This is a genomic window from Acetobacterium malicum subsp. dehalogenans DSM 11527 (assembly GCF_000472665.1).
GTDB lineage: Bacteria > Bacillota > Clostridia > Eubacteriales > Eubacteriaceae > Acetobacterium > Acetobacterium malicum.
The window spans coordinates 1-57,671 of the sequence record NZ_AXAC01000031.1; the positions used below are offsets into that span (position 1 = coordinate 1).

General features: G+C 44.0%; 55 protein-coding genes, 1 other RNA gene and 1 riboswitch (1 of these 57 running past the window's edge). Of the genes, 46 read left to right on the top strand and 10 right to left on the bottom strand.

The genetic code is table 11. The annotated features are described in order from the left end of the window. Positions 1–300: 300 nt before the first annotated feature. A riboswitch (molybdenum cofactor riboswitch) is annotated at positions 301–410 on the top strand. An 89-nt stretch (positions 411–499) separates the two neighbouring features. From A3KS_RS22680 to A3KS_RS0112455, 5 genes are all read left to right on the top strand, one after another. Next, the gene (locus A3KS_RS22680; protein ID WP_051355852.1) at positions 500–949 is read left to right on the top strand and encodes a 4Fe-4S dicluster domain-containing protein; all 450 of its coding nucleotides are present in this window, start codon (positions 500–502) and stop codon (positions 947–949) included. A gap of 18 nt (positions 950–967) precedes the next feature. Beyond that, entirely contained in the window at positions 968–2,962 is a 1,995-nt protein-coding gene (locus tag A3KS_RS0112440; protein WP_026395195.1) for an aldehyde ferredoxin oxidoreductase N-terminal domain-containing protein, read from the top strand. A 37-nt stretch (positions 2,963–2,999) separates the two neighbouring features. Next, positions 3,000–4,442, top strand: a complete 1,443-nt coding sequence (locus tag A3KS_RS0112445) for a phytoene desaturase family protein (protein ID WP_084504997.1) — start codon at positions 3,000–3,002, stop codon at positions 4,440–4,442. 76 nt (positions 4,443–4,518) lie between these two features. After that, positions 4,519–5,352: a formate dehydrogenase accessory sulfurtransferase FdhD gene (gene fdhD / locus A3KS_RS21185; protein ID WP_051355853.1), complete on the top strand. Its 834-nt coding sequence runs from the start codon at positions 4,519–4,521 to the stop codon at positions 5,350–5,352. A 183-nt stretch (positions 5,353–5,535) separates the two neighbouring features. Next, a complete protein-coding gene (locus A3KS_RS0112455; RefSeq protein ID WP_026395197.1) occupies positions 5,536–6,708 on the top strand; it encodes an MFS transporter in 1,173 nt (390 codons plus the stop codon). 24 nt (positions 6,709–6,732) lie between these two features. On the opposite strand, the gene A3KS_RS22685 is transcribed toward A3KS_RS0112455, so the two are convergent. From A3KS_RS22685 to A3KS_RS0112470, 3 genes are read right to left on the bottom strand one after another with little or no spacing between them, the layout of a single operon-like run. Continuing rightward, positions 6,733–7,407: a GntR family transcriptional regulator gene (locus tag A3KS_RS22685; protein WP_026395198.1), complete on the bottom strand. Its 675-nt coding sequence runs from the start codon at positions 7,405–7,407 to the stop codon at positions 6,733–6,735. 2 nt (positions 7,408–7,409) lie between these two features. Continuing rightward, complete coding sequence (locus A3KS_RS22690; protein ID WP_051355854.1) at positions 7,410–8,096, bottom strand: GntR family transcriptional regulator; 687 nt, start codon at positions 8,094–8,096, stop codon at positions 7,410–7,412. After that, a complete protein-coding gene (locus A3KS_RS0112470; RefSeq protein WP_051355855.1) occupies positions 8,086–8,739 on the bottom strand; it encodes a cobalamin B12-binding domain-containing protein in 654 nt (217 codons plus the stop codon). Before A3KS_RS0112470 ends, A3KS_RS22690 begins: the two co-directional genes overlap by 11 nt. A 195-nt stretch (positions 8,740–8,934) precedes the next feature. On the opposite strand from A3KS_RS0112470, the gene A3KS_RS0112475 reads away from it, so the two are divergent. From A3KS_RS0112475 to A3KS_RS0112495, 5 genes are all read left to right on the top strand, one after another. Continuing rightward, positions 8,935–10,071, top strand: coding sequence for a uroporphyrinogen decarboxylase family protein (locus tag A3KS_RS0112475; protein ID WP_026395200.1), 1,137 nt, complete (start codon positions 8,935–8,937; stop codon positions 10,069–10,071). Between the two features lie 13 nt (positions 10,072–10,084). Continuing rightward, a complete protein-coding gene (locus A3KS_RS23505) occupies positions 10,085–10,237 on the top strand; it encodes a hypothetical protein (protein WP_169727704.1) in 153 nt (50 codons plus the stop codon). Between the two features lie 90 nt (positions 10,238–10,327). After that, complete coding sequence (locus A3KS_RS0112485; RefSeq protein WP_156913261.1) at positions 10,328–11,566, top strand: MFS transporter; 1,239 nt, start codon at positions 10,328–10,330, stop codon at positions 11,564–11,566. A gap of 148 nt (positions 11,567–11,714) precedes the next feature. Beyond that, entirely contained in the window at positions 11,715–12,344 is a 630-nt protein-coding gene (locus A3KS_RS0112490; RefSeq protein WP_026395202.1) for a cobalamin B12-binding domain-containing protein, read from the top strand. 33 nt (positions 12,345–12,377) lie between these two features. After that, positions 12,378–13,184, top strand: a complete 807-nt coding sequence (locus A3KS_RS0112495) for a methyltetrahydrofolate cobalamin methyltransferase (protein ID WP_026395203.1) — start codon at positions 12,378–12,380, stop codon at positions 13,182–13,184. 181 nt (positions 13,185–13,365) lie between these two features. On the opposite strand, the gene A3KS_RS0112505 is transcribed toward A3KS_RS0112495, so the two are convergent. After that, on the bottom strand, positions 13,366–14,100 hold the full coding sequence (locus tag A3KS_RS0112505; protein ID WP_026395204.1) for a FadR/GntR family transcriptional regulator: 735 nt from the start codon (positions 14,098–14,100) through the stop codon (positions 13,366–13,368). 102 nt (positions 14,101–14,202) lie between these two features. Beyond that, positions 14,203–15,465, bottom strand: coding sequence for a glycosyltransferase (locus A3KS_RS0112510; protein ID WP_026395205.1), 1,263 nt, complete (start codon positions 15,463–15,465; stop codon positions 14,203–14,205). Between the two features lie 216 nt (positions 15,466–15,681). Between A3KS_RS0112510 and A3KS_RS0112515 the strand changes: the two genes are divergently transcribed. The 34 genes from A3KS_RS0112515 (at position 15,682) to lgt (ending at position 49,000) form a co-directional block, all read left to right on the top strand. Further along, complete coding sequence (locus A3KS_RS0112515; RefSeq protein ID WP_026395206.1) at positions 15,682–18,177, top strand: U32 family peptidase; 2,496 nt, start codon at positions 15,682–15,684, stop codon at positions 18,175–18,177. 17 nt (positions 18,178–18,194) lie between these two features. Then, positions 18,195–20,564: an endonuclease MutS2 gene (locus A3KS_RS0112520; RefSeq protein ID WP_026395207.1), complete on the top strand. Its 2,370-nt coding sequence runs from the start codon at positions 18,195–18,197 to the stop codon at positions 20,562–20,564. A 163-nt stretch (positions 20,565–20,727) separates the two neighbouring features. Further along, positions 20,728–21,261 (top strand): dCTP deaminase, encoded by a 534-nt coding sequence (gene dcd, locus A3KS_RS0112525; RefSeq protein ID WP_026395208.1) that lies wholly within the window; start codon positions 20,728–20,730, stop codon positions 21,259–21,261. A 42-nt stretch (positions 21,262–21,303) separates the two neighbouring features. Further along, the gene (locus A3KS_RS0112530; protein WP_026395209.1) at positions 21,304–22,470 is read left to right on the top strand and encodes a cysteine desulfurase family protein; all 1,167 of its coding nucleotides are present in this window, start codon (positions 21,304–21,306) and stop codon (positions 22,468–22,470) included. Positions 22,471–22,487: 17 nt separating this feature from the next. After that, positions 22,488–23,648 carry a tRNA uracil 4-sulfurtransferase ThiI gene (gene thiI, locus A3KS_RS0112535; RefSeq protein ID WP_026395210.1) on the top strand — a complete coding sequence of 387 codons (1,161 nt, stop codon included), beginning with the start codon at positions 22,488–22,490 and terminating at the stop codon, positions 23,646–23,648. Between the two features lie 369 nt (positions 23,649–24,017). Then, positions 24,018–25,832 (top strand): GTPase HflX, encoded by a 1,815-nt coding sequence (gene hflX, locus A3KS_RS0112540; RefSeq protein ID WP_026395211.1) that lies wholly within the window; start codon positions 24,018–24,020, stop codon positions 25,830–25,832. A 2-nt stretch (positions 25,833–25,834) separates the two neighbouring features. Next, positions 25,835–26,467: a YigZ family protein gene (locus tag A3KS_RS0112545; protein ID WP_026395212.1), complete on the top strand. Its 633-nt coding sequence runs from the start codon at positions 25,835–25,837 to the stop codon at positions 26,465–26,467. A gap of 335 nt (positions 26,468–26,802) precedes the next feature. Beyond that, a complete protein-coding gene (locus A3KS_RS0112550) occupies positions 26,803–27,291 on the top strand; it encodes a VanZ family protein (RefSeq protein WP_026395213.1) in 489 nt (162 codons plus the stop codon). A 17-nt stretch (positions 27,292–27,308) separates the two neighbouring features. Beyond that, positions 27,309–28,670 carry a DNA repair protein RadA gene (radA, locus tag A3KS_RS0112555; protein ID WP_026395214.1) on the top strand — a complete coding sequence of 454 codons (1,362 nt, stop codon included), beginning with the start codon at positions 27,309–27,311 and terminating at the stop codon, positions 28,668–28,670. A 91-nt stretch (positions 28,671–28,761) separates the two neighbouring features. After that, positions 28,762–28,942: non-coding RNA, 6S RNA (gene ssrS / locus A3KS_RS23235), on the top strand. A gap of 82 nt (positions 28,943–29,024) precedes the next feature. After that, positions 29,025–29,627 carry a Holliday junction branch migration protein RuvA gene (ruvA, locus tag A3KS_RS0112560; protein WP_026395215.1) on the top strand — a complete coding sequence of 201 codons (603 nt, stop codon included), beginning with the start codon at positions 29,025–29,027 and terminating at the stop codon, positions 29,625–29,627. 2 nt (positions 29,628–29,629) lie between these two features. Continuing rightward, on the top strand, positions 29,630–30,694 hold the full coding sequence (gene ruvB, locus A3KS_RS21200; protein ID WP_035356217.1) for a Holliday junction branch migration DNA helicase RuvB: 1,065 nt from the start codon (positions 29,630–29,632) through the stop codon (positions 30,692–30,694). Then, positions 30,687–31,712 carry a tRNA preQ1(34) S-adenosylmethionine ribosyltransferase-isomerase QueA gene (gene queA, locus A3KS_RS0112570; protein ID WP_026395216.1) on the top strand — a complete coding sequence of 342 codons (1,026 nt, stop codon included), beginning with the start codon at positions 30,687–30,689 and terminating at the stop codon, positions 31,710–31,712. The genes ruvB and queA overlap by 8 nt, the downstream gene beginning before the upstream one ends. Before the next feature lie 85 nt (positions 31,713–31,797). After that, a complete protein-coding gene (gene tgt, locus A3KS_RS0112575; protein ID WP_026395217.1) occupies positions 31,798–32,919 on the top strand; it encodes a tRNA guanosine(34) transglycosylase Tgt in 1,122 nt (373 codons plus the stop codon). Between the two features lie 18 nt (positions 32,920–32,937). Next, positions 32,938–33,318 carry a preprotein translocase subunit YajC gene (gene yajC / locus A3KS_RS21205; RefSeq protein ID WP_035356220.1) on the top strand — a complete coding sequence of 127 codons (381 nt, stop codon included), beginning with the start codon at positions 32,938–32,940 and terminating at the stop codon, positions 33,316–33,318. A 94-nt stretch (positions 33,319–33,412) separates the two neighbouring features. Further along, positions 33,413–33,559: a six-cysteine ranthipeptide SCIFF gene (gene scfA, locus A3KS_RS23240; RefSeq protein ID WP_083837856.1), complete on the top strand. Its 147-nt coding sequence runs from the start codon at positions 33,413–33,415 to the stop codon at positions 33,557–33,559. Positions 33,560–33,632: 73 nt separating this feature from the next. After that, positions 33,633–34,982 carry a thioether cross-link-forming SCIFF peptide maturase gene (gene scfB, locus A3KS_RS0112585; RefSeq protein ID WP_026395218.1) on the top strand — a complete coding sequence of 450 codons (1,350 nt, stop codon included), beginning with the start codon at positions 33,633–33,635 and terminating at the stop codon, positions 34,980–34,982. A gap of 327 nt (positions 34,983–35,309) precedes the next feature. Then, a complete protein-coding gene (gene rho / locus A3KS_RS0112590; RefSeq protein ID WP_026395219.1) occupies positions 35,310–37,076 on the top strand; it encodes a transcription termination factor Rho in 1,767 nt (588 codons plus the stop codon). An 83-nt stretch (positions 37,077–37,159) separates the two neighbouring features. Then, entirely contained in the window at positions 37,160–37,375 is a 216-nt protein-coding gene (gene rpmE / locus A3KS_RS0112595) for a 50S ribosomal protein L31 (RefSeq protein WP_026395220.1), read from the top strand. 81 nt (positions 37,376–37,456) lie between these two features. Continuing rightward, complete coding sequence (prmC, locus tag A3KS_RS0112600) at positions 37,457–38,341, top strand: peptide chain release factor N(5)-glutamine methyltransferase (protein WP_026395221.1); 885 nt, start codon at positions 37,457–37,459, stop codon at positions 38,339–38,341. A 77-nt stretch (positions 38,342–38,418) separates the two neighbouring features. Next, on the top strand, positions 38,419–38,976 hold the full coding sequence (gene efp, locus A3KS_RS0112605; RefSeq protein ID WP_026395222.1) for an elongation factor P: 558 nt from the start codon (positions 38,419–38,421) through the stop codon (positions 38,974–38,976). A 1-nt stretch (position 38,977) separates the two neighbouring features. Next, a complete protein-coding gene (locus A3KS_RS0112610; protein ID WP_026395223.1) occupies positions 38,978–39,412 on the top strand; it encodes a CD1247 N-terminal domain-containing protein in 435 nt (144 codons plus the stop codon). Positions 39,413–39,431: 19 nt separating this feature from the next. Next, positions 39,432–39,776: an Asp23/Gls24 family envelope stress response protein gene (locus A3KS_RS0112615; RefSeq protein WP_051355856.1), complete on the top strand. Its 345-nt coding sequence runs from the start codon at positions 39,432–39,434 to the stop codon at positions 39,774–39,776. A gap of 48 nt (positions 39,777–39,824) precedes the next feature. Further along, on the top strand, positions 39,825–40,241 hold the full coding sequence (gene nusB, locus A3KS_RS0112620; protein WP_026395225.1) for a transcription antitermination factor NusB: 417 nt from the start codon (positions 39,825–39,827) through the stop codon (positions 40,239–40,241). Further along, positions 40,228–41,196: a Kae1-like domain-containing protein gene (locus A3KS_RS0112625; protein WP_026395226.1), complete on the top strand. Its 969-nt coding sequence runs from the start codon at positions 40,228–40,230 to the stop codon at positions 41,194–41,196. The genes nusB and A3KS_RS0112625 overlap by 14 nt, the downstream gene beginning before the upstream one ends. Continuing rightward, complete coding sequence (xseA, locus tag A3KS_RS0112630) at positions 41,196–42,407, top strand: exodeoxyribonuclease VII large subunit (RefSeq protein ID WP_026395227.1); 1,212 nt, start codon at positions 41,196–41,198, stop codon at positions 42,405–42,407. The genes A3KS_RS0112625 and xseA overlap by 1 nt, the downstream gene beginning before the upstream one ends. Further along, positions 42,407–42,625 carry an exodeoxyribonuclease VII small subunit gene (xseB, locus tag A3KS_RS0112635; protein ID WP_026395228.1) on the top strand — a complete coding sequence of 73 codons (219 nt, stop codon included), beginning with the start codon at positions 42,407–42,409 and terminating at the stop codon, positions 42,623–42,625. The genes xseA and xseB overlap by 1 nt, the downstream gene beginning before the upstream one ends. Beyond that, positions 42,622–43,518: a polyprenyl synthetase family protein gene (locus tag A3KS_RS0112640; RefSeq protein ID WP_026395229.1), complete on the top strand. Its 897-nt coding sequence runs from the start codon at positions 42,622–42,624 to the stop codon at positions 43,516–43,518. The genes xseB and A3KS_RS0112640 overlap by 4 nt, the downstream gene beginning before the upstream one ends. Positions 43,519–43,580: 62 nt before the next feature. Then, a complete protein-coding gene (locus A3KS_RS21210; RefSeq protein WP_035356223.1) occupies positions 43,581–44,408 on the top strand; it encodes a TlyA family RNA methyltransferase in 828 nt (275 codons plus the stop codon). Between the two features lie 13 nt (positions 44,409–44,421). Then, positions 44,422–45,294 (top strand): NAD(+)/NADH kinase, encoded by an 873-nt coding sequence (locus A3KS_RS0112650; RefSeq protein WP_026395230.1) that lies wholly within the window; start codon positions 44,422–44,424, stop codon positions 45,292–45,294. Between the two features lie 84 nt (positions 45,295–45,378). Next, complete coding sequence (locus A3KS_RS0112655; protein ID WP_026395231.1) at positions 45,379–45,828, top strand: arginine repressor; 450 nt, start codon at positions 45,379–45,381, stop codon at positions 45,826–45,828. 10 nt (positions 45,829–45,838) lie between these two features. Next, complete coding sequence (recN, locus tag A3KS_RS0112660; protein ID WP_026395232.1) at positions 45,839–47,578, top strand: DNA repair protein RecN; 1,740 nt, start codon at positions 45,839–45,841, stop codon at positions 47,576–47,578. A 64-nt stretch (positions 47,579–47,642) separates the two neighbouring features. Beyond that, complete coding sequence (pduL, locus tag A3KS_RS0112665) at positions 47,643–48,212, top strand: phosphate propanoyltransferase (RefSeq protein ID WP_026395233.1); 570 nt, start codon at positions 47,643–47,645, stop codon at positions 48,210–48,212. Positions 48,213–48,214: 2 nt separating this feature from the next. Next, positions 48,215–49,000, top strand: coding sequence for a prolipoprotein diacylglyceryl transferase (gene lgt, locus A3KS_RS0112670; RefSeq protein WP_026395234.1), 786 nt, complete (start codon positions 48,215–48,217; stop codon positions 48,998–49,000). Between the two features lie 102 nt (positions 49,001–49,102). On the opposite strand, the gene A3KS_RS0112675 is transcribed toward lgt, so the two are convergent. Further along, positions 49,103–50,635: a YifB family Mg chelatase-like AAA ATPase gene (locus A3KS_RS0112675; RefSeq protein WP_026395235.1), complete on the bottom strand. Its 1,533-nt coding sequence runs from the start codon at positions 50,633–50,635 to the stop codon at positions 49,103–49,105. A gap of 123 nt (positions 50,636–50,758) precedes the next feature. Here A3KS_RS0112675 and A3KS_RS0112680 point away from each other — a divergent pair, with 123 nt between their 5' ends. Next, positions 50,759–51,607, top strand: coding sequence for a DMT family transporter (locus tag A3KS_RS0112680; RefSeq protein WP_026395236.1), 849 nt, complete (start codon positions 50,759–50,761; stop codon positions 51,605–51,607). An 89-nt stretch (positions 51,608–51,696) separates the two neighbouring features. Here the strand turns inward: A3KS_RS0112680 and A3KS_RS0112685 are convergent, their stop codons facing one another. The 4 genes from A3KS_RS0112685 to A3KS_RS0112700 all read right to left on the bottom strand — a co-directional run bounded on the left by A3KS_RS0112685 (position 51,697) and on the right by A3KS_RS0112700 (position 56,986). Beyond that, the gene (locus tag A3KS_RS0112685; protein ID WP_026395237.1) at positions 51,697–52,875 is read right to left on the bottom strand and encodes an MFS transporter; all 1,179 of its coding nucleotides are present in this window, start codon (positions 52,873–52,875) and stop codon (positions 51,697–51,699) included. A 680-nt stretch (positions 52,876–53,555) separates the two neighbouring features. Next, positions 53,556–54,218 (bottom strand): TetR/AcrR family transcriptional regulator, encoded by a 663-nt coding sequence (locus A3KS_RS22695; protein WP_026395238.1) that lies wholly within the window; start codon positions 54,216–54,218, stop codon positions 53,556–53,558. 164 nt (positions 54,219–54,382) lie between these two features. Further along, positions 54,383–55,762 (bottom strand): argininosuccinate lyase, encoded by a 1,380-nt coding sequence (gene argH / locus A3KS_RS0112695; protein WP_026395239.1) that lies wholly within the window; start codon positions 55,760–55,762, stop codon positions 54,383–54,385. 6 nt (positions 55,763–55,768) lie between these two features. Further along, complete coding sequence (locus tag A3KS_RS0112700) at positions 55,769–56,986, bottom strand: argininosuccinate synthase (RefSeq protein WP_026395240.1); 1,218 nt, start codon at positions 56,984–56,986, stop codon at positions 55,769–55,771. Between the two features lie 399 nt (positions 56,987–57,385). Between A3KS_RS0112700 and argC the strand changes: the two genes are divergently transcribed. Beyond that, a protein-coding gene (gene argC / locus A3KS_RS0112705) for an N-acetyl-gamma-glutamyl-phosphate reductase (RefSeq protein WP_026395241.1) crosses the window boundary here: on the top strand, positions 57,386–57,671 show its start. Its footprint extends 755 nt past the window's final position; the window shows 286 of its 1,041 coding nt (coding positions 1–286); it begins with the start codon at positions 57,386–57,388; its stop codon lies beyond the right edge, outside the window.

A 57,671-nucleotide genomic window follows, 5' to 3' on the forward strand; every position in this document is an offset into this window, starting at 1 on the left:
GAAGCTCTATAAAATTAATACCAAAAGTATGCCCATGGTTGAAGTCAAAACGATTGTTTACCGCTATATCCATTATTACAATCGACGACGAATTTACAGTACAAATAATGGCTATCCACCGCTGGTTTATCGGGGGCTTTTTATCGACAATCACCAGCTCGCTGCATAGCATTTGAAGTTTTGATGATTGTTACCGACGATGAGGGCTGGCTATTCTATAGGGGCTTGGAAAATTCCTTGCGCGTTTTGACTGAACTATTATTGACAATTCCAATTATACTACACCTAAAGGTCAGTTTCAATAATAATATATTCCGATTTGCATATGACCCATGTGGCCAATGTGAACAATGGGTAAAAGAAGTAATTTTTTTGCCTTCCATTTGAAAAGGAATTCAGAACGTTTCAATCGTTTTGTTTTCTTTTTTTGCATTTGAAATAAATGGTGTTCCAAATCATATGAGACACTATTTATAAATAAATTTAGGAGGTTTGATAAATGGGTTTTCAAAAAGCGAAGGGTTATATCGGTATGACTGACCCATCAGTTGCAGCATGCCAGGATTGTAAGGTATGTGAATTATTTTGTGCAGCAACACATGATGGTGCCTGTGGTTCAGAATTAAACAGGCTTTGGGAATCAAGCGATATTTTTGCTGGGGAGTACATCACGTATTCATGTAAACAGTGTCTGGCGCCATCATGTATGGATGCCTGCAAGGTTGAAGCAATTTACATCGATGAGGCGACAGGTGCACGATGCATTGACGCTGAAAAGTGTATCGGCTGTAAAGCCTGTATTAAGGCATGTCCACTGGATCCCCCAAGAATTAATTTTGACAGCATCAATAAAAAAGCTAAGAAGTGTGATTTGTGTAAAGACCGGGAAGATGGACCAGTTTGTATTCAAATGTGTCCTACAATGTGTTTACAACTCAAAAAATATTAGTGATAGGGAGATGAAGCTATGAATGAACAATGCGGATGGGCAGGAAAAATATTAAGAGTAAATCTAACGGACGGTACATTTTCAGATGTCGATACCATGCAGTATGTTCCGAAATTTGTCGGTGGTTTGGGGGTTGCACATAAGATTTGGTGGGATGAAATGCCGCCAGGGATTAAAGCATTCGACCCAGAAAACAAACTGATTTTTATGACGGGGCCGGTTACCGGAACAGCGTCACCTTCAAGCGGAAGAGCTGAATTTGTTTCCATATCCCCACACAGTTATCCAGAACAATACGCAAATACCGGTATCGGCGGTTCTTTACCCACCTATCTAAAGTGGTGCGGTTATGATGGGATTATCATCGAAGGTAAATCACCGGTACCGGCCTATCTTTATATCTCAGCAGATGGGCCAGAATTAAGGTCAGCACAGGATATCTGGGGATTAGGGCTAGTTGATGCCCAGGAAATATTACATGACCGTCATGGGGAAAACTCGTCGTCTTATGGGATTGGACCAGCAGGTGAAAACCTGATTCGTTTTGCTATCATCGGTTGCGGCATTCACAGTGCAACCGGCCAGGGTGGTCATGGTGCCGTCATGGGTTCAAAGAATCTCAAGGCCATCACGGTAACCAAGGGCAAACATCAGGTGAAGGTCGCTGATCCGGAAGGTCTATTAAAAACAACCTTGAAATTTGGACCGATCAGAAAACCCATGCCTGTTTACGATATGGATTTGGCCGATGATAAAACAAATCCTTTCTGGGATCGCTGGACGGGCCCGGATCGCAAACCTAATTTCTCAATCAACTGGATGGGGAATGTTCACAATAAACCCTTTAAATTTTTAAGTCATTCCTGTGGATTGGGATGCTATGCCTCCTGTGGTTTCTTTGAATTCAAAAATGTGCCTGCTGTAACCGAACCGAAACTGATACACGCTATGACAGGATGCAACCACACCCGTTATGAGCAGTTTTTCGATCGAGAAAATGAAACAGTACCGGGCGAAAATTTCAGAAAAGGTCTGGAAATTCATGAACTGGCGCAACAATTGGGGTTTGGCCATTTTGATATCATTTATGGTTTTGTTCCCTGGTTGTATTATACAAAAGCTATGGGTCTTGACACCGAATCTAAGGTTGGAATGCCAACTGATGTTCGGTCAAATGTTTGGTGGATTAAACTTCTGAAAATGATTGCCTACCGGGAAGGTTTTGGCGATCTCATGGCTGAGGGAATCCGACGAACGGTGGTGGAATTGGGTGAGGATGAATACGCTCATCCCATTTATGAAGGGCCTGAAGCAGCCAGAGAAGATGCCTGGTTTAAGGTCAGATTGCCACTGGCGCCATTGGGTGCCTGGGGATACACATCAAGAAGTTTGGTTATGGAAATGCCATTCCCAATGGGCATGCCAGGTCTTTTAAACTGGCTAATTGAAACCAGAGATCCTCATCACAGCAAGTGGCCGGATTGGGCGCATAAGCGCTTCGGTGAATGGATGGCAACAGAAAAAGATTATTATAATAGCACCTTCCCACTGGAATGGGCAAAACAAAGTACTATTCGGGGAACACTGTTAGATTCTTTGACTGCCTGCTTCCAATTCCCATTGCGTAAATATATGGGTATGGAATTTGACTATGATGAAGTTGGGGATGGTTCTGATACAACTTCCATGGAATCAATCCTGTTTTCTCAGGTAACTGGATTTAAAGTTACTGAAGAAGAGTTTTTTGAGTCTGGTGAAAGAATTAATACCTTGTTCAGAGCCATTCAGATCCGAAACCATGAACGAACCGCTGATATGGAATTTAATGAGTTAATGCCCCGGCTTTATGATGCCTATGATAAGGATAAATTTAAAATTACTACTCAAAATTGGTATGAATATTTAGGTTGGGACAGAGAAACCGGTTGGCCGACCCGGGAAACGTACGAAAAATATGGATTGAAAGATGTGGCTGATGAACTGGCGAAAATAGATAAATTGCCCCAAAAATAAAAATAGACGTTAATCAGATATTTTTAAATCGATATAGATGAAAGAAGGAGAAAACATGGCAGAAAAATTCGAAAATATCGTTGTTGGTGCTGGCTTTGCAGGTCTGACCTGTGCCGGATATTTGGCTAAAAGCGGCCAAAGGACTCTGCTTTTAGAAAAAGGTTCGGTAATTGGTGGGAGGGCTGCGGCCCACCCTGCCAATGGATATAATGTTGTGATGCATCTGCCACTAATTATGACATCCCTCAATGGTGGTGGTGGGTACGGATGGGCGAATGCAGCAAAAGATTTTGGTGCCGACATTAAACTGCACTTTAGCCGAGAACCGCGGCTTTATCTTAATGGTGTAGAGGATCCATATATGACAATTCCAAAATGCATCACAACCGAAGCTGCTGTTGACTGGATGGAGAGTTTTTTAAAAAAAGCCCGTCCGGATCTCTGGTCTAACAGCTGTAAGTCTGAACTATATCCGATGGTTGATGAGATACTTCACAAGCCATTTAAAGAAATGTGTGAAGAATGGGATGAAGTATCAGTAAAAGACTGGGTTCAATCCCGGAGTATGGATAAGGGGATTGAATATGTGTTTACATCATTGATGGCCTGTTTCTGCTGGACTGCTGATGCGGAATTCACCTGGAACTATGGTTCAGCAGCCAAAGGATTTGTGATGCTGCGCATATGGATTGGCAATCAGGGGGCTATGTCAGTCGCAATCCCTGATCTTCAGCATGGTATATGTGAGCCCATAGCGGAAGCCATTACCACGAATTTTGGTTGTGATATTAGAACAAACTCAGAAGTCATTAAAGTTATCATTGAAGATAATAGGGCGGTTGGAGTTGAAATAAAGGATGGAAATGGAACTATTAAACGAATCGAAGCTAACCGGGTGATTCTTGCCACAACCTGGCTGGATTACCTGAAATTGCTTGAAACAGTGCCGCCAACCTTGCTGGAAACTATGAAAGCTCCTCTTCAACAGAAAATGGGCGGAATCTTTTTAACGTATCAGTTGAATAATTCCATCAGTCTGGATGGAGCATTTACGCTGTTTATTAATCCAAAAACGGGTTCATCAATTCAGGGTGGCTGTGCTCAGAATATTGAGCAGCCATGGAACGTTCCGGAAGGAAAGCAACTTATCTGGGCATATTCGGTAAGAAGTGATGCCGATTTTAATCGATTGGGACTGGAAGGAATTGCGGCGGAAGTTACCCAAAATATGGAATTGCTTTATCCGGGATTTAATCGCGCATTGGAATCTACCAGCCCGGTGAAAGGCGCCAGTTATCCGTCTCATTATCGATTTAGTTCACTTCCTAAGATTCGCCAAAAATCGCCGGATGTGGACGGTCTATTCTTTGCCGGTGAATGCACCTGGCCGATGTATGGCCAGATTACTGATGGAACTGCCAGCACTGGAGCAAACGTCGCTAAATTAATTCTGGAGACGGATGAATTAGCAGGGGTATGAAATAAAACACGGCATGATTGATTTCGAGTGATGAAAAATAAATTCAAAATTAATGTATTTTAATGAAGGGGATCAAATGAATGAAAATATAGTCAGAATGCCCCCAGGAAATGCACCAGATATCCAATGCCATCATTATTTTGATGGCAAATGGGAAGACCAGATGATTTATGTACCCCAGGAACTGCCATTGGCCATTTATATCAATGGCAGAGAACTGGTTACAATTCTATGCTCCCCTTCAAAGCTGAACTTTTTAGTCGTTGGATATTTATTTGCTGAGGGCGTCATCGAAAATATTGAGGATATTAATATTTTAAGAGTCTGTGAGGAGAGTTCAATTGCCGATATCAGATTGAAAAACAATGATTATAAATTGCCTGACAAACGAATTCTCACATCAGGGTGTGGCGGAGGGATGAGTTTGAATAACGGTCATTATCAAGAAAGGCTGGTTTCAACACTGAGTGTGGCACCTGAAAAACTTTTTATACTTGTCAAGCAAATGATAAAAAGCGGAAAAGCTTATTGTTTAAGTGGTGGCAGCCACACATCTGCACTTTGTGATACCAACCACATCATTGCCTTGGGAGAAGATATCGGGCGTCACAATACCTTGGATAAAATCATCGGTGAATGTCTGATGAGGAATATTTCAACTAAGGACAAAATCCTTATAACCAGTGGGAGAATCGCCTCTGAAATGTTAAGAAAAGCGGTCAAGATGGAAATACCTATGGTAGTGTCATTAACTTCCCCAACACAACAGGCGATAATATTGGCTAAGGAATTGGGGGTTACTCTAGTTGGTTATGTCCGGGGCAGCCATATGACTGTTTACGCCAATGAAAAACGACTGGGAATTATAGCAAAAAATGACGAGCATCTCGTATCTGAACAAATAGGCTAAAGAATGACTTCCGGAATGCTTAAAATCCGGAAGTCTATTTACATTTAAAAACAGGAAAAATTATCAGAATAATAGTATAGTAGGTAGTGTAAAATAAGTGGATCAACGGGACATGAAGTGGTGTTTGGATTAAAAGTCTTTGAAATTATTTAAAATACTTGATAAAATTTAGGAGTGAAATCAATGTTAAATATTATATTGCTGGGGATGGTAAGCTTTTTTTCAGATATCAGCTCAGAAATGGTTTATCCTTTAATTCCCTTGTATCTGACATCGGCGTTTGGGGCGACGCCAGTACTTGTCGGGATCATTGAAGGGATTGCAGAAAGTATTGCCAGCTTATTAAAGGTCTACAGCGGTTATATTTCAGATAAGTACAAGCGGAAAAAAATTCTGGCTTTTGGTGGGTATTCCACCGGAATCATTTATAAAATAGCGCTGTTGATTGCCACCTCCTGGACAGGGATCTTGTTTGCCAGAGTGATTGATCGGATTGGAAAAGGGATCAGGACAGCGCCCCGGGATGTTTTAGTCTGTGAAAGTGCGGATACAAACAAGATGGGGAAGGCTTTTGGTATACACAAAGCTCTGGACATGGCCGGATCGGCACTAGGAATCTTAATCGCTTTTTTCCTCCTGTCACAGGCGGAAGGAAACCTTGACTATAAAACGCTGTTCACAATTTCTATCATTCCCGCAGCAATCGGGTTGGTGATCCTACTGTTTGTCAAAGAAAAAAAAGAACTACGAGAAGTCAAAGAGCGAGAACCCTTCTGGAGAAATGTAAAAAATCTGGATGTAAACTTAAAACTTTACCTGGCTGTGACGTTTATTTTCACACTAGGCAATTCGTCCAATGCATTTTTAATTCTCAGAGGAAAGAGTCTAGGCCTAACTGACGCAAATGTGATTTTGCTCTACTTCATTTATAATGTATCAGCAGCTTTATTTTCCGTGCCTTTTGGTCATCTGTCGGACAAGTACGGCCGGAAAAAGATTCTTGTTTCTGGGTATATCACCTTTGCCTTGGTTTACGTCGGGTTTGCTTTTGTCTCAAATGCAGAGGTGCTGGTGATTTTGTTTATCATTTATGGTCTTTACACCGCCATGACAGCTGGCGTTGAACGGGCTTTAATCTCTGAAATTTCACCAGTCAATCTAAAAGGGACGATGCTGGGACTTCAGGCCACTATTGTGGGGATTGCTCTGTTGCCAGCCAGTGTTATCGCCGGCCTGTTATGGAACATCTTTGGACCTCAGGCACCGTTTGTTTTTGGTGCCGGATTGTCTCTGTTTGCCGCCAGTATGCTGATTTTTCTGATGAACCGAAATTCAAAACAAGACGAGCAAATATAAGCTAAACCGGCAAGAATGGGAAAACTATGTAGAGAAATTAAGGTGGAGATAATGAGGGTTGAAATAGGTCTTAAATCGAGCTGCTTCGGTTAGCGTTTTGCGATGCGTAAATAGGATTTCAATAAAAAAAACAGCACTATGCGGTGCAATATCAATTTTTTCAGCAACTTTTTCTGGACAGAAGTCGGCAACCAGAGTGATCTGTTTTTGAAGTTCCAACGGTTTATTGAAAAGTAATAAAATATCTAAATCTGATTTTGTCAGTAATTGATTTTTATTTAATCGAAAGTCATTGGTATTTTCAAAAAAATACTGTTTGATGGCATAACATATATTTTTTTTATCAACATCAAAAGTTTTTTTGATGACTAAAGATTGCAGTTCGGATCCAACAGGTGCGATCGAAAAGTCAAAATCATTGAGACCGGCAAACATATTGGAAAGAAGCTCATCCTCCCGGTAATGTAAGCTGAAATGATCAAGTGCCGGTCTGGTGATGTAATTTCCTTTGCGTGGGATTGTCATGATATAGCCCTCATGAGCAAGAATCATCATGCTTTTCTCAATGGTTGATTTACTGGCGTTGTAAATATCCATTAGTTCGTTTTCAGAGGGTAATCGGCTGCCAGGTCTCAGTTCGCCCGAGATTATTTTATCTGAAATGTCTTTGATGATTTGTTTGTATAGTTTAGTATCCATGCTTATTGACCTCGAATTTTGAAGGCATTCCCTTTAAAATAGCTCTTTCCATAGCGTATGATTTGACTGACCTCATTTCGGGCTGTCGCTTCGATTTGAATAATCGGAAAGCCAATTTCAACTTCTAAGATTGAAGAAATGTGTTCATCAGAAGACAGGACAGCCAAGGTTACATGCTTTTTAATTTTTTCACCATTATCAGCATTTTCGTCAATATTGATGTAATGAAACTCTTTTTCCAGTACCGGTTCTTTAGGATTATAATGAAGATAAGTTATATCATATCCGACGACCTCACCATTATTGAAGATACGCTGTTTAACTTCAATGATCTTTTTTTGAGTGAAATTCTGCATGCGAATACGAAGATCATCGCTCATATCAACAATATCGACAGACAGCAATTTATGTTCAAAATCCTGATCGTCATTTGCTTTGAAATTGATATCAAAATGAGTGAAGTCTGGTTTGCTGACAAAGTGACCTTTTCCCTGAACGCTGTAAATATAGGATTCATTGATCAGTACCGCCAGAGCCTTTCTCACCGTCATCCGACTGATTCCATAGCTTTGACTCATGTAATTCTCGGAAGGAAGGGGATCACCGGGACTTAAACTGCCATCCGCGATGTCTTTTTTGATCGCATTAACAATAATCTGATATTTTGAGAGGGGTGTTTTATTGGCCATTTTTTTCGCGCATCCATTCGTTACATTTGGTGATCCCGGTTTCCGCAGATTTTGTTGCAAAATCAGCTCCGATATAGTTTAAAAGATCCTCAGAGAGGGAAAGTCCGCCGATGATGATTTTAAAATCATTTCTGATATAATTTTTCTTGAACAGATTAACTGTTTCCGTCATGGATTTAATGGCATTTGAAATGATACCACTCATGGCTAAAATATCCGGCTTTGTTGCCAGCGCCTCTTCAAAGAATCTATGCGGTTTGACGTCAACCCCCAGATCAATTACCTCATAACCTTCAGTTAACGCCAGGTTGGTAAAAATGGACTTTCCAATATCGTGTATATCGTTTTCGACAGTACCAATTAGAATTCTGCCAGTTCGCTCAGTTGCTGTTAATGACGAACCCGTTTGTTCCAAATCATCAAAGAAATTTAAGACGCTTTTAAAAACACAGCCTGCCATAATCAGGTCCGCAATATAATAGTCAAGGCTTTCATAGAGAATCCCGATTTCATTCATCCCCAGGATAACATAACGGATAATTTCTTTACGTGTTAAACCATCTGCTACAGCCTGGGACACTAAATTTAAGACCAAATCCTCATCCAAATTACGGACTGCTTCAACAATTTCATCTTTTATCACAGAAGTTCCCCTTTATAATGATTTGCTTTGAACTATACTATATCAAGCATTCAATAAAAAATCAAATCCTGTGATGGATTTGTTAAAAAATAATATTTTACAAAAATAGTTGACAAATGTGCTAAATAGAATTAACATATACATGTACAGGGTAGTCGCGATACCAGATTTTATTTTATTAATTGGAGGTACAAAATGAGTGATCAAAATATTTATGAAGATCGCATTAAATTATTCAAAGATACCATTGAATTAAAGAAAACCGAAAGGGTTCCAAATCTGTCAAATTTCTTTACCTGGAAAATACTGGATTCACCTTACAAACTGAGTGAAGCGATGAATGATTACGATAAAATGGAAAGAATTGTATGTGATTTTCATGAACGGTATCACTTTGATGCTTATATGGATTTGGGCACACGAAATCCCATTCGTGTCACTGATGCACTAGGTGGAGGTGATCACGAGGTCAACGACAAAACAGAATCAATTAATTATTATGATCATGTATTGATGAAATCAGATGAATATCAGGAATTATTAGATAATGAGGTGAAATTTTTATGGACAAAAGTATTTGCCAGAAAGTTTCCAGATACAACACCTGAAAAACTCATAAATGCTGTTCAGGAATTGATGGCTTATGGTCAATTCAATGATAAGATGACGAATAAATTTGTTCAGGAATATCATTGTCCATCTGTTTTTAACATGAATGCTGTGTTAATGCATCCATTTGAGTATTTACATAATAATTATCGAGGCATAAAAGAAGTATCAATTGATTTAAGAAAACGACGAACGGAATTGAAAGACGTCATTGAAAAAAAATTCGAAACCCAAATGCTGCCGGCTCTGGATGCAGCTTTAGATCTGGATACAAGTGCCTATGTGTGTGATACTTACTTTCCAATGCTGGCTCATGCCATCCTTAGTCCTAAACAGTTTGAGGATATTTATTGGCCCCAATTAAAACAAATTATTGACAAGGTCGTGGAAAAAGATAAGACCATTTACATTTTTTGTGAAAGTACCATGCTCCGCTTTAAAGATTTTTTTCAGGATATTCCCAAAGGACATGTTATTCTTCATTTAGAACAAGATGACATCTTTGAAATTCATAAAGAACTGCCTAACATCTGTCTTGCTGGGGGAATGACAACCGATTTGCTCGGTAATGGAACGCCCCGTCAATGTATTGATTATTCAAAAAAATTGATTGATGAGTTGGGTAACGGATTTATTTTTAGTCAGAACAAAATGGTTTCATTCAGAAATGATTGTACCCGGGAAAATCTACTGGCGGTAAATGAATTTATTAGAAATTATTAAGAAGGAGGTCAAAATGATGTTAGAAGAAAAAGATTCAGCAATAGATAACCCGTTTTTAACTTATCCGGAGGGATGGAATCAGGCGGTTGAAAGTTTGGTGTTTCTGCCGGAAGAAATGCGGGAAGGCTTCTTGATTCAATTTATAACAACTGTTACCAGTATGTAAACGATATTTAGATACGGAATGAGTAATTTAACAATTAAGCTGTAGAACTCTCTGCAGCTTATCATATTCTGATTGAAGAAGGTGTTATTGTTGAAAAAAAGTACTAATTCATCAATGAAACGATGGATGATCTGTGGTGGGTGTTTTTTAATTTGTTTTATGGGATATGGATTAGCCTATTCATCAATCAGTCTATATTCGGTGAGCATCTGCGAGGCGTTTGGTTTCAGTCGCGGGCAGTTTTCTGTTGTCATGAGTCTGCTAAGCTTATCCATGAGTATTGGGGCCTTTTCTTACGGTAAATTATCCCAAAAATTGAGTCTGAAGTTCTTAATGATATCCGGCGTAATTATGATTGCTGCAGGGGTACTGTTGATGAGCTTTTCAACGACTCTTCCGATGTTTTATTTTGCTGGTATTCTGATTGGTCTGGGGCTCTCTGTCGCTACGGTTATTCCGGCAAGTATCCTTATGCTGAACTGGTTTGGCGATAAAAGGGGTGGTGCGCTTGGAATTATTCTTGCATCAACCGGAATCGGAGCGATGGTTTTTAGCCCATTAGTCATTTATTTTATTGACTTAAAATCATTCGAATACACGCTGGCATTTTCAGGAATAATTCTGGCCGTTTTACTGGTGCCCGTTGTTGTTTTTGTAATTAAGGAAAAACCAGCTACTCAAAATAAAGAAGAAAGCCAAGCTGAAACAACTTATGAAGAACAGAGACAAGGTCAAAAAAGTGGTCTATCACTTAAAGAAGCCAGAAAAACATTCGCATTTTATTTTTGTACGATAACTGTTGCGATGTATTCGATTGTGTTTGTCGGGGTAACCTATTTTATTCCTTCTTATCTATTGGATATTGGTTTAATGCCAATGGTGGTGGGTGTTATGATCTCACTATTGAGCGGAGCTAATGCCATCGGAAAAATAATAATGGGGAAAATAAATGATGTTTTTAACGTCAGTATTTGCGTAACTTATGGGACCGTTTTATTTATCATTGCCATGGTGATTGCATTATTGATTCAATCACCAGTCATGGCAGGGGTTTTTGCCATTATTTATGGATTGTCCGTGTCAACAGCCTCATTTCCGCTAACCATCATCGTTTCAGACTTTTTCGGGGAAAGGGCTTATGGGGAAATTCTGTCATTTATTCAAGGTATCGCTGGTCTTGTTGCAGCACTTGCCATTCCTATTGCAGGATTAATATATGATACAACGGGTAGTTATAATCTGATTTTTATGATATATATTGGACTCAGTATCATACCATTTGCCACTTATTTTATGGCATTAAAGAAAAAGCCGGTAATTGAATTTTAAATGAAAAATGGACGCGAGAATGCGCCTGATCTTTTTGAATAGAAGATGCGGTATAAAGAAAATTTAATTTTTGATGATGAGGATGCCGATTTAAAATACGGAAATTCTCATAAAAAAAGATGAACGACAAATTAAAGAGGAGAAAAATATGTTAGACTTAAAAATTTTAACACAAGCTTTGGGAGATCTTGAAGAAGATCAGGTTATGGAAATGTTGAAGGAATTTGCGGATACAAGTCCTTCAGAAGCAGAAGCACTGGAAGCAGTAGCGGCTTGTCAGGCCGGGATGGCAATTGTCGGAGAGCTTTTTGAAAGTGGAGAATATTTTGTCGGTGATCTGATTTTTGCCGGAGAGCTATTAACTGAAGCCATCAATGTTTTGAAACCGGCTTTAGGTGGAGGTGCTTCAGTGGTAATTGGAACGATTCTCCTAGGCACGGTCCATGGCGACTTGCATGATATCGGCAAAAATATTTTCAAAAGCATGTCGGAGGCAGCGGGATTCGAAGTTGTTGATTTGGGGATTGACGTCGAAGTGGACACCTTTGTTAAAAAAGCTCAGGAGATCAAACCTCAGATTATCGGCATGAGCGGGGTTTTAACGCTAGCCATTGATTCCATGAAAGATACCGTGGAAGCACTGAAGGAAGCCGGTGTGGATGCTAAAATTATCATCGGCGGGAATCCGGTGACCAAAGAAGCCTGTGCGTTTGTCGGTGCGGATGCCTTCACCACCAATGCTGCCGAAGGGGTTAAAATCTGTCAGGGACTTGTCTAAATTCAAGGAATTAAAACACTATAAGGAGCAATTATGATAATTATTGGAGAGAAAATTAACGGCACCATCCCATTAGTTAAGGAAGCAATTGAAAAACGAGACGCCGACTTTATTGCTGATCAGGCGGTCAAACAGACAGAAGCTGGCGCAAACTTTATTGATGTATGCGCCAGCACCGCCCCGGAATATGAAATTGAAACCTTGAAATGGCTGATGGAAGTTGTTCAGGACGCCACCGATACCCCAGTGTGTATCGACAGTCCCAACCCCCGGGTGATTGAGGCAGTTTTTAAATATGCCAACAAACCCGGGATGCTTAATTCCATTTCCGAAGAAGGCGACAAATGTGAAGTTTTGCTACCACTGTTGGAAGGGAACACCTGGGAAGTCGTGGGTTTGACCTGCGATGATCGGGGCATACCTAACGACGTTAAGACTAAGGTGGATATCACCAAAATTTTAGTGGAAAAAGCAGCCCAATATAGCATCACCCCGGATCGGATTCACATCGATCCCTGTGTCATGGCTTTATCCACGGAAAACAATTCAATGCTGAACTTTGCAGCCGAAATCAAAGCCATCAAAGAACTTTATCCCACCATCCATGTGACTGGAGCCATCAGCAATATTTCCTTTGGCTTACCGCTACGGCCGCTATTGAACAAAACGGCCATGGCCTTTGCCATTGATGCCGGGATGGACTCCGCTGTCATGGATCCGCTTAATCGGGATCTAATGGGTACGATTTTTGCCACATATGCATTAATGGGACAGGATAAACACTGCCGGAAATACAGCAAGGCGTTTCGGGCAGGAGAGATAGGGCAGGTCCATAAATAGATAATAGAATCAAATATTTTTAAAATGACATTTGAAAAGATGAGCCCTGCTACAGCATGGCGATCTTTCGCGATGAAGGCTATAAGGAAAGAGATGTGGATGTGGAGATCCAGATTAATAAGATAATTGACAAAGAACCGGTCCAGGGGTTACCTGAATCGGTTCTTTGTTAGTTTTATTTTCAGCAATGGGCTTCGTTCCGATCTTCATACCAGAAGCTGACACTTTCGGCTACAGCTGCTTCAATGGCGTCGTAGTCTTTGTTTTTAAGACAATTGTACAAATCCAGATGAAAGCGCTCAGCGTTGTTAAAGCGTTCATCGGTATCAATGGTATCCTCAATGGACAGGGCAAAAACTTCATAAATCCCGTTGACGATATTGGAGATATAGGGATTATCACAAATATTGGCAATCGCCACATGATATTGATAGTCCAGATAGGCGGCTCTTTCTTTGTCACCGGATTCATAAGCCACACGGATTTCTTTGATGCGGCTTTTTAAATTTACCAGATCTTTGTCAGTAACCTTGGTCATGGCGGTACGCAGTACCGTTTCGTCCATCATCCGTCGAAATTCGACCATGGCATTATCGCTGCGGGACTGGAAAATAATGCTGTAGATAATGGGGTTAAAGATGGTTGGCGCAATGTGGTCGCAGACGTAGGTGCCGTCCCCTCGTTTGATGGTAACAACACCTAAGGTTGCTAATATTTTCATGGCTTCCCGCAGGGAATTACGGCCTACCTTCAATTCTTCCATCAAAATAAATTCACTGGGCAGTTTTTCACCCACCTTAAATTGTCCGGCGGCAATAGCCTTCACAATCTGGTCAATGATTTTATCAACGATGCTGCCGTTATCGATCGGGGTAAGAGCAGATGCTTTACTGTTATTCTTGAGAAAAGTTTTCATCAAAACCTCTTTACTAATCATAGGATGTTTAAACGTTCTATGATATTATAACAGCTTGTTTGAAAAATATCAATCTTGCTTTGATAGTGTTGAGTATTTCATTCAAGTCTTTGTTTGACAGTAATTTTCAATAAAAGCAAGAGCCGTTTCAGTTCCATTCTCTTGATCGATGATGGCCTTCAGGGCTTGGGCCTTTGATTGGATGGCCTCTTCTTCAAACGCAATGAGGCGTTGGATCAGAGCTTGTGTCGTGACCTGGGTTTCCTTAAGCGGTTTTAGTGCATACCCCTGTTGATAGAGGCGGTTGGCCCAGAAGGGTTGATCCACCGAAAAGGGGATAATCAGCTGCGGTTTACCGCTTTTGATGGCCGCCGCCATGGTTCCCACGCCGCCATGATGGACGATCCCTTTGCCATGGTGAAACAACAATGAATGGGGCGCGGCGTCAATGGTCAGCAGATGCTCATTCTCATCAAAGTGAATGCCGCTGTTGCCAGATAAAAGGATGCCCCGCTGATGGGTGGCATGAAGGGCTTCCTGTAGATGGTTTTTAAATTGTTCTGGAGCTTTAAGGGGCATACTGCTAAACGAGATGATAATCGGTGCTGGTCCCGAGTTTAAAAAGGCCGTTAATGTCGAATCGAGGTGCTCTGTTTGGGAATCAAGATAAAAAAAGCCAGGAGTCAGAACCCGACCCTCCCAGCTTGTGACTTCTGGAAATAAGGCCTTGCTGATCGGATAAATGATCGGGATGACTTGACCATTCAGGGAAAAGGTGTAGAGTCCGCTTTTACGTTTGGGCAGATGCAAGGTTTTTTGTCTGAAATCATTGACCTCTTTGATGCTTGATCGCTCGGCTTGGGCAATCACCGAGTAGGTCCAGAGATTCAATCGCTTTCCGAGATTTTTGGTTGGCGAGATGGCCAGGTTGGGAAATTCATCAATCGGAAAGGTAATTGGCACCGGGGGAATGCTGATACAGGGAATGTCGAGAACTTCGGCAATATCCGGAGCACCGAAAGCCTTGGGATGATAGAGGATCACATCAGATCCCTGGGCAGCATCATAGAACTGATCCAGGGTTTGTCGAAAGGCCGGATTGACCACTTCATCCAGATACTTTTTGGTGCGAAATGGATGGTGCAGAGCATGTTTGAAAACCATTTGTCCTTCCTCGGTTTCCAGCATCGCCATCAGATCACTGGCAGCTTCTTTAAATTCGATGCCGGCTGCTTCAATAAATGGCTTGAATGTTTTTCCGGTACAGATCACGGCCTGATGCCCTTTTTCCAACGCTTTTTGTGCCAGGGCGACAAAAGGTTGAACATCCCCACGGGTTCCCAAGGTTAAGATTGAAATTTTCATTAATGACTCATCTCCTCTTTTCAGTTTGCAATTTAATCCACTTAGTTATGATACTTTTTTTACCCTGATTTTTCAAGATTAATAAGGCGATCGGTAATAAATGAATTAAAGGACGAAAAAGAATATCAAATCTTCTTTATTTTATCTATATATGTTATAATAATCAATTGCATAGAAGTTACGTGAAACATCGATTAATAAGAACATGAGGTAAGAATGAATAAAAAACCAGAACTGTTGGCACCGGCCGGAACAATGGAAGCGGTCATTGCGGCCATCAACGGCGGGGCGGATGCAGTCTATTTTGGTGGCAAATCTTTTAATGCTCGTCGTAATGCTGAAAATATGACAGATGAAGAAATAAAAGCGGCGGTCACCCTTTGTCATCAGCATGGGGTGAAAGTCTACGTCACCTTGAATATATTAATAAAAAACTGTGAAATGAGCGAATTAGTCAGCACCCTTAATTTTCTGAAAACCCTTAATCTGGATGGTCTGATTGTTCAGGATATGGGATTAATCTATTTGATCCGCCATTATTTTCCCGAATTCAAACTCCAGACCAGCACCCAGGCTTCTGTTTATGGCGTAGAAGGAGTGCTGTTTTTTCAGGAACTTGGTTTTTCCCGGGTGGTTCTGCCCCGGGAAATGCCATTAACCCAAGTAGCTGAAATCAAGAAAAAAACCCAGGTTGAATTAAAAATATTCACCCATGGAGCCTTGTGCTACGCCTATTCTGGCCAGTGTCTGATGAGCAGTATGATTGGCGGCCGAAGCGGCAACCGGGGTCTCTGCGCACAACCCTGTCGCAAGAATTACCGGCTGTTTGATGAGAACAGTCGACTGGTTCAGGAAGGCTATCTCCTCAGTCCCAAGGACTTAAATACGTTGGACGACCTGGAGACAATCATCGCTTCGGGTGTGGACTCCTTAAAAATTGAAGGCCGGATGAAAACACCGGAATACGTTTATGGGATCACCCGGGCTTATCGGGAAGGCATCGATGCTGCTGCCGGGGATAAGATTACCAAAACTGTTGATAATCAGGCCGTTATGCAGGTGTTTAACCGGGATTTCACCAGGGGTCATCTTTTTAACGAAGCGGATCTCCTCAATGCCCAGGTGGGCAAGAACCGGGGCGTTTTAATTGGCCAGGTTGTCAGCCTTACTAAAACCGCTAAAAACCAGAATCATAAAAGTGCCTATCAGCCTCTGGGGATTCGCCTCAATGAGGATGCTCAGCTTCATGTCGGGGATGGCTTATCCTTTGGTGAGGACGGGAAAATGGGGACCAAGGTGGATGCGATTTTCACCCCGGCCGGCCGCCGGCTGGAACAAGGCCTTGGTGGCGATACCGTGGCCATTCCCTGTCGCTATGGGGTTTCACCAGGAACACCACTTTATAAAAATCTTGATAAGAACTTAATGGATAGCCTTAAACAACTGGGTTCCCAATCCCTTGATCAACCAGGCACCGCAGTGAATTTTAATCTGCTCCTCAAGCTGGGCAAACCGGCCGAAATAACAACTTTCACCCAGGGGTGTACGGTTACATATACTGCCGATTTTAGTCCCGAATTACCGCTGAAAAACCCCATTGATGAAGCGATGGTTCGGGAGCAGATTTCCCGAATCGGCGGCACCGGTTATGAACTGGGGACTATTTCCATGGCGTTGGATAATCAGGTGTTTCTCTCCCGTAGCCAGTTAAACACGCTACGCAAAGAAGTGTTACTTAAACTGGCAGAGGCTCTGGCAGACGCTGAAAAAAATGCCGGAAGTACGCACGAGTTAAACCAGGCCATTACGATCGTGCCGCTGGAGAAAGAGCTAGCGGGTCAATCAGAACGATTTAAAAAACTGCAATTAGCAGACTCGAAAAAACAAGTTTCATTGGCATTTGAAAAAATGCCGGATCATCAGTTTTTAACACTTTTGGATGGGCTGGGTCTGGATCAGGTCGTGCTGCCATTGCTTGGGGAGGGGGTCGCGGAAAAGACCGTCCTCTTAAAAGATCTGGGAATCGCAGTGCTACTGAAGACACCTAAAATAATGGATGACGAATTAACTAAAAAAGTGCGTCGCTTAGTGACCAAAGAGATGAATCAGGATGGCTTTTTAATTGGCAATTATGAAGCCCTGCATCTGCTAAATAAAACATCATCTTATTTAGAGGCTGATCAGTCGTTTAACCTGTTTAATACCCTGGCAACCCGAGCATTAAAAGAGTGGGGCGTCGGTGGCGGCGTGTTGTCGCCGGAACTTATGGAAACTGAGCTGAAAGAAATAAGCGAGCATTCTGAGATTGCCATGGTTTTACCAGTTTACGGTTCGCAGGAGCTGATGGTCAGCAAAAAATGTCTGTTTGGCTGTAAAAACTGTCTGGAAAAGAAAAAAGGAACAACTGGTTTGTGTCGCCAGGAAATGACCGGTAAGCTGGTGGATGAGCGCGGGTTTGCCTTCCCGGTTGAACGGGATGACCAGGGACTGATTCATGTCTATAATGGTGATACCTTATTTTTAAGGGAAGAAATCCTGGAATTAAAAGGCGTGGACACCTGGCGAATCCATCATCACGACGAAAGTATGGAAAAGTTGAGGATCATCATCGGCTATTACAGTCAGGGGATTTATGACAAACATTGGGGTCTTCCCGAAGGACTTGGGACCGAGGGAACCACCCGGGGGAGTTTTAGACGAGGCGTAAAATAGAGGAGTGAAATAAATACATGGATCAAAGAAGTTTGAAGGTATTGGAATATCATAAAATATTGAAAAGTCTGGGTGAGCATTGTGTTACCCAGGGTGGGAAGGATCAGGCCAAAAATCTATTGCCACTGGAAAGTCTGACGGCAGTCAATCGGGGTCTTGATTTAACCAATGAAAGTCTGGGGATGATCCTCCGTAACGGCCGTCCGCCCCTGGCAGATGTTCCGAATACCAGTGATTACGTCAAGCGGGCTGCCATTGGCTCAATGCTGTCGATGAAAGAACTGTTGTCGATTGCCACCCTGCTACGGATCGCCCGGGATATGGATAACTATTACCATAGTGATACGCAGATGGATACGCTGGTATTATTAAAGGATCTGTTTACTGCGCTGGAAACCTGCGAAGAGCTGGAAAAAGAAATCAGCCGAAAAATACTGGGACCGGAAGAAATGGCCGACAACGCTTCCCGGGAACTGTCCCGGATTCGGCGGGAGATGCAGTTTAAATACAAACGGATCACTGAAAAACTAAGCCATATGATCAGCTCGACCGCCTATGAAAAAATACTCCAGGAAAAAATCGTGACGATCCGGAACAACCGCTATGTTATTCCCGTTAAACAGGAGTACCGCAGCCAGGTGCCCGGGATTGTGCTGGATAAGTCGGCCAGTGGTGCGACCCTGTTTATTGAACCGATGGCGGTGGTGGAACTGAACAACGATATCAAAATTCTGGTCACTGAAGAAGAACAGGAGATCGTCAGGATTCTCAAAGATCTCACCGAGAAGGTGGCTAATCAGCGGGATGAAATTATCTGCAATTATGATGTGCTGGTGGATCTGGATTTTCAATTTGGCAAAGGCAAGTATGGTTTGACCATCAATGGTGTCCGCACTAGTGTCACCGAAACCGGTGTGATTGAGCTGTTACGGGCCAAGCATCCGCTGATTCCCGAAGATCAGGTCGTCGCCTCGGATATTTATTTTGAAGCAGGCATTGACACCATGGTCATCACCGGTCCAAATACCGGCGGGAAAACGGTCTCCTTAAAAACCATCGGCCTGTTGAACCTGATGGTGCAGTCTGGGCTGTTTGTCCCGGTTCGGGAAGGCAGTAAAACCCGGATTTTTGCCGATATCTTTGCGGATATCGGGGATGAACAAAGCATTGAGCAAAGCCTCAGTACCTTTTCTTCCCATATGACCAATATCGTTGAGATTATGAACAAAGCGGATCATAATTCACTGGTATTATTTGACGAACTGGGCGCCGGTACGGACCCTACCGAAGGGGCTGCTCTGGCCATTTCGATTCTTAATGCCCTGCATTTGCGCAAAGTAACCAGTGTATCCACCACCCATTACAGCGAGCTTAAGGAATACGCCCTGGTCACTCCGGGGGTGGTCAATGCCAGTGTCGAATTTGATGTCAAAACGCTGAGACCAACCTATCGCCTGTTAATTGGGGTGCCGGGGAAATCCAATGCCTTTGAAATCGCGATGCGATTGGGGCTTGGTGATGAGGTCATTGAAAATGCCCGGGAGCTGATCAAGAACGAAGCCATCCGCTTTGAAGAAACCCTGATAAAAATAGATGAAAAGCGTCGTCGCACCGAAGCCGAACATGATGCCATTATTCGCCTGAAGCAGGAAACCGAAGCCCTGAAACGGCAAATGGATCAGGAAAAGCAGAAGTTTGCCGAGGAGCAAAAAGCGCTGCTCCAAAAAGCTCAGGAAGAAGCCATGGAAATTGTCAAGAAAACCCGGGCCGAAACGGAGGAAATTTACCGCGAAATCCGGACTATTCAGGAAAACACCACCAACGCGGTTAAAGATAATAAAGAATTGGAAGCGATTCGCAAGCGGATTAAAGAAAAAGAGAAGAATCTATATCAGTTTGGCAGCCGACCGAAAGACTATCAGGGGGCGGCTCTGGAAATGGACGACCTCAGCGTTGGGATGAAGGTTTACATTAACAGCCTGCGCCGGGAAGGTGAGGTCTTAAACCTGCTTCCCAATGAAAATAAGGCTATGGTTCAGGCCGAGATGATCAAGCTGAAGGTTGACGTCAGTGACCTGAGCATCTCAACGGCGCTGGCCAAACCGGAGGAAAAAAAGGTAACCTACAAAAAAGTGGATCGCCACGTGATGGACACCAAACTCGATCTGCGCGGGAAAAATGGCGAAGAATCACTGTATCTGGTTGATAAGATGATCGGTGACGCCATGCTTTCAGGTAACAAGCAGATTGTAATTGTTCATGGCAAGGGCACCGGCAGGCTCCGGGAGATCATCCATGAATACTTAAAAGGAAACCCCTTAATCGAAGATTTCCGGTTGGGAGCCATGAATGAAGGCGGCTCCGGGGTGACCATCGTGACGTTATAAAAAAGCGTCATCACTTCCGGGGAAGCAGGAATCACCGGATCGATGAGGCGATAGATAAGCAGACACGGAGATTAAAAAATAATCTTGTAAATTTACAGCACCCATAATACAATTAATGGGAAAATTTCACAAGTACCTAGAATTTTGAAATTTTGGAGGAAACATGATTTTATCGGATAAAACCATTTATAAATATCTGGAAAGCGGTGAGCTGGTCATCGATCCACTGGAACAAGGCCAGGTTCAGCCAGCCTCGGTGGATATTCGCTTGGGAAGCAGTTTTTTAAAGCTGGATGAAAATAATTTTGAGATGATGACACTGACGGATGAAATTAAGTATATTTCGATGGAAGCGGATGAGATCATTATTCCATCCAACTCTTTTCTTTTGGCAACCACCATGGAATATATCAAGCTGCCCTGCAACCTGACCGCCTTTGTCGAAGGCCGTAGCTCCATTGGTCGGATGGGCCTATTTATCCAGAATGCCGGTTGGGTGGACCCGGGCTTTGAAGGGGAGATCACCCTGGAACTTTACAATGCCAACCGTCTGCCGATCAAACTGGAAAAGGGTCGGCGGATCTGCCAGCTGGTCTTTGCTCAAATGGATGATATAGCCTTAAACCCCTATCAGGGGAAATACCAGGGACAGCGTTCGGCCGTTGGGAGTCGCGTTTTTCTGGATGAGGAATGCTGATCCGAAGTGTTAAAGCGGCCCGATGAGAGAAGGAACAAAATAATGAAAGAAATTTACTTAGATAACGCAGCAACCACCAGGGTTCATCCCCAGGTTGCTGAAAAAATGATGGATGCTCTGGTGAACAACTACGGGAATCCTTCATCCCTCCACCGCCTGGGGATCCGGGCAGAACAAGCGATTAAAGAAGTCCGGGAATTAATCGCCAAAAATCTGAACTGTCAACCCCCGGAAATCTATTTTACCTCCGGTGGAACCGAAGGTAATAATCTGATTATTCAGGGGGTGGTAGAAAATAAAAAACGTAACCGGATGCGGATTATCACCTCGGCGATTGAACACCCCTCGGTGCTGGATGTGTTTACCTTCTATGAAAATCACCAGATTGAAGTAATTGTTTTAGGCGTGGATACCCAGGGGTATATTCATTTGGATGAACTGGAAGCCGCCATGAACGAGGATACCATTCTGGTCAGCATTATGGGCGTGAATAACGAACTGGGAACGATTCAGGATCTGAAGGCGATTGGCAAAATCGTTAAGGCGGTTAACCCCAAATGTATTTTCCATGCTGATTTTGTTCAGGGCTTTATGAAAATTCCCGTGGATGTGCGGGTTTGCTTGCTTGATGCGCTGACTTTGTCCGGCCATAAGATTTTCGGACCAAAAGGCGTGGGTGCCGTCTATATTAAAAAAGGTACCGATATCAAACCGCTGCTGCGGGGTGGCGGCCAGGAAAACAATATGCGTTCGGGGACGGAAAACGTCCCGGGGATTGTTGGTTTTGGTGAAGCCATCCGCTTACGGAAAGACTCGTTTAGCGACGAGTTTGAAGTGATTCGCAGCTTGCGTACTGCCTTTATCAACGAATTAGAAGCAAAAATCGATGATATCAAAATAAATGGCGACCCCAACGGCAGCCCCTATGTGCTGAATGTTTCCTTTAATCGGGTGCGGGGTGAGGTGCTGCTACACAGCCTCGAAGCCAGGGGGATTTTTGTATCCACCGGGTCAGCCTGTTCATCCCATAAAAAAGAGAAACAGTATGTCCTTAAAGCGATTGGGCTGGCCGAGGAATATAAAGAAGGAACCATTCGCATCAGCTTTTCAAAAGACATCACCAAAGACGATGTCAATACCTCAGTGGAAGCCATTGCCCAGGCCGTGAACAGCTTGCGACTTTTGGTTAAACCAAATAAAAATAGATGACAGGAGCAAAAAAATTAATGGAACATGTTATATTGGTTCGATACGGGGAAATTGCCCTGAAAGGGTTGAACCGTAATTTTTTTATCGAATTACTGGCAAAAAATATCCGGAATACCCTGCGCAGTGTACCGTCGGCAAAGGTTAAAAAAATACAGGGGCGCTTGATTGTTGACGTCAACGATGAAGATCTGAACCGGGCCATGGAGCGGGTTCAAAAAGTATTCGGTATTGTCTCCATCAGTCCGGCTATTGTCATTGACAGTGATATTGCTGTGATTGAAGAAAATGCCATTGAGCAGGTGCGGTCCGCTGAGGATATCAAAACCTTTAAGATCACTGCCAAGCGGGGCGATAAAACCTTCCCGATCAAATCGCCGGATCTATGCTGTCGGCTGGGTGAAGTGGTGCTCGATAACGTCCCGGGTGTCACCGTGGATATCCACAACCCGGATCTGAATCTGTGGGTGGAAGTTCGCGAACAAACCTATATGTACCACGAATTTATTGCCTGTAATGGTGGGTTGCCGGTGGGCTGCAGCGGCAAAGGGGCCTTGCTCTTATCTGGTGGCATTGACAGTCCGGTGGCTGGTTATCTGATGGCCAAGCGGGGCGTCGAAGTTATTGGCGTCTATTTCCACAGCTTCCCCTTCACCAGTGATCGGACCAAGGAAAAGGTCATCGATCTGGCCAAGATCATGAGTCAGTATTGCGGAAAAATCAAACTGTTTGTGGTGCCTTTTACCGAGATCCAGACGAAGATTGTCGAAATGTGTCCGGATCGGCAGACCACCATTATCATGCGTCGCTACATGATGCGGATTGCCGAGATGATTGCCAACAACGAAGGGGCCAAGGCCATGATTACCGGGGAGAGCCTGGGTCAGGTGGCCAGCCAGACGATGGAAGGCCTGGCAGCTACCAATGCGGTAGCCGAAATGCCGGTGTTCAGGCCGCTGATCGGTTTTGATAAAACCGAAATTGTCAAGATCGCCGAAACCATCGGCACCTTTGAAACCTCAATCCTACCCTATGAGGATTGCTGTACCATTTTCGTGCCCAAGCATCCAGAAACCAGACCAAAGGTTTCGGAGATGCTGCGATCCGAAGAAAAAATTGCGGAAATGATGGTCCAAATGATGGCCACCGCCGTGGCCGAATCTGAAGTGGTCACACTCTAGTTCATAATTTATGACTTTTTCAGATTAGCTTTTTATTTTGATAAAATTATGAATAAACAACTGCAGCAGTACCGACAATTGTTATATCATGTTGTACGCATCGGAGCGGACACGGCAGAGCCTGTCCGATTCTGCGCGCAGGCAACGAGCCAATCACAAGCTTGCTTGTAGTTGGCGACTGCCCGCGACCAATGCGAAAGGAGCAAAGCGGATTTCGCATGGCGCGGAGAACAACAGATTAACAATTGGTCGGTACGGTAGTTTACAGAAAACCTGACCAGGCAATCATTTTGCCTGGTTTTTGTGTTATAATAAGGTATTCGATTAATCACTTTAGAAATCATTTAATTAAATAAAAGGAAAAAAATAATGGCAGATAATAATAAAAGTGGCATTCGCCAAAGCTATATAAAAGAACTGGATGACCTGGTTGGTTATGAAATGGAAAACCAGGTTCTTTTGGATGAAACTATATTAGAGATCATGAAACGATTGACCTTGGCAACGAAGCGGGAAGTGCTGATCTGTACCAACGATAAAAACCGGGTTCAGTGGGTGAATATCGGCGATGCCGCCACCGTCAACATCGGCAATGCGGAAATGCTGTATCACGTCAAGGCCCTGAATAAATACCGGGTGATCCATACCCATCCCGGCGGCAATCCGCGGTTATCTGACGAGGATTTTTCAGCGGCCAAAAAACAGAACTTGCAGTGTATTATTGCCATTGGCGTCGATGAAAAAATACCGACCAGCTTTAGTATCGGGGTGCCAGTAGTTGAAGAAGCAACGATGGAATACGGTCAGGCACTGTTTAAAACCCTCAAGGAATTGAATAAGTTTCCGCTGGAGCATTACATTTTATTGGCAGACCGGTTTATTAAAGATGATCCCAACAATAAGTTTGATTCTGAAGACGAAGAAGAACGGGCCTTACTGATTGGTCTGGATCTGCCCGGGAATAAGGGCGTCGAGCTGGTTGACTCCATGGAAGAATTGCGGCAACTGGTAAAAACCGCCGGGGGAACGGTGCTGGAACAGGTTTGTCAGGCCAGAAGCCAGATTGACACCACCTTTTATGTGGGCAAGGGCAAGCTGCAGGAACTGATCAAGGTGATTCAGAATAACGACATCAATCTGATTGTCGCCAATGACGAACTCAATTCCCGGCAGATTGCCAACATCGAAGCGGCCACCGGCACCAAAACGGTGGATCGAACCACCATTATTCTGGATATTTTTGCCCGGCACGCCAAAACCAAAGAAGGCAAGCTGCAGGTCGAATTGGCCCAGCAGAAATACCGGATGAGTCATTTGAAGGGGCTGGGGATTGTGATGTCCCGGACCGGCGGCGGCATCGGTACCCGGGGTCCCGGTGAAAAGAAACTGGAAACTGATCGGCGTCATATCCGCAAACAGTTAGAAGAACTGGAAGCCCGAATTGAACGGATCAATAAAAGCAATCAGCTCAACGCCGTGCAGCGGGAAAAAAACAAAGTTAAAACGGTCGGCTTAATTGGCTATACCAACTCCGGCAAAAGCACGCTGTTCAACCGGCTTACCCAAAGTGAGGTGGTGACCAAAGATGGTCTCTTTATCACCCTGGATTCGACCCTGCGAAAGGTAGATCCAGAACATGGGGATTATCTAGTCTCGGATACGGTCGGTTTTATCGATAAGCTGCCCCATGATTTAATTAAGGCCTTCAAGACCACCCTGATGGAAGTGGAAACAGCGGATCTGCTGCTCCATGTGGTGGATGTGTCCAACCATAATTACGAAGCTCAAATCACTGTGGTTAATCAGGTGCTGGCGGATATCGGAGCAGGTAACAAAAAAGTGATGATGATCTATAATAAAATCGACAAGCTGACCCCGGAAGACCGGGATGCTTTGGTCCTTAAAAATCAGCAGGCCATCGATGAGCTGACACTGTATATTTCCGCTAAAGAAGGGCTGGGCGTTGATACTCTGTTTGAAACCGTTGATCGGGTACTGATCGGAGAAAAACGGCAAATCAAGCTGCTAATCCCCTATGATGATAATAAATCGCTGGCACTTTTGCATGAAATGAAGGTGGTTCAGGAAATTGATTACCAGGCCGAAGGTAATCTGGTGACCATTGAGATGACCGATGATTTTCCGATCCATCTTTTTGAGAAGTATCAGGTGACAGAGGTATAAGTGTGGTAGATTATAAAACGGTATTAATTCCGGATGAAACCGAGCTCGAAATCAAGAAGTCCCGCTTTATCAATCTCGTTTTTCATATTGAAACCGAGGCAGAAGCAGAAACGATTCTGGCCGAAATTCGCAAAAAGCATTATAAAGCCACCCATGTCTGCTGGGCCTATCTGCTCAATACCAACCCCCGGCGCCAAAAAGCCAGCGATGACGGTGAACCATCCGGTACCGCTGGTAAACCGATTCTTGAGGTCATCAATCATCGGGAGCTCAAGGACGTCCTGGTGGTGGTGATTCGCTATTTTGGCGGCATCAAGCTGGGTAGTGGTGGTCTGATCAGGGCCTATGGTGGCGGCGCCAGTGATGTTCTTAATCATTGTACCGTGATTAAGAAACAGTTTTCCGACCAATTGCAAGTAGTGGTCAGTTACGCCAGCTACGGGGGCCTGAGTAATGGTTTATTGGAACGGGACGTGATTCCGGTGAATGAAGATTTTGGCGAAAATGTGACCCTTTCCTTTCAAATCCCGGTGGCCGAGACAAAAGAATTTTTAGCCTGGGTTGAAGATAAAACCAATGGAACTGCTCAAATTATTCGTGGTGAACAGGCTTTTGTGGATGTTGTGGAGGCTTAACAACACAACTGGTTCTAATATCGTTGTTGTTATAAAGTGGAAGGTTTGGCAGTGGATTCATCGTTAGATAAATAACTAACGAGCGAAACCCTTTACAAAAGCTAAAAAGTTGGATATAATTGCCATAGTAAAAAATTAATGCTGAGTTTTAAATTAGCGTGGATACAATAATGTATTTTAATTTAAAACAGAGAATAAAAATATCGGAGGGTAGCTTTCGGTATTTTTTCTTTTTGGTAAAACTTCATCCGGGGAAAATTTCTGTGGCACTCTAAAGGTTTATTCGTTATAATAGCAAGGCTTGTACGAGCAATCAACCCAGGAAGGACCAATTCATGAATAAAAACAACCGCGTCGTATTTCTCTTTAAGCTGCTGTTACTGGCTTATTTGGGATTTCTATTTATAATGACCCTCTTACCAGATTCAAGTAACATTACCTATGAGACCACTGTCAACCTGGTACCTTTTACCTCCATCGATAACTTCTTTTACGATATTATGGCCAATGGCTTTATTGACTGGGAATTTCTGGCGACCAAGCCAACAAATCCAACTGAAATTGTTTTATATACCTTTACCGATTCGTTTAAAAACCTGGCCGGTAACATTATTTTATTGATGCCGCTGGGTTTCTTATATCCCTTGTCCAGAAAAAACAAGGTCGGCTTTTTCCATGCGTTTGTGGTAATATTAGGGACCACCTGTGCCATCGAGCTGATTCAGTATTTATTTTTAGCCAGTCGCCGGGCCGATATTGATGATATCATCTTAAACCTGATTGGCGGCTTAATCGGCTATCTGATTTATAAATGGATCGAGTAAAAAATTAAGGGGGAAACATGGCAAAGAAAAAAAGTATTTTTGTCTGTCAGAACTGCGGTTATGATTCACCCAAATGGATGGGCAAATGTCCCGAGTGCGATCAGTGGAATACCATGGTCGAGGAGCTTGATCTGGCCAAAATGGGGAGCAAGGAAAGTACCCGGGAACGGGGCATTTATTCCCGTCCCAAATCGCTGGCTGAGATTATCTATACCGGAGATACCCGGTATCCGACTCTCAACGAAGAGTTTGATCGGGTTCTGGGCGGCGGAATTGTCCCCGGGGGGATGATTTTACTGGGCGGTGATCCGGGCATCGGTAAGTCGACGCTATTGCTGCAGACCACCGAGGCGCTCGGTAATCAGGGCTATAAAATTCTCTATATTTCCGGGGAAGAGTCGGAACAGCAATTAAAAATGCGGGGAGAACGGATGCATGTTAAATCCGAAAACATTTCCTTCTTATCAGAGATCAATATCCCCTATCTGCTGACGATTATTTTAGAGGAACGGCCGGATATTGTGATCATCGATTCGATTCAGACCATGTACAGCCCGGATATCACCTCAGCCCCGGGAAGTGTCAGTCAGATCCGGGAAAATACCGGAGCCCTGATGCAATTGGCCAAAAAAGACAATATCTCGATGGTGCTGGTGGGCCATGTTACCAAAGACGGTGCTATTGCCGGACCCCGGGTGTTGGAACATATGGTGGATACTGTGCTTTATTTTGAAGGTGAAAAATATCACGCCTATCGGGTGTTGCGGGGGGTCAAAAACCGTTTTGGCTCCACCAATGAAATCGGCATTTTTGAAATGACCGAAAATGGACTGGAATCGGTGGCCAATCCATCCGAAATGATGCTGGACAGCCGCCCCAAAAATACCTGCGGATCGGTGGTGGTGCCTTGTATCGAGGGTACTCGACCGCTACTGATTGAGCTTCAGGGTCTGGTTTCACCGACTGGTTTTGGAAATCCCCGGCGGATGGCCACGGGCATGGATTATAACCGAATGGTATTACTGATGGCGATCATGGAAAAACGGCTGGGAATTCAGATGCAGTCGGTGGATGCTTACATTAACGTGGTGGGTGGTATCAAGGTCGATGAGCCGGCTTTGGATCTTGGTGTGGTTGCCGTGCTTTATTCCAGCCTTCGGGATTTTCAGATCCCCGGCGATTTGATGATTCTGGGCGAGGTGGGATTAACAGGTGAGGTGCGAAACATTCAGCACATTGAAAAACGACTGATCGAAGGAAAAAAACTGGGTTTCAAGCGCTGTATTATTCCTAAAGGCAACCAGAAAGGGTTGAAGGTTGCCGGAATGGCGGTTCTCCCGGTTGATAATATTCGCTCAGCCCTGGACATTTTGCTGTAAAGCACCCGGCGGGTTGAAACAAGTGAATTTGACTGCTAGTTACCAACAAAAATTTATCCTTTGATTTCCGGGGAAAACCGTGTATAATTAGATTATCCCAAAGTGTTCGTTTTTACTTTATTTTTGAACCTACATCAATACTCAGGGAGTCTGATTGTTCGTTGCCAGATGTTAGGCCTCATTATATCAGTGGAAAACAGAAGTCAAAGACAAGACACCCACCTAGCTTTCGCTAGGGCGTCAAAAATGGAGTACGACACATTGGGATAGCACCTAAGGGTGCTTTTTTTGTGGTTGTATGTTTTATGTTTTGGTATAATAGATAAAGTATGTTTAAATTTTGAAGGAGGGCTTATGTACGAATATATGATCGGGAGCTTGGAAGAGCAAGCCATGGATTATGTGGTCATTGATCTAAATCGCATGGGATACAAGGTAAAGGTATCCACCAACACATTGAATGAGTTGCCTAATCTGCATTCGGAGGTAAAGCTGCATCTTCATCAGGTTATTAAAGAAGACGAGGTTTCGCTTTATGGCTTTGCCACCACCGACGAACGGGAGATTTTCAGAACCATGATCGGGATTTCCGGGATTGGACCCAAAGCCGCGATGGGACTCTTGTCCCAATTCAGTCGCAACGAACTGATTGGACATATTGTCAATGATGATCCCAAGAGCATCGCCAAAGCGCCGGGAATCGGGATTAAAACTGCCAGCCGGATTATTCTGGAGCTGAAGGACCGTTATAAGGATGTGTCGGTAGGCGACCTGAAGGTGGTTGAGTTGCGGGGAAAAGACGACAATGTCAGCCAGGCGGTTAATGGACTGGTGGGATTGGGCTACAGTATTTCGGAAGCATCCGAAATGGTATCCCGGGCATTTACCCCTGAGAGCAGTATTGAAGCTCTGATTACTGGAGCGCTCCGCTCTGCTAATCCATTGAAGGGACGATAGTCATGAAGGAACGAATCATCACCACCGATTTTACGGAATTGGATGTTGAAATAGAAAAAAATTTAAGACCCCAGGGCCTGGATGAATACATTGGTCAGGAAAAAGTTAAAAAACAGATGGGCATCTTTATTAAAGCTGCTCAGAAGCGTAGCGAAAGTCTGGATCATGTGCTCTTATACGGGCCGCCGGGATTGGGCAAAACAACGCTGGCCAACATCATTGCCCGGGAAATGGGGGTTGGGATCAAAACGACCTCCGGTCCGGCGATTGAAAAGGCCGGGGATCTGGCGGCCATTCTGACCAGTCTAAAAGAAGGGGATATTCTCTTTATTGATGAAATTCATCGCTTGCAACGCTCGGTTGAAGAGGTTTTATATCCGGCCATGGAAGATTATGCTCTGGATATCATCATTGGCAAAGGTCCAGGGGCACGTTCAATCCGACTGGAGTTGCCGCCCTTTACCCTGATCGGCGCCACCACCCGGGTGGGGCTGCTGACCTCGCCGCTGCGGGACCGCTTCGGAGTGATTCAGCGCTTGGAGCTCTATAATCCGGTTGAGCTGGCTACGATTATCCGCCGTTCATCCGGCATTATCGGCATCGAAATGGATGACGAAGGGGCGGTCGAACTGGCCATTCGCTCCCGAGGGACGCCGCGAATTGCCAACCGGTTGTTAAAGCGGGTTCGGGACTATTGTGAAATCGAAGGCCGGGGCGTCATCGATCTCAAGACGACCCGGGAGGCTCTGGATCTTTTTGAAGTGGATGCGGTGGGTCTGGATGAGATCGACCGCATCATGCTCAGAACCATCGTCGAAAAATTTGATGGTGGACCGGTGGGGATCGACACCCTGGCTGCCGCCATTGGCGAAGAGAAAAACACCATTGAAGAGGTTTATGAACCGTATCTGATTCAACTGGGGTTCCTTTCAAAAACGCCCCGGGGGCGGGTGATCACCAGTCGTGGTTACGCCCATCTGGGATTAGAGGTATTAATGAATGAGGCACTCAATCCTCAACAATTAAAAATAAACTTTTATGATAATGAGGATGATATCGATGAATAAAACTGACTTTTATTTTGATCTTCCGGACGAATTGATCGCCCAATGTCCCCTGGAAAAAAGGGACAATTCACGGTTGATGGTGCTCAACCGCGAAAAAAATACGATTGAAGACCATAGCTTTTTTGAGATAACTAATTATTTCCGGCCCGGAGATTTGCTGGTGATGAATAACACCAAGGTTTTACCGGGACGGTTGTTCGGTGCCCGGGAAGATACCGGGGGCAAGGTGGAAATTCTGTTGCTGCGGCATCTGGCTCAAAAAGACTGGGAAATCATGGTCAAACCGGGAAAACGAGCTCGGGTTGGTGCCCGGATTGTTTTCAGTCCGGAGCTTAAGGGCGAAATCACCGGAACCACTCAGGGTGGTCTGCGGATTATCAGCTTTGAATACACGGGCGTTTTTGAGGAAATCATCGATGAGATCGGTCTGATGCCGGTGCCACCATATATCCATGAAACCCTGAAGGACAATAACCGCTATCAGACTGTTTATGCCAAGCGGGAAGGATCATCAGCAGCCCCCACGGCGGGGCTCCATTTCACCCCAGATCTGCTTCAAAAAATTGAAGCGATGGGGGTGGAAATTGCCGAGGTGACCCTCCATGTCGGGATCGGCACCTTTCGTCCGGTAAAATGCGATGTGATCGAAGAACATCATATGCATGAGGAGTATTATGAAGTGCCGGAAGAAACTGCTAAGGCTATTAAGCGAACCAGGGAAAGAGGCGGTCGGGTCATCGCCGTGGGCACCACCTCGGTGCGAACCCTGGAAAGCAATGCCAAGCTGCATGATGGCGTGGTAACCCCTTACACCGGAGTAACGGATATTTTTATTTATCCTGGTTATGAATGGGAGGTGGTCGATGCTTTGATCACAAATTTTCATCTGCCGGAATCGACCCTGCTGATGCTGGTATCGGCCTTCTATAACCGGGAAGCGGTTATGAAAGCTTACCAAACTGCCATCGACTGGAAATATCGTTTTTTCAGCTTTGGAGACGCCTTGTTTATTGAGTAAAAAAGAGCAGTCATTTGCAAACAGCAAAGCAAGTTTTGTTTGAGGCATTTGAAGTTACAACTATATATAAAATCAGGAGAAAAGAATGAGCGAATTTCGTTATGAATTGATTAAGGAGTGCAAAGACACCGGCGCCAGACTGGGAAAGATCCATACCAAGCGGGGCGTCATCAATACCCCGATTTTTATGCCAGTGGGAACTCAGGCAACAGTGAAGTCCCTGTCGTCCGAAGATCTGGTGGAGATGGACGCCAATGTTATTCTGGGGAACACCTATCATCTCTATTTGAGACCCGGCCAGGAAATTATGGACAAGGCTGGCGGTATCCATAAGTTTATGAACTGGAATCGGCCGGTGCTCACTGACAGCGGCGGATTTCAGGTATTTTCTTTAAATGATTTAAGAAAGATTACCGAAGAAGGCGTTGAATTTATTTCACATCTGGACGGATCCCGACATTTCATGACCCCGGAAAAAGCCATTGACATGCAGAACTCCATTGGGGCGGATATTATCATGTGTTTTGATGAGTGTGCCCCGGCCGGTGCCGATTATGAGTACACTAAAAAATCCATGGAAATGACCACCCGCTGGGCGAGGCGTTGTAAAGATGCGCATAAGCGGCCCGAGGATCAGGCCCTGTTTGGGATTGTCCAGGGCGGTATGTTTGCCGATCTACGGGCCCAAAGTGTGCAGGAACTCACCGATATCGGTTTCCCAGGATACTCGATTGGTGGACTCAGTGTGGGCGAACCCAAAGATGTGATGTATCGGATGCTGGATGCCACCACCCCGCTGTTGCCAAAAGATAAGCCCCGGTATTTAATGGGGGTTGGCTCGCTGGATGCGCTTTTTGAAGGCACGATTCGCGGGATCGATATGTTTGACTGTGTGCTCCAAAGCCGGATCGCCAGAAACGGCACCGCTTTTACCAGTCATGGTAAGGTTGTCGTTCGTAATGCTACCTATAAGGAAGATTTTACACCGGTTGATCCGGAATGTGATTGTTTCGTTTGTCGAAACTACACCCGGGCTTACATCCGACATCTGATTAAAACCAATGAAATTTTAGGAGCCAGGTTATTGACATATCATAACTTATACTTTACACTTGTAACAATGAAGAAAATTCGACAGGCCATAATGGATGACAATTTATTAGCCTATAAAGAAGCTTTCTTTGAAAAATTCGGCATTGCTGAATAATGATGAAGGAGAATGTGAATGTTTGGAATTGATTTTACATTAATTCTCCCTTTGATTTTAGTACTTGTATTTTTCTATTTCTTTATTTTAAGACCACAGCAAAAACAACAAAAAGAAATTAAAGAAATGCGATCAAGTATGAAACCAGGGGATGAAATTGTTACAATTGGTGGGTTTTATGCGATCGTCTATGCGATTGGTGAAGAAAATGTGACCATCGAATTATTGCCAGATTACAATAAGGCGCTGATTACAAAATCAGCCATTGCTCGAATTGTCAGTGTTGGGGACGCTGTTGCAGCAACAGAAGAAGACAATTTTGAAGAACTGGAAGATTTGGACAACGAAGAAATCATCGTCGACGCCGAATTTGAAGAAATCGACGAAGAAAAAAAATAATAAAGAGCAGGTCAGCGGTTGGCTACCCGACAATTGTCAGGTCATCGTCGGCCATTGTTCTGATAAAAAATAATTTTTGAGGGGAGTGAACAATTTGAAGCACATTAAAATCATTAAAGAGGGTAAACTCACTGACGTAAAAAACAGAGGGTGCGGGGAATGTCAAACTTCCTGTCAATCAGCCTGTAAAACATCTTGCACCGTCGGAAATCAAAAATGCAAACAAACGACTGAAAAATAATAATCAAGCCTGAAAGGGGCTGTCTCGTAAGAGATAGTCCCTTTTTTGATGATACCATAAACTAGGAGAAAAAATGATACATAAATATAAAAAGAACAATCTCAATATTGTGTTGGATGTGGATACCAGCACCGTGTTGACCGTCGATGAGCTGACTTATGATCTATTGGATCACTATGAAGATAAGACCAGAACCGAAATGATTGCCAGCTATCAAGGGAAATATCCATTGGCGGAAATCAATGAATGTCTGGATGAATTGGACGGCGTTAAAGCCGCCGGGTTGTTATTTCGGGAGATGAACTATCAACGAGAAAACTATGCCAATGAAGATCTAATCAAGGCCCTGTGTCTTCATGTGGCCCATGACTGCAATCTGAAATGTTCCTATTGTTTTGCCGCCCAGGGCGACTTTGATGGGGAAAAGCTGCTGATGCCGCTGGAAATAGGAAAAAAAGCCATTGATTTTATCATCGCCCAGTCCAAAAACCGAAAAAACCTGGAAGTGGATTTCTTCGGCGGAGAACCACTGATGAACCTCGATGTGGTCAAACAATTGGTGGTGTATGGCAATGAAATGGCCGCCAAAAACGATAAGCAGTTCAAATTTACGATGACTACCAATGGGGTATTGCTCAATGCTGAAACCCGGGAATATCTTAATGAAACCATGGACAATATTGTCCTCAGTCTGGATGGCCGAAAAGACGTCAACGACCAGATGCGGCAAACTGTCAATGATCAGGGCTCCTTTGATGTGATTATCGATAATATCAAAGCAATGGCAAAAATGCGGGGTGACAAGGATCATTATGTCCGGGGCACCTATACCCATCATAATCTTGACTTTGCCAAGGATGTTCAGTTTTTGGCGGCAGAGGGTTTTAAGAGTATTTCGGTGGAACCGGTGGTGGCTGAGGCAACCCACGATTACGCCCTGACCGAATCGGATCTGCCTGTCATTATGGAAGAATATGATGCGTTGGCCTTGTCTTACCTGAAACGCCATCAGGAAGGGCTTAATTATAACTTTTTTCATTTTAATGTCGATCTCGATCATGGTCCCTGTGTTTACAAACGCCTGTCTGGATGTGGGGCCGGTAAGGATTATGTGGCGGTGACACCGGAAGGGGACATTTATCCCTGCCATCAGTTTGTCGGCAATGAAGCTTTTAAGATGGGGGACGTGAACAACGGCATCACCAACGGCGAAATCAAAAAAATCTTTGATGCCGGAAATCTGCTGGAAAAAGAAGACTGTCAAACCTGTTGGGCTAAATATTTCTGCGGCGGTGGTTGTCATGCCAACGCCTATAACTTTAACGGCACGATTATGAAACCCCATTTCGTCAGCTGTGAAATTGAGCGGCGGCGGGTCGAAAACGCCATTATGATTTCAATTATCGAGGGCGAACAGGAATAAGCTGTTGGGGTTGGCGTGAACTACCGTACCGACCAATTGTTAATCTGTTGTTCGCTGCGGAATCGGACAGGCTCTGCCGTGTCCGCTCCGATGCGTACAACATGATGTAACAATTGTCGGTACTAGGCCAGTTAGAAAAAATAGCAAATAGTAAAGTGTCACCTGGTTTTTTTGACAAGAATGGATATTTGTGGTAGATTAAGGTATCTGCATTAACCAAACCTTCAGATTATTCTGCGACTTGAAGCATAATATTCAATTAAATAAAATCAAAACATTCATTCTAAGATCAACTACAACACCATCTAAAACCCATGGAGGCACATATTGGAAAAGAAATCACTGGAAGATTTAACGGTTGTTGAATTGCGTAAACAGGCAGAGCATCTGGGTATCGAAAAAACAAGCCGACTTAAAAAAATTGAACTCATCGAGGCCATCGAAGAAAAATTGGAATCCTCGGCAGATCAAGCTGATCTTCAAAATCATCAGCACGCGCATCATCACGAGATAAAGGAAAAAGAACGATTGACAGACGATAAAGAAATACCGGAAAAAACACCAACTGAAAAAAATATTCATGAAAAACAGCCGAGCCAGACCAATCAGCGGATCACTAATGGATCGAATGGAAATGGTGCCCGTTCACCCTATTATAAGATCAAAGATTCCATGGATAATGTCGTGGTGGTGGAAGGAAATCTGGAAATCCTGCCGGAAGGTTTTGGTTTTGTTAAAAACAAGGAAATGAAATCCAATGAGGAATTCGTTTATATTTCCGGTTCGCAAATACAGAAGTTCAAACTGGAAACTGGCGATGTCCTTAGCGGCAAGGTCCGTCCGCCTAAAACTGGTGAAAAATATTCAGCGATGTTATTTCTGGAAAAGGTCAATGGCACCAAAACTGCGGACATTATCCAGAAGATCAATAGTATGCTCTACGTCGATGATAAAAAGGATCTGGACCGCTTTAAAAACTCCCAGGAAGGGATTTTGGATGTCAACCCGGATGGGTTTGGTTTTCTGAGAACCAATCATTATTTATCCGGTGACCACGACATTTACGTGGCGGCCAACCAGATCCGTCGCTTTAATCTCCGTACTGGCGATAAAATCCTGGGGAAAATTAAGATGTCCGGCGAAAATGAAAAATTTGACGCGTTGCTTTATGTGGAAAAAGTCAACGGTGACATCCCCGAAAAAATTGCCAATCGACCCCGATTTGAACGGTTGACACCAATTTTTCCAGAAGAACGGATCACCCTGGAAACAACCCAGGATGTTGTGTCAACCCGGATGATCGATCTGTTTTCACCGATGGGTAAAGGTCAGCGGGGACTGATTGTAGCACCACCGAAAGCTGGGAAAACGATTCTGTTAAAGGAAATCGCCACCGGCATTACTACCAATCATCCGGAAATCGAACTGATTATCCTGCTGGTGGACGAGCGGCCGGAAGAAGTCACCGATATGAAGCGATCCATCGATGCGGATATTGTCTATTCAACCTTTGATCAGCCGCCCGAGAATCACATCAAGGTAGCTGAAATCGTGTTGGAACGGGGTAAGCGGCTAGTTGAACAGGGCAAAGATGTGGTTATCCTGGTTGATAGTTTAACCCGGCTGACCCGGGGAAATAATCTGGTAGTTTCGCCTTCAGGCCGAACCCTGTCCGGGGGGCTTGATCCGGAAGCGTTATTCTTTCCAAAAAAATTCTTCGGTTCGGCCCGAAATGTGGAAGAAGGCGGCAGTTTGACCATTTTGGCCACAGCCCTGGTGGACACTGGCAGCCGCATGGATGATATTATCTTTGAAGAATTCAAGGGTACCGGAAACATGGAGCTGCATTTGGAACGGGAATTAGCTGAGCGGCGGATCTACCCGGCCATCAATCTGAACCGTTCTGGCACCCGTCGGGAAGAAAAATTATTAACCGCCGAAGAGCTGAAAGTCAGTTTTGACATTCGTAAGCTTTACAAGGGAACCACGGTTTATGATCTCACCGATAAGATTATTTCGATTCTGGAACGCACCAAAGATAACAAAGCGTTTATGAAAAAATTTATTGATAAATATAACGCACAAAATATTTGATCTTTTAAGAAAAGTTTGATATAATATCACGGTTGATAAAATAACAATTAGCAATTAAATAAATAAGAAACGAGGTGGATTCGATGAAAGAAGGCATTCATCCAAATTACGGCAAATCAATAGTTAAATGTGCATGCGGAAATACATTTGAAACTGGTTCTATCAAACCAGAATTAAAAGTGGAAATCTGTTCAGTATGTCACCCATTTTTCACAGGGAAACAAAAACTTATTGATGCTGGTGGACGTGTTGATCGATTTAATAAAAAATACGGCATTAAAAACGAGTCAGCAGAATAAAAAAGAAGTCGGTTCTTGTAACCGGCTTTTTTCTTGTTCAGATGCGAAAATGGTTTTTAGTTTGAAGTTGAGGTAGGAAAAATGACCATCAAAGAGATTTTAGATTTTGGACGGCTAACGCTTGCTCAGGCCGGAATCGAATATCCCGGTTTAGAAGCCGAGATTCTACTAAGTCGGATTTTGGATCAGGATCGGGTCTATTTCTATACCCATTCACAGGAAGTGGTGGACTTAGAACGAATAGAAACCTATCGTAGCGCTATCAAAAGACGCTGTCAACTAGAGCCAGTCGCCTACATTCTGGGAAAAAAAGAATTTATGGGGATGGACTTTTTTGTTAATGACGATGTTCTAATTCCCCGACCAGATACCGAACCGATGGTGGAATATCTGCTTGAGTATTTGCAGGTCAACTACCCGGAAGGGGCTAAAGTTCTGGATCTGTGCACCGGGAGTGGGGCCATTGGCATTTCGATCAAGAAATACTTTAAGCCGGCCATCGTCAGTCTCAGCGATTTTTCGGAGGCGGCACTGGCGGTGGCAAAAATTAATGCCGCCCAACTGGTCAAGGGGGATCTTTCGCTTTATCAGGGCGATTTATTTGCCGCCATTCCCCAGGGCGAAACCTTTGATGTGATTGTCTCCAATCCCCCGTATATCAGGCGGGCAGAGATGAGTGGGCTAGCCCGGGATATTATTGCGTATGAACCTCATCTGGCCCTGGACGGCGGCGAGTCTGGCTTGGATTTTTATCGGCGAATCATTGCGGCAGCTCATCAATTTTTGGAAAAAGACGGTCTCCTGGCCCTGGAAATTGGCGACGACCAGACAGACTCAGTCACTGACCTTTTAGCGAAAAACGGTTATCAAGAGATAAAAACGATTCGGGATCTGAGCGGACACGTTCGCTGTCTCACCGGTAAATTATCTGATCTGAAACCCGGGGATAATAATAAATTGGGATGACGGCGCTCCAGAATTGTGATAGAATAATAACATTGAATTGAAAAGAAAAAATTAACATATGCATAGCGGAGGTAAACATGGTATCAGCAGGAGATTTTAAAAAAGGTGTAACCTTTGAAATGGATGGTCATACATTTACGATCATCGAATTTCAACACGTAAAACCAGGTAAAGGCGCAGCCTTTGTTCGAACCAAGATTCGAAATGTTATCACAGGAGCAGTGGTAGAAAAATCATTCAACCCGACGGAACGTTATCCGAAAGCACAGGTTGAAACCCGAGAAATGGAATACTTATATGAAGATGGTGGGCTGTACTACTTCATGGATCTGGAGTCCTACGAGCAGATTCCATTGAATTTGAGCCAGGTGGAAGAAGCGCTAAAATATCTGAAAGAAAATGATATTGCCACCGTGAAATCCCTGAAAGGTGTGGCCTTTTCAGTAGCTGCTCCTAACTTTGTGGAATTGGAAGTTGTTAAGACAGATCCCGGCTTTAAGGGCGACACCGCAACCGGCGCAAATAAACCAGCAACTGTCGAAACTGGCGCAATTATCACGGTACCGCTGTTTGTGGAACAAGGTGATAAGATTCGCATCGACACCCGTACGGGTGATTACATGGAAAGGGTATAAAATGAAATATATTAATGAAAAAGTCGCTTATACCAAAGGCCTGGTAGATGGTCTGGAACTAGATCAGGCTTCCAACGAAGGCAAGGTACTGGTTCAGGTATTGGATATTCTTGAAGACATCGTTGATGCCCTGGATGGCATTACTGAGGCTCAGGAAGAGCTGGAAGAATATGTGGAAATGGTTGATGATGATCTCTCTGATTTAGAGGAATTTATTTTAGACGAAGATTTTTCAGATGATGACGAATTTGATTTTGATGAAGAAGATTACTACGAGATCATTTGTCCCGAATGTGGAAATATCTATATCACCGAATTTGAGTCGTTTGAAAATAATACGGTGGCCTGCCCGGACTGTGGCGCCCCCTTTAAATTAAATGAAGAAGTTGCATCATGCTGCGGCGAAGATGGTTGTGACTGTCACCAGGAAATCTAAAGAACTCAGGTAATTTGAAATGAAAATAGAAATGAAAAACAATCAGTCACCGAATATCAATGACGAAATGATCGCTTCAATTGTCAGCTTGGCGGCTACTGGCGTTAACGGTGTGGCGCGTATTTCATTGAGAATCACCGATGAAATCATGGATAAGCTCTATCTGGCATCAACAACAAAAGGTGTTAAGATTGCCAGAGATCCGGCCGGTTTGATGATTTGGGTCTATGTCATCACCGAACCCGGGGTTGATATTATCAAGGTTTCAAAAGCAATTCAGAAAAAAGTCAAGGTTGCGGTGGAGTCCATGGCCGGGTTCCAGGTAGCTGCGGTTAATGTCCGAATTGAAGGTTCAGGCAAATAAGGGGCGAAAGCCCCTTTTATAAAATAATAGAATCTGAAGGAGTGGCGCATGAGTCGAAAAAAAGAACGGGAATATGCGTTAAAAGGTGTATTTCAATTAGATTTTCATCCGGAGCCAGGAGATTTCACTGAAAGTATTGCATATTTTTTAGAGGATAATGAGCTGGATCTGACTTATGGAAAGACCCTGATCGAGACCACCGAAGCTCATCTTCCGGAAATAGATGATATTCTTGATGACTATCTCAAAAGCACCTGGAAAATTGATCGTATTCCAAAGGTAGAAAAATCAATTCTGCGTTTGGCCATTTGTGAGCTGAAATACATGGATGAAAAAGTACCATTTGAAGTTGTCATTAATGAGGCAATTGAGCTTACGAAAAAATTCGGAGACGAGGATGGAAAAAATTACGTTAATGGTATTTTAAATAAAATAGTTAAGGACGAACTTAATGAGTGCCCTTAGTCTTGGAATTGATACCAGTAATTATACAACTTCGGTTGCCTTGGTAGACGAAAATGAAAACATGATTTATAACAAGGGCATCCTATTGGAAGTGAAGTCAGGAGAAAGAGGACTTCGTCAATCGGATGCCCTTTTTCAGCATGTTCATCATTTGCCGCTGCTGCTTCAGGATCTGCCCCGGGGTCGGGAAATTGCGGTCATCTGCTATTCGGAACGGCCCCGGCCGTTGCCTGATTCCTATATGCCGGTCTTTCGTTCGGGGGAGTCGTTGGCTCGCTCTCTGGCCGGGGTATTGGGGGTCAAACGGTTGGCGGTAAGTCATCAGGAAAATCATCTGCGGGCAGCCATATATGGCAGCGGCACTCCGGAGTTGGCATCAACTTTTTGCGCGGTTCATTTTTCAGGTGGTACATCAGAAATTTTATTGGTCGACAAAAAAGCAGTTGGTTTTGATTGTGAAATCATCGCCCAAACCCGTGATCTCAATGCCGGACAGCTGATTGACCGAATTGGGGTATTGATGGGCTGTGCGTTTCCCGCGGGCAAAGCCCTGGAAGCACTGGCAAACCAGGTTGAACCTGATTTATTAGACCGCAAATTGGTTATGTCAACCACCATGGCGGGTATGGATTTTCATTTTTCCGGCCAGGAAAACCAGGCCCGACGACTTCTGGAGGCTGGCGTGGAGCAGCAGGTAGTCGCCTATCTGGTGTTTAAAGCGATTGCCAAAACCTTGGCAAAAGCCATTACCGGACTGCGCAAAAAAGATTCTTTTCAGTCGGTGCTCTTTTCCGGTGGCGTGATGTCCAATTTGATTATCAAAAAAATTCTGGAACATGAACTGCAAGCGACCGGACTGGAGCTTTGTTTTTCACCGGGGGAATATTCCCGGGATAATGCCGCCGGAAATGCCCTGCTGGGAATGGATTATTATAAAAGCATGAGGTGTGAGTAGTGACAAATGCAAAAATACTCAGTGTATCGGAGCTTAACCAATATCTTAAAACCCTATTGGAATCCAATAGTCTGCTGCGAAATCTGGTGATCCAGGGAGAACTATCCAATGTCAAACGGGCGGCATCAGGTCATCTGTATTTTTCCCTGAAAGATGCCGGCAGTAAAATTGATTGCGTGATGTTTAAAAATGCCGCCATTGGACTTAAATTCCTGCCCAAGGAAGGTCAGAAGGTGACGCTGCGGGGGAGCTTAGGTGTTTATCTGCCCAGTGGCCAATATCAGATTACGGTCCGGTCCATGGAACCCCAGGGCCTGGGGGATCTGTTTCAGGCCTATCTGGTATTAAAGGCAGAGCTGGAAGCCAGCGGCTATTTTGACCAGGAGCATAAAAAAAAGCTGCCGGAAATCATCAGTCGGGTGGGTCTGGTTACTTCTCCATCTGGAGCAGCAGTCAAAGATATGATTTCAATTATCAAACGCCGGAATCCCCTGATGGATATTGTCATTTATCCCAGTCTGGTTCAGGGTGATGAAGCGGCCGGGAATATCATCAAAGGGATTCGGGCCTTTAATGCCGCCCAGTCAGTGGATGTGATTATTATCGGCCGGGGCGGCGGTTCCATTGAAGACTTGTGGGCTTTTAACGATGAGCAACTGGCTAAAGCCATTTTTGAATCGGAATTGCCGATCGTTTCAGCCGTGGGCCATGAAATTGACTATACCATTGCCGATTTTGTGGCTGATTTACGGGCACCCACTCCTTCTGGCGCGGCCGAACTGGTAGCCGAAGAAACCCTGAGTATGGTTCGGGCTCTGGTTACTCAGAAAAACCGTCTGATTGAGATTATGGAAGTAAAAATCGATAAGAACCGCGAAATTTTAACGCGGATGAAAAAAGAAATCCTGCGGTTTCGACCCAAAGAACGAATCGAAGAAATGCGGCTGCACCTCGATGTCATTAATGACCGGATGATCCGGGCACTGAATAACCGGATTAAAAATGAGCGACAGCAATTGATCAATGTTAAAACCCGGATCGAAGCCATGAGCCCTGTGAATGTGCTAAAAAAAGGCTATGTTCGCGTGACGGATAACAATGGTTCACCAATTGTTGCGGTGACCGGTTTAACAGTCGATCAGCTGGTGACCCTCCATTTTGCGGATGGCGAAGCTGAGGCAAACATTCAATCCACGAAGGAGAATAAATAATGGCAGTAAAAAAACTGAAAACTAAAATGAGTCGCCTGGAGACCATTGCCGAACTATTAGAAGAAGATAATCAGGAAATCGAGGCATCGATGAAATTGTTTGAAGAGGGGATGAAACTGATCAACGAGTGCAGTGCCGATTTGGACACCCTGGAAGGAAAAATAACGATCATGATTGATGGCGAAGAAAAGGAATTCGAGGGGAGTGTGGAAGTGTGAGCAATTTCAAAACGCAGCTCAATGATCGAGTGGCTGAAATGAATAAGGAACTGGAAAGAGTTTTTCAGCAAAATTTGGATACCCCGGAAGTGATTATCGAAGCCATGGAATACAGCCTTTTTGCCGGCGGCAAACGGCTTCGGCCGATTCTAATGATGGAAACCTGCCGGGCTCTGGAAGGGGATATAGAGGTAATCAAACCCCTGGCCATGGGGATTGAGATGATCCACACCTATTCATTGATCCATGATGATTTACCGGCGATGGATAATGACGATCTGCGCCGGGGGAAGCCCACCAACCACAAGGTGTATGGTGATGCGATGGCGATTCTGGCTGGGGACGGACTCCTTAATTATGCGGTTGAAACGATGCTTCAGGGAACTCAGAGACTTACTGGGGAGACATTGTTAAACTATCTTTCTGCCATGAAATGCATCATGGGGGCATCCGGTATTCGGGGCATGATCGGTGGCCAGGTGGCGGATATGCTCAGTGAAGACAAGGTGATCGGTCTCGATGAAATGGACTATATCCATTTACACAAAACGGCCGCCCTGCTGGAAGCCTGTGTCTTGAGCGGCTGCATCATCGCCGGAGCGGAACCGGCCACCCAGGGACGGCTGATCAGCTATAGTCACCGGATTGGCCTGGCATTTCAGATTGTTGACGACATCTTGGATATTGAAGGCAACGAAGTGGATCTGGGCAAGCCGATCGGCAGTGACGAAAAAAACCATAAATCGACCTTTGTGTCGCTCTATGGTCTGGCAGCGTCAAAACTGCGGGTCGATGAACTCGAAATGGAAGCCATCGAAATGCTTAAACCGATTGGCGAGCGAACCGCCTTTCTCCAGGAATTGGCCAGCTATATCTGCCGTCGCCGGAAATAAAACTGCGGTTTACTATTGGAAAAAATAAAAAAATGAAAATGGACCCATGAAAAGAGGAAAAATTGAAAGAACGTTTAGATAAATTATTAGTAAGCCTGAATTATTTTGATACCCGGGAGCGCGCTAAAAAAGCCATTATGGCCGGGTTGGTTCAGGTTAATGACCAGGTCAAGGACAAGGCAGGCGATCTGGTCGACACTGAGGCGACGATTCTGGTTAAAGGCAGTGATATGCCCTATGTCAGTCGCGGGGGATTAAAACTGGAAAAGGGACTGGCTGTTTTTGAGATGCCAGTGGCGGGCAAAACCTTTATTGATATCGGATCATCCACGGGCGGCTTTACCGATTGTCTGTTGCAGAACGGCGCTGAAAAAGTGTATGCAGTGGATGTCGGCTATGGACAACTGGACTGGAAGCTACGAAACGATCCGCGGGTTGTTTCCATGGAGCGGACTAATTTTCGGTATCTGACAGCAGAAAATATTACCGAGATGGTTGACGGCACCGTTATGGATGTCTCGTTCATTTCGATCACCAAACTGATCCCAGCCATCAAATTGCTGATGAAACCCGGAGCTCGGGGAATCTGGCTGATTAAGCCGCAATTTGAAGCGGGGCGGGAAAGAATCGGTAAAAACGGCGTTATCCGGGATAAAAAAGTGCATGAGTCGATTTTGTTTGAGGTCATGACTGCCATCGAAAATCAGGGCTTTTTATTAAAAGGTCTGGATTTTTCTCCGATACAGGGGCCCAAGGGTAATATTGAGTTTTTAGTTTTTGTTGAAAATACTGAGCCGGAGATTGAGGAAAACTGGGCAGCATTAATTCATCAGGTGGTAACCATTGCCCATGAAAGTTGCAAAAAAAAGAAAGAACCTCAAGACGAATAGGAAGTGAGTAAGATTGGAAGCTGAATTTAAAAACTTTAAGGAAATCGGTATTTATCTCAATATGGATAAACCGGACAGCCCTGCGCTTGCAGAAAAATGCATCAACTATTTAATCCGTCACGGGTTTAAAATAGCCCTGCTGGAAGGCCAGATTAAATATCCCCACGAATGCGTTGTTTATTATCCTAAAAACCTGTTCTATCGAAAACCGGATTGTATTCTGGTGCTGGGGGGGGATGGCACACTTTTGTTTGTTGCCCGAAAGGTTTGTTTTTATTCCATTCCAATTTTTGGAATCAATCTTGGCAAGCTGGGTTTTTTAACCGAAGGCGAAGCCGGCAATTATCAAGATACATTGAAAAATTTAAGCTCTGGCGATTACTATATCGAAGAACGGATGATGTTAAGTTGCAGTATTAAAAAAGAGAATGAAAGTGCCTGTTTTTATATGGCCTTGAACGATGTCCTGGTCAAAAGCCGAGGCTTTCGGATGATGGATATAGAGGCCAAAGCCAACGGTTCGACAATTGATAAATTTCGAGCTGATGGGTTGATTATCGCCACCCCCACCGGTTCCACCGGCTATTCACTGGCTGCCGGGGGGCCGGTGGTGGCACCCCGGGCCAACGTCATGATCCTTAATCCCATCTGTCCTCATCGACTCCATGACCGGTCCTATATTTTGCCTGAGGATGAGGTGATCAAGCTGGAATTTGGTGATCGTGAAAAAGATATTATGGTCACCTTTGATGGTCAGACCACGGTTACGATTACGCCCCAAGATGCAGTTAAGGTCAAAAAAGCCACCTATTGCACCCGGTTGATCCGGCTCAACCAGATGAGTAGCTATGACCGGCTGCGAATCAAGCTTTCCAGCGAATATTAGAAAAACATCGGCCAGGACAAAAAACAATAAAGATGACAGCATGGCAGTGGGCTTAACTTAGCTTTGGAGGAGGAAGAAAAAGACATGAAAGTATCAAGACAATTAAAAATAATTGAAATCATCGAAAATAATCTCATCGAAACCCAGGAAGAGCTGGCCCAGGCCCTAAAAGACGCCGGTTTTCCGGTGACCCAGGCTACCATCTCCCGGGATATCAAAGAGTTAAAACTGATCAAGGTGAGCAGTCACGATGGTATTCAGCACTATGCCCCCCTTAAGGATATCGGCACGATTTATAACGAACGCGTTACTGCTGTCTTCAAGGAATCGGTTTTAACCATCGATTATGTTGAAAATAACATTGTCCTGAGAACCCTGCCAGCCATGGCCCAGGCGGCGGCTCTGGCCATCGACTCGATGGACTGGTGTGAAATTGTCGGAACCATTGCCGGGGATGATACCATCTTCGTGCTCGTCCGCAACCGGGACATGGTGGGTGAAATTGTGGGAAAATTCAAAAAGTTGATGAAATAGGGAGGGCTCTATGCTGAGAAATCTCGTTGTGAACGATTATGCATTGATTGACCATCTGGCGGTTGATTTCGATCCGGGACTCAATGTGATCACCGGGGAAACCGGAGCCGGAAAATCCATTGTCATTGACGCATTAACTCTGGTTCTGGGGAATCGGGGCAACAAAACAAACATCCGTCAGGGAAAAAATAAGATGACGGTACAGGGGCTTTTTGATATTAGCGAACAACCAGGACTGCTTCAAAAATGCGAAGAGTTCGGTATCCCGATGGAAGATGGCCAGCTAATTCTGATCCGCGAAATGGATGATCGGGGCCGCAATATCTGTCGGGCGAATGGTTTAATTATCACCGTCGCACAGCTGAAAACGATCGGGGATGAGCTTATCGATATCCATGGCCAGCATGAACACCAATCGTTATTCAAACGGGAGAATCATCGTCAATTACTGGATGCTTTCGGCGGTGAAAAAAGCCAGAAATATCGGGAACAGACAGCCGCTTATGCCGGTGAGATCAAACGGATTGAGGATTTGATTGCTGAGCTGGAAACCAATGAAAGGGAACTGGAACGGGAAAAAGAAACCCTGCAGTTTGAAATCAACGAAATTGAAGCCGCGACCCTGGTTGTTGGTGAGGATGAAGAACTGGAAGGGGAAAAGCGGATTCTGGAAAATCGGGAGCGTCTTTTTTCACATACCAGTCGGGCTTATGAATTACTCAGAGGGGAAAACACCGATCAGAATCCGATTCTTGATGCCCTGAGTCTGTTGGCAGAAAGCATTGCCGAAATTACCAGAATTGACAGCAGTTTTGAAGATAAACTGGAAACGGTCAATGGTATTTTAAGTGAAACGGAAAACCTTTCGTTTGAGATCCGCTCCTATCTGGAAGATATGGAGTACAATCTGGGTGATCTGGACGAAATCGAAACCCGGCTCAGTGTCATTGCCCGGCTTAAACGGAAATATGGTCATAATATTAACGAAATTCTCGCTTATGCTGCGGAAATCAGCATCCGCTTAAAAAGTTTGTTGAACCGAGATGAAAGTCTGCAAGCATATTATCAGGAATTAAGCGGTATTCAAGATAAGTATTATAAGATCAGCAACAGTCTTTATCAATTGCGTTTAAAGACTGCCGGGGCATTAAAGACTGCTCTTGAAAAAGAACTGGGAGAGCTGGCCATGGAAAAGGTACAGGTCGAAATATCGGTGGCCCATGATCCAAATCGGGTTAGCAGCCACGGCCAGGATATTGTCGAATTTTTAATTTCGGTTAATCCTGGCCAGGACCCAAAACCGCTTGGCAAGGTTGCTTCCGGTGGCGAGATATCCCGGATAATGTTGAGTCTGAAAAGCATCTTTGGCGGTCTCGATGCCATAGAAACGATGGTGTTCGATGAAATCGATACAGGGATTAGTGGTAGAACCGCTCAGGTGGTGGCCGAAAAGATCCAGGCCCTTAGCGTTACCCCGCCCAGAGGTCGGCAGATTATCTGTATTACCCATCTGCCTCAGATTGCGGCGATGTCAGACCAGCATTTTATGGTGGAAAAACATACTCAAAATGATGGTGTGGAGGTGAGTTTTGTACCCCTGGATGAAAAGGGTAAAAAAGAGGAACTTTCCCGGATGCTGGGTGGTGCGGAAGTGACCCAAAAAACCTGGGACCATGCCCAGGAAATGCTGGAGTTAAGCCAAAAGATAAAAAAATCAAAAAAAAGTAAAGAAGACAAAATATTATCTTAACATTTCATTGGTTATTAGATAGAATAAAGATTGTTAAAAATATATTTATTTAAGGAGATATAAATTGGAAAGAAAAGTACCCATCGGGTTATCTAACAAACACATTCACGTATCCCAGGCAGATTTAGAGGCGTTATTTGGTAAAGGCTACCAGTTAACACCGATGAAAGATTTATCACAACCAGGACAATACGCCGCAGAAGAAAAAGTTGACGTGGTTGGACCTAAAGGAACCTTAAAAGGAATTCGGATTCTGGGACCAGTTCGACCAGAAACTCAATTGGAAGTTTCAATCGGAGATGGTTTCTGTTTAGGAATCCAGGCACCACTTCGTAATTCAGGAGACATCGCTGAAACACCAGGTGTTAAATTAATCGGACCGGCTGGAGAAGTTGAAATTTCCAAAGGTGCCATTGTTGCCGCCCGACATATTCATATGAGTACGGAAGAAGGAGCAGCTTACGGATTAAAGGACAAGGATGTTGTCTGCGTTAAACTGGATGGCCCCCGTGGTCTGACATTTGACAACGTACTGGTCCGGGTTCATCCAGATTTCAAATTGGATATGCACCTTGATGTTGAAGAAGGAAACGCTGCCGGAGCTAAAAACGGTCAAATCGCAACGATCATTTAGTTATGATAGCGCCAGACCCGATAGCATTTACCGCATTTGGCCTTGAAGTCAGGTGGTATGGGGTTTTAATCGCCTCGGCATTACTGATTGGGCTGTTCATAGCGATAAAACGGGCACCTAAATACGGGATTGACCCGGAGATCATTATGGATTTCTTTTTGTATATGACCCCAGCGGTGATCATTGGAGCCCGGCTTTATTACGTCATCTTCAGTTTTGACTATTATATGGCTCATCCGGACGAAATCATCGCGACCTGGCATGGCGGACTGGCTATCCACGGTGGTATTATTGCTGGCGTGATTGTAGCGTTGATTATGTGCCGGGTCAAGAAGATCAGCTTTTTCGCTTTAGCGGATGTATTAATTCCGGCGCTGCCCTTAGGCCAGGCCATTGGGCGCTGGGGGAATTTTTTCAACCAGGAAGCCTATGGCTCCCAAACTAATTTGCCCTGGGCGATCACTGTGAACGATGCTGCGCTGGGAATCATCAAGGTACACCCGACCTTTCTTTATGAATCAGTTTGGAATGTGCTGATTTTTGGTTTTCTCTTTTTTTATGAAGATAAAATTAAAAAGGTCGACGGCGAATTGCTCTTTGTTTACCTGGGTCTGTATTCGGTCGGACGCTTTTTCATTGAAGGGCTGCGAACCGACAGTTTGATGTTTATGGGATTGCGTACAGCTCAACTGATCAGTCTGGTATTGGTGGTGGTAGGTATTGGTGGCCTCTGGTACCTACGCAAAAACGAAGACCGATTTGCGAATTCACTGGTTAAGAAAAAATAACAAGAAAATAAAAAATACAGCATCGATCAAAAAGACTGTCAGTGGAAAAACTGACAGTCTTTTTTTTGTGGCGGGGTAAAAATTCGGTTGAGCTAAAAGTCTTTACGATAATCGGGTCATACCCCGGTACTGAATTGCTTCAGATAAGTGGCTGATCTCGATGGTTTCCGATCCGTCTAAATCGGCAATGGTCCGGGCCAACTTTAAAATTCGGTGATAGCCCCGGGCACTCAGTTTCATCTTGGTATAGACCTTTTCCATCAGGATTTCTTCAGCGGGACCAAGATGACAGAAGGTTTCCATCAGCTTGGGTGTCAGCTGGGCATTATAAAAGATATCGAGATCCTGATAGCGTTGATTCTGGCGTTCGCGGGCAGCATCGACCCGTCTTTTTATGGCGAGTGAGGTTTCACTTTCACCCTTGGGTTTGGTCTGAAGTTCATCGTAGCTGGTGCTGGGGATCTCCACAAAAATATCGAGACGATCCATCAGTGGACCGGAGATTTTACCCTGATAGTTTTTAATTTGCTGGGGGGTACAAATGCATTCATGAGCAGGGTCAGTGAGATAACCGCAGGGACAGGGGTTCATTGAGGTGATCAGGGTAAAGCTGGCCGGAAAGGTCAGAGAAGCATTGATCCGGGAAATAGTAACCTCCTGATCTTCGATGGGCTGACGCAAAACTTCCAGGGCTGATTTTTGAAACTCGGGCAGTTCGTCAAGAAACAGCACTCCCAGGTGGGCCAGTGAAACCTCCCCGGGTTTGGGAATCCGGCCGCCCCCCACCAGTGAAACCTTGGAAATGGTATGATGAGGAGAGCGGAAGGGCCGTTTGCTAATGATAGAATGGTTTTTCAATAATCCTGAAATGCTATGGATTTTCGTGATTTCCAGGGCTTCGTCAAGGGTGAGATCCGGCAGGATCGAAGGAAAACCCTTGGCCAGCATCGTCTTGCCGGAGCCGGGTGGACCGCTCATTAAAACGTTGTGAGCGCCAGCAGCGGCGATTTCCAAACCGCGTTTGGCTAAATCCTGACCACGGATATCGGAAAAATCAATGCTGTGACAGCTATTTTCCGTAGTCAGGAGAGCAGTAAGATCGACCGTAAAAGGTTCAATGATCAGCTCATTCTTTAAAAAAGAGACGGCTTCGTGAAAATCCGTTAATGGATAGACGTTCACATCTTGGACTACCGCCGCCTCATGGCGGTTGACAAAGGGAACTAGAACATTCGAAATTCCCGCTTCTTTGGCAGCCAGCACCATTGGCAAGACCCCATTGACACTTCTTATTTCGCCGCTGAGGGATAATTCTCCGATGACCAGATAATTTTCGGGATGATCCCAGGTCAGCTGATCTGAAGCGCTGAGAATACCCAGAGCAATGGCCAGATCGAAAGCCGGACCTTCTTTTTTCAAATCTGCGGGAGCAAGATTAATGGTGATTCGTTCCATCGGATATTTGAAGCCATTATTTTTAACTGCCGAAAAAACCCGATCCTTGGATTCCTTGATACCGGTATCCGGTAGGCCGACCAGAGAATAGGAGGGTAATCCCCGGGAAATATCGATTTCGACAGTGACAATTACGCCATTTACACCTAGCAGTCCGCTACTTTTTATCTGTGATAACATATAAAGTTTACCTCCACCGTATTATGGTTATTATACAGGATATAAAAGCAAAAATATAGAGAAAAAATTTAGTGAATATGGTATCATCAAAGAATAAGCTGAAAGATAGAAAAGGAGGTATCGATGGATAAAACAACAAAGGGAACCTTATATGTGCTCATCGCCATGGTATTGTTTAGCACCGGCGGGTTTTTTATCAAGCTCATCAATGCCAATGCCTATACCATCGTTTTTGGTCGGGCATTCATCGCCGGGCTTATTTTTTTGCCGCTGATTCAATGGAAAAAACTGCGCGTTTCAAAAAACTATTTGGTTCTGGCAATCGGGTATTGCTATCTGTGCATCATGTTTGTGCTCACGACCAAAATAACAACCGCAGCCAATGCCATCATCCTGCAATGCACAGCGCCATTATGGCTTTATTTATATTATGTGATTCGTGGAAAAAAAATAACTGGCCGAGAATTGATTCCACGGTTATTTATTCTCGTTGGGATCATTGTCATTTTCAGCGCTTCAGCGGGAGGAAATCTTTGGGGTGATTTATTGGCGTTGACCAATGGTATTGCTTATGCGATGGTGCAGCATTTTATGGATAAAGAATATCCGGTTTCAGATAATTCAATCATCGGTCTGAATAATATCATCCTTTGCCTGGTGATACTGGTATTGTTTCCAACCCAGATTGATTTTTCGGGATTATCTATGGCTGGGTGGTTGGGTTTAATTTTTCTCGGAGTTTTTCAAATTGGGGTGTCCTATCTGGTCTTCTTTAAGGGAGTACGGATGATTTCAGCATTGAAAGCATCGATGGTATCCCTTCTGGAACCGCTTCTAAATCCGGTCTTCGTTTTTTTCTTTGTGGGTGAGATACCTGCAGTCAATTCATTGATTGGTTTTGGCATTATACTATTTGGCATCGCCTTGACGATGATCCCGATGAAAGATATTGCCCAGATTGAAGAATGCTAAAGATGCGAGAGAAATAGATCAGAACGTCCCAAAATGCAAGAGCCGTACATCTTTTATGGATGTACGGCTCTTTTTGTTAATGCTTGTTTCTATTCCGGTTGCGGAGCACTTTGTTGTTTTGGCTTTATAAACAGCAACGCGATGCCAATAACTGCGAAGGCAATCATCGATACATAAAAAGGGAATTTAATGGTGACAGTCATATCAACACCCATGATTCCAGCTAAAAAGGCAAAGAAGTAGGCTGAACAAAATCCGCCGACATTCATCGATGCCATAACGATTCCGGATGCAGTTGGCATCTGGCTGGGATGAACGGCGGCACCTAAATTCATAAAGATACTTGGCATGATAAAACTAAAGCCAATGCCGGCAATGGTGGTGCCAATATACATAAAGGCGATGGAGTTTCCCAGACCAATACTGACCATGGCAACAGCGAGAAGGACAACGCCAACAGGCATGGTATTACTTTTGAAAATACCGAAAACTTTAGCAAAGATCAAACCGCCCAGCATTCCGCCGATGGTGAACATGGTTAAGACAAGGGCTGCATCACCGGCAGTACCCATACCGCTCACTGCGATAATTGTAGACATGTTGACCAGCATCGGGTAGATCAGGATCATCATAAAGAAAATCAAACCGGCAAAGGCAAACACGGCCCCGGGTAATTTTGGCTTGGCTTCACCAGCGGCTTGAGCTGGCACTTTGGCTGGTTCCGGCAGGAACAGAATAATAATTAAAGTTAAGATACCTAATCCGTGAATTAAAAAAGCATATTCCCAGGAAATTGTTGCGGCAAACCCGCCAAGCAACTGGAAAAGAATACCGCCAATGTTAGCAACAACGTTACTTAAACCCATCATCTGGGCCCGGGCTTCACCATCAAAGAAGGCGATAATTAGTGCCGCACCCAGTGGGGTGACAATTCCAAGACCAATTCCAAAGATGGCCCGGACAGCTAAGATGGCCGTAAAGCTGGAAGTAGTCATAAAATAAGGGGCCATACCACCGCCGATAAAGAGGACCATACCGACGATTAACAGTGTTTTGTATTTAACGGCACCTCCGGCAAGTCGGCCGGAAATAAGGGTAGCTGGCACAGACATCAGTACAGCCAGGGTGGATACAAGTAACAAGGTTGTGAATGGGACGTCTGGGAATGCCGCGGCGATGTTGGCGATTGCCGGAGTAATAGTTCCGACACCCATTTGGACAAAGAATACAGACAGAACAGCAATTTTTAAGAAAGTACTATTTTTCATAAGTTCACCTCTTCTTCAAGATATCTCCCGGGAATTAAACAGGGAGACTTTAGTTTTTTACACAGCCCTGGATTTTTAGAATAGGTTGTGTTGGATGCATTGGCATCGGTAACAATCGTACTGATTTTGAAAACTTGTTTAGTAAATAAATGCGATAGCTTTGTTAAGCGTTTACTGTTCAGTACAAACAGATGGAAATGACATCATCAGTGAAATGAGTATCGTTTTGTAGTTACCCTCCTTCTTTTTAAATTATTGTGAAACTCACCCCTTGATGCACTATTTACAATCACTGAATGATAAATAGCATGATAATAGATTATTAAAACTCAGTGATTAATAAATTGTTCAAGTTCAATATTAGTTATATTTAATTATATTTTGATAATAGCACGTTAACCCTAGTTTGTCCAGCATAAATATATATAAATAATAAATTACGAAAATAATGGTAAAAATATGGATTAATAAACGTTTAAAACAAAAATAATAATATATTTACAGTGACTTTAGCTAAGAAAAGGATCTGAAGTAGCCGCGTTTTTGACTATAAAATTAGTTGCAATTAAATTGAAATGGATGAAGTGATGAAAATGAGGATAAATTCGAGACAAAAAAACAGCGTCGTATTAAAACGACGCTGTTATGATCGGAACAGGACAACAAACGAATGGATAGACTTAGATGATAATGAAATTTTTTTCGATTCGTACGGTAAACTTTTTTTCAATTTCGTGGGATTCGTTAATTACATGATCATTAAGCTTTGCATCAAGTCCCATATTATTCAGTAACAGGTGGATGCTGGAATTAATAAAATCCTGGGATGAGCAGTCAATGAGCCCGGCATCGTAAGCAAGATTAATGCCTTGGGTAGCACCGGCACTGGCATAAGAAATAAAGGCGATTTCAAAGTCGCTATAATGAAGATCACAGCTTTCGGCCAGTTTGCGGTAAAAATCCGTAACCACACTCTGCTCTTTATAGAGAACATTTTCGCCCAGCAAATCATAATAAAAACGGCTGAAATTTTTATTGAAGCGCATATTATTGTTTAATACCCGCCATTCGATGGCGGTTTGGAGTAAAAGGGTCGTTTCAATCCCCAACTTATCCAGATTTTCGGTGACCTTCGCTTTGACAGCAGACATGATTTCGTTGTATACTTCAATTCCCAGGCCGCCTTTTGAGCCGTAATAATAGTTGATCAGACCAACATTCGCTCCGGATTCCTTGGCGATTTTCAGGCAAGTTGTACTAGTATAGCCATTTTCATAAAATAAGGCTTTGGAAGCTTCATAAATCTTTTCCTTTGTTTCTTTACCAACCTTGTATTTTCCCATATCATACTCTCTATTTCGTTATTTTAGTTTAGTTTAATAGCAAATTTATTTATTCTAAATAATACCATAGTTCTTTGTGAAAAACAAGACAAAGTAAGTGGAAAAATAACGTGAACAAATAACGTGAACAAATTGGTAGGGCATGGCAAAGCAGACTTAGTATTCTAGTTTTGGGCAAGCCATTGATGATTAAGGGCAATCGCTTTACGAACCTGTTCTTCAGCCGGTCCGCCAATAATATTTCGCTGATTGACACAGACATTCAAATCAATGGCGGCAAAGATCGATTCATCAAAAACGGACGAGACACGTTTATATTCGTCCAGAGTTAGTTCATCCAGGCTTTTTTGCTGTTCTAAAGCAAAAAATACCAGCTTGCCGATGATTTCATGGGCGTCACGAAAAGCAACCCCATGTTTAACCAGCCAATCGGCGGCATCAGTGGCATTGGAAAACCCGCCGGCAGCCGCCTTTTTCATGGTGTCTTTATTGACGGTCAGAGTTTTGATCATTTTGGCAAAGGTGATCAGACAGATTTTAATGGTATCGTAGGTATCAAATACCGGTTCCTTGTCTTCCTGCATATCCTTATTATAAGCCAGCGGAATCCCCTTCATGGTGGTGAGCAGACCCATCAGATTGCCATACACCCGGCCGGTTTTACCTCTGACCAGTTCAGCAATATCGGGATTCTTTTTCTGGGGCATAATGCTGCTGCCAGTACTGAAGGCGTCATCCAGGGTGATAAAATTAAATTCACTACTGCACCAGAGGATGATCTCTTCTGAAAAACGGCTGAGATGCATCATGAGAACAGAGGCAGCCTCCAGAAAATCAAGACAGAAATCCCGGTCAGAAACCCCATCCAGACTATTCAGTGAAACATAGCTAAAGTCCAGCTCGGCTGCCACTGCTTCCCGATCAAGCGGATAGGTGGTGGTGGCTAAAGCCCCTGAACCCAGCGGTAAGGTGTCGGCCATGGCTTTTACCTGGGTCATTCGGATCATGTCGCGCTTAAACATTTCAACATAGGCCATCAGATGATGGCTGAAGGTAATCGGTTGGGCCCGCTGCAGGTGGGTATAGCCCGGCATGATGGTATTGGTATGATCTTCGGCCAGATCCAGCAGGGTGAGGATCAGATTCTGGATCAGTGACTTGCTGTCATCGGCAATCTCTTTGACATAGAGGCGCATGTCGGTGGCAACCTGATCGTTGCGGCTGCGGCCGGTATGGAGTTTTTTGCCGACATCTCCAATCCGTTCGGTCAGAATGGCTTCGACGTTCATATGAATGTCTTCCATGGACACGGAAAATTCGATGTTTCCGGATTCGATGTCGAGAAGAATCGCTTCCAGGGCTTCGATAATCTGTTCAGACTCTTTGGAATCAATAATATTCTGTTTCCCCAGCATTCGGGCATGAGCAATACTTCCGGTGATATCCTGTTTATAAAGGCGTTGATCAAAGGATATGGACGAGTTAAAATCATCAGTTAAAAGGTCGGTTTTTTTAGAAAACCGACCTCCCCACATTTTTTTCATACTATTTTATTCCCCTTTTTCTTCTCGGCTGAGTCGCATCAAAGCGCGAACTTTAAGCGGTAAGCCAAATAAATGAATAAATCCTTCAGCGTCTTTATGATCATAGAGATCACCCGTGGTAAAGCTGGCAATTTCAGCATTGTAAAGTGAATAAGGTGAGGTTACGCCAATCAGGATAATATTACCTTTATATAATTTCAGGCGGACATTACCAGTAACCGTTTTTTGGGTTTCATCCACAAAAGCGGTTAGAGCTTCACGAAGGGGCGTGTACCATTCGCCATTGTAGGCTAACTCGGCAAACTTAACGGCCGCCTGTTGTTTAAAGCCGAAGGTTTGACGATCGAGACACATGTGTTCCAATTCTTCGTGGGCGTTATAGAGGATTGAACCGCCGGGCGTTTCATAAATCCCGCGAGACTTCATCCCAACCACCCGATTTTCTATTAAATCCACAACGCCAATACTGTGACGACCGCCGATGATGTTGAGTTGTTCAAGCAGTTCCCGGCCAGTCATTTCAACACCATTTAATCGGACCGGAATCCCTTCTTCAAAGTCAAGACTGACAACTTCAGCTTCGTCGGGGGCTTCCTCAAGGGGGGTTGTCATCTGTAGTAATTTTTTATATTGTGGTTCTAAAGATGGATCTTCCAACTCCAGACCTTCATGACTCATATGTAGGATGTTTTTATCGCGGCTGTAGCTGTTGCTGATCGACATCGGCACCTTGATATCATGCATGACACAGTAGTCCATGGCATCTTCCCGGGATTTAATATCCCAAATTCGCCAGGGAGCAATGATTTTTAACTGTGGTGCTAAAGCGCCAATGGTCAATTCAAAACGGACCTGATCATTACCTTTGCCGGTAGCGCCGTGACAGATGGCTTCAGCGCCTTCCAGTTCTGCATATTTTACCAGTACCTTGGCAATTAAGGGACGCGCCAGGGAAGTGCCCAATAAATATTTTTTTTCATAAATAGCATCAGCCTTAAGGGCTGGCCAGACAAAGTCTTCAACAAACTCATCGGTTACGTCTTCGATATATAACTTGCTGGCTCCGGAAGCAAGGGCTCGTTCTTCAAGGCCGTCCAGTTCGGTGCCCTGTCCTACATCCACACAGACAGCAATAACATCGTAGTCGTAGGTATTTTTAAGCCATGGTATAATGGTTGTGGTATCCAATCCACCAGAATAGGCAAGAATTACTTTTTTCTTCAATTTTATATCCTCCTGATAACAATCTCTTTTGTATAATAAACTTAATTACATGAATGATTATACAATCATTTTAGATGAAATGCAAGTATAAAAAGAAAAAGTTTGCACTTTATTAATAATTATACATAAAAACGCTTGATTATGCATAATGGGTCGAGTATAATACCTAAATAAGATATTAATAAATTTCATAAACTAACAGACAGACCTTATTTATTTTGGTAAAATATGTGTTTAGAGAACTTGTGTTGATGGATTATTAATGGGAATAAAAAGAATATTAAGATTGTAGATAAACCCCGTACCGATTCCTTATGGGAATCGATTGTGCGCCTCGATTTGCCTAAACTCTTACTATTCTTAATAACAAAGGCATTAAGAAAGGAAAGGAAAATTAAAATGATTAAAGCATCTGTTATCGGAGGAACTGGTTATGCCGGACAGGAACTGATCCGAATTTTAATGCGGCATCCGGAAGTGGAAGTAGTGACAATCGGAACCAGAAGCTTTTCCGGGCAAAAATTCAGTGATGTCTACGGAAATTTTGAAGCAGTTACCGATCTTGTTTGCGAAGCAACGGACATCAAGGTACTGGCAGAAAAGTCGGATGTGGTTTTTCTGGCCTTGCCTCATGGCATCGCATCCAAAACCGTTACGGCGGGTGTACTTGAGAAAACAAAGGTAA

Excerpts from the sequence above, each read along its gene's own strand:
- A3KS_RS22690 (WP_051355854.1), bottom strand. The coding sequence starts at position 8,096 with ATGGCCAATAAAACACCCCTCTCAAAATATCAGATTATTGTTAATGCG.
- yajC (WP_035356220.1), top strand. The coding sequence starts at position 32,938 with ATGTTTGGAATTGATTTTACATTAATTCTCCCTTTGATTTTAGTACTT.
- A3KS_RS0112505 (WP_026395204.1), bottom strand. The coding sequence starts at position 14,100 with ATGAAAACTTTTCTCAAGAATAACAGTAAAGCATCTGCTCTTACCCCG.
- A3KS_RS0112510 (WP_026395205.1), bottom strand. The coding sequence starts at position 15,465 with ATGAAAATTTCAATCTTAACCTTGGGAACCCGTGGGGATGTTCAACCT.
- A3KS_RS0112610 (WP_026395223.1), top strand. The coding sequence starts at position 38,978 with ATGAAATATATTAATGAAAAAGTCGCTTATACCAAAGGCCTGGTAGAT.
- efp (WP_026395222.1), top strand. The coding sequence starts at position 38,419 with ATGGTATCAGCAGGAGATTTTAAAAAAGGTGTAACCTTTGAAATGGAT.
- A3KS_RS0112440 (WP_026395195.1), top strand. The coding sequence starts at position 968 with ATGAATGAACAATGCGGATGGGCAGGAAAAATATTAAGAGTAAATCTA.
- ruvB (WP_035356217.1), top strand. The coding sequence starts at position 29,630 with ATGAAGGAACGAATCATCACCACCGATTTTACGGAATTGGATGTTGAA.
- A3KS_RS0112675 (WP_026395235.1), bottom strand. The coding sequence starts at position 50,635 with ATGTTATCACAGATAAAAAGTAGCGGACTGCTAGGTGTAAATGGCGTA.
- A3KS_RS22695 (WP_026395238.1), bottom strand. The coding sequence starts at position 54,218 with ATGGGAAAATACAAGGTTGGTAAAGAAACAAAGGAAAAGATTTATGAA.
- A3KS_RS0112655 (WP_026395231.1), top strand. The coding sequence starts at position 45,379 with ATGAAAGTATCAAGACAATTAAAAATAATTGAAATCATCGAAAATAAT.
- A3KS_RS0112455 (WP_026395197.1), top strand. The coding sequence starts at position 5,536 with ATGTTAAATATTATATTGCTGGGGATGGTAAGCTTTTTTTCAGATATC.
- scfB (WP_026395218.1), top strand. The coding sequence starts at position 33,633 with ATGATACATAAATATAAAAAGAACAATCTCAATATTGTGTTGGATGTG.
- A3KS_RS0112550 (WP_026395213.1), top strand. The coding sequence starts at position 26,803 with ATGAATAAAAACAACCGCGTCGTATTTCTCTTTAAGCTGCTGTTACTG.
- ruvA (WP_026395215.1), top strand. The coding sequence starts at position 29,025 with ATGTACGAATATATGATCGGGAGCTTGGAAGAGCAAGCCATGGATTAT.
- A3KS_RS0112495 (WP_026395203.1), top strand. The coding sequence starts at position 12,378 with ATGATAATTATTGGAGAGAAAATTAACGGCACCATCCCATTAGTTAAG.
- xseB (WP_026395228.1), top strand. The coding sequence starts at position 42,407 with ATGGCAGTAAAAAAACTGAAAACTAAAATGAGTCGCCTGGAGACCATT.
- rpmE (WP_026395220.1), top strand. The coding sequence starts at position 37,160 with ATGAAAGAAGGCATTCATCCAAATTACGGCAAATCAATAGTTAAATGT.
- A3KS_RS0112625 (WP_026395226.1), top strand. The coding sequence starts at position 40,228 with ATGAGTGCCCTTAGTCTTGGAATTGATACCAGTAATTATACAACTTCG.
- recN (WP_026395232.1), top strand. The coding sequence starts at position 45,839 with ATGCTGAGAAATCTCGTTGTGAACGATTATGCATTGATTGACCATCTG.
- A3KS_RS0112530 (WP_026395209.1), top strand. The coding sequence starts at position 21,304 with ATGAAAGAAATTTACTTAGATAACGCAGCAACCACCAGGGTTCATCCC.
- A3KS_RS0112680 (WP_026395236.1), top strand. The coding sequence starts at position 50,759 with ATGGATAAAACAACAAAGGGAACCTTATATGTGCTCATCGCCATGGTA.
- argH (WP_026395239.1), bottom strand. The coding sequence starts at position 55,762 with ATGAAAAAAATGTGGGGAGGTCGGTTTTCTAAAAAAACCGACCTTTTA.
- A3KS_RS0112520 (WP_026395207.1), top strand. The coding sequence starts at position 18,195 with ATGGATCAAAGAAGTTTGAAGGTATTGGAATATCATAAAATATTGAAA.
- fdhD (WP_051355853.1), top strand. The coding sequence starts at position 4,519 with ATGAATGAAAATATAGTCAGAATGCCCCCAGGAAATGCACCAGATATC.
- A3KS_RS0112445 (WP_084504997.1), top strand. The coding sequence starts at position 3,000 with ATGAAAGAAGGAGAAAACATGGCAGAAAAATTCGAAAATATCGTTGTT.
- A3KS_RS22685 (WP_026395198.1), bottom strand. The coding sequence starts at position 7,407 with ATGGATACTAAACTATACAAACAAATCATCAAAGACATTTCAGATAAA.
- lgt (WP_026395234.1), top strand. The coding sequence starts at position 48,215 with ATGATAGCGCCAGACCCGATAGCATTTACCGCATTTGGCCTTGAAGTC.
- thiI (WP_026395210.1), top strand. The coding sequence starts at position 22,488 with ATGGAACATGTTATATTGGTTCGATACGGGGAAATTGCCCTGAAAGGG.
- A3KS_RS23505 (WP_169727704.1), top strand. The coding sequence starts at position 10,085 with ATGATGTTAGAAGAAAAAGATTCAGCAATAGATAACCCGTTTTTAACT.
- A3KS_RS0112490 (WP_026395202.1), top strand. The coding sequence starts at position 11,715 with ATGTTAGACTTAAAAATTTTAACACAAGCTTTGGGAGATCTTGAAGAA.
- queA (WP_026395216.1), top strand. The coding sequence starts at position 30,687 with ATGAATAAAACTGACTTTTATTTTGATCTTCCGGACGAATTGATCGCC.
- hflX (WP_026395211.1), top strand. The coding sequence starts at position 24,018 with ATGGCAGATAATAATAAAAGTGGCATTCGCCAAAGCTATATAAAAGAA.
- tgt (WP_026395217.1), top strand. The coding sequence starts at position 31,798 with ATGAGCGAATTTCGTTATGAATTGATTAAGGAGTGCAAAGACACCGGC.
- A3KS_RS0112515 (WP_026395206.1), top strand. The coding sequence starts at position 15,682 with ATGAATAAAAAACCAGAACTGTTGGCACCGGCCGGAACAATGGAAGCG.
- radA (WP_026395214.1), top strand. The coding sequence starts at position 27,309 with ATGGCAAAGAAAAAAAGTATTTTTGTCTGTCAGAACTGCGGTTATGAT.
- A3KS_RS0112475 (WP_026395200.1), top strand. The coding sequence starts at position 8,935 with ATGAGTGATCAAAATATTTATGAAGATCGCATTAAATTATTCAAAGAT.
- nusB (WP_026395225.1), top strand. The coding sequence starts at position 39,825 with ATGAGTCGAAAAAAAGAACGGGAATATGCGTTAAAAGGTGTATTTCAA.
- prmC (WP_026395221.1), top strand. The coding sequence starts at position 37,457 with ATGACCATCAAAGAGATTTTAGATTTTGGACGGCTAACGCTTGCTCAG.
- A3KS_RS0112615 (WP_051355856.1), top strand. The coding sequence starts at position 39,432 with ATGAAAATAGAAATGAAAAACAATCAGTCACCGAATATCAATGACGAA.
- A3KS_RS0112685 (WP_026395237.1), bottom strand. The coding sequence starts at position 52,875 with ATGAAAAATAGTACTTTCTTAAAAATTGCTGTTCTGTCTGTATTCTTT.
- dcd (WP_026395208.1), top strand. The coding sequence starts at position 20,728 with ATGATTTTATCGGATAAAACCATTTATAAATATCTGGAAAGCGGTGAG.
- A3KS_RS22680 (WP_051355852.1), top strand. The coding sequence starts at position 500 with ATGGGTTTTCAAAAAGCGAAGGGTTATATCGGTATGACTGACCCATCA.